This window comes from Bradyrhizobium sp. MI1.4 (assembly GCF_055811315.1).
In genome coordinates this window covers 2,748-46,146 of sequence record NZ_JBVVPP010000059.1, presented here as the reverse complement: position 1 = coordinate 46,146, position 43,399 = coordinate 2,748, and the positions used below count along the sequence as shown (strand labels likewise).

Below are 43,399 nucleotides of genomic sequence, written 5' to 3'. Positions count from 1 at the left end.
CCTCCCCCGCCCTCCCCCACAAGGGGGGAGGGAGCGCAGCTCGCCCGGGGCAACCGGCCGACGCTGCCTCCTCACCTCTGGGAGCAGTGGCATGACCGCCCTGTCTGCCCTCATCCGCCGGGATATCCGGATCGCGCTCCGCGTCGGGGGCGGGGCGTTGATTGGCGTGCTGTTCTTTCTGACCGTGGTGGTGCTGATGCCGTTTGCTGTGGGGCCGGACCTGGCACTGCTGTCGCGGCTCGGACCCGCCATCCTGTGGCTGGGGGCGCTGCTGGCGAGCCTGCTGACCCTGGACCGGCTGTTCATGGCCGACCACGAGGACGGCTCGCTCGACCTGATCACGATGAGCCGGACCCCGCTGGAACTCGCCTGCGCGTCGAAAGCGCTGGCGCATTGGCTGGCCGCCGGCCTGCCGCTGATCGTCGCAACACCCGTGCTCGGCCTGCTGCTCAACCTCGACATGGTCGCAACCGGTGCTGTGGCGCTGACACTGCTCGCCGGCACCCCGGCGCTGACATTTACCGGGATGGTCGGTGCGGCGCTGGCGGTGACGCTGCATCGTGGCGGCTTGCTGATGGCTGTCCTGGTGCTGCCGCTGTCGATACCGGTGCTGATCTTCGGCGTCGCAGCCTCGCAGGCGGCGATCGTCGGACCCATGACGTTCGGCGCGCCGTTCTCGATCCTGTGCGCGCTGTCGCTGGTCAGTCTCGTGATCGGCCCCTTCGCGGCTGCGGCGAGCCTGAAGCATGGGCTGGATTGAGATGGGCTGGACTGACCTTGACCCCGATCAACTTTCGCTGCGGACTTTCGTGCTGATTGCGTGAGCGCTTACCGGTGATTATCAGGATACCATGACGCTGATCGACCTCGCCAACCCCACACGGTTCCTCGCGCTGACGGCGCGGCTGCTGCCATGGCTTGCGGCCGCGACCATCATCCTGCTCGCGATCGGGCTCTATCAGTCTGCCACCGCACCCGACGACTATCAGCAGGGCGCGACGGTAAAGATCATGTTCATCCACGTGCCTAATGCCTGGCTGTCGATGTTCGTATGGGGCGTGATGAGCATTGCCTCGCTCGGCACGCTGGTGTGGCGGCATCCGCTTGCCGACGTCGCCGCCAAAGCGGCCGCCCCGATCGGCGCCAGCTTCACCTTCCTTGCGCTGCTCACGGGCTCGCTGTGGGGCCGGCCGATGTGGGGCACCTATTGGGAATGGGACGCGCGGCTGACCTCGGTGCTGATCCTGTTCCTGATGTATCTCGGCGTGATGGCGCTGTGGCGCGCGGTCGACGAGCCCTCCCGCGCGGCGCGCGCCGCCGCCGTGCTGACGCTGGTCGGCGCGCTCAACCTGCCGATCATCAAGTTCTCGGTCGATTGGTGGAACACGCTGCACCAGCCGGCCTCGGTGATGCGGATGGGCGGCTCGTCGCTCGACAAATCCTTTTTGATTCCGCTGCTGGTGATGGCGGTCGCGTTCACCCTGCTGTTCGTCACGCTGCATATCGCGGCGATGCGCAACGAGATTTTGCGTCGGCGCGTGCGGTCCCTGCAGATGATGCAGGCGAGCCGTGTGGCGTTTGCAGAAGTCGGCACCGGCTCGCGTGAAGCCAGCACGTCAAAAGAAGCTGGGGCTGCATGATCATGTCGCTCGGTCCCTATGCGTCTTTCATCGTGACATCCTATGCCGCGGCCGCCCTTGTGGTCGTGATCCTGATCTGCTGGATCGTGCTCGATCATCGTAGCCAGACACAGCGCCTGCGCGAGCTCGAGCGCAGCGGCGTGACCCGCCGCTCCGGCCGTAGCGCGACGGATCGGCCATGAGAGATCGAGCATGAGAGATCAATCATGAGCGAGCAATCGACGTCCGCTCCGCCGCAGCGCCGCACCTTCCTGATGGTGCTGCCGCTGATCGCCTTCATCGGCTTGGCGCTGCTGTTCTGGTTCCGGCTCGGCAGCGGCGATCCCTCGCGAATTCCGTCTGCGCTGATCGGACGCCCCGCGCCGCAGACCACGCTGCCGCCGCTCGAGGGATTGCAGGCTGACAATGTGCAGATCCCCGGCCTTGATCCCGCTGCGTTCAAGGGCAAGGTCAGCCTCGTCAATGTCTGGGCGTCCTGGTGCGTGCCGTGCCACGACGAGGCGCCGCTCCTGACCGAATTGGCAAAAGACAAACGCTTCCAGCTCGTCGGCATCAACTACAAGGATGCCGCCGACAATGCGCGGCGCTTCCTGGGGCGCTACGGCAACCCGTTCGGCCACGTCGGCGTCGATGCCAACGGCCGCGCCTCGATCGAATGGGGCGTCTATGGCGTGCCGGAGACCTTTGTCGTCGGTCGCGAAGGCACCATCGTCTACAAGCTGGTGGGACCGATCACGCCGGAGAATTTGCGGACGGTGCTGTTGCCGCAGATGGAGAAGGCGTTGAAGGCGGCGGGGAGCTAGCTCTGTCGTCAGTGTGAGAAGGACCCGACCCCAAACACCGCTGTCATGCCCCGGCTTGACCGGGGCATCCAGTACGCCGCAGCTCCTCCGTACCTCACGACTGTCTCTGGAATACTGGATCGCCCGGTCAAGCCGGGCGATGACAGTCGAGTATGTAGCTGCGCTTCGCTCGCAATGACGATTTGAGAGATCGTCACCCCTTCCTCACATCGCCCGCCTCGGCCTCGCTCGCTTCCAGCGACGCCGGCTCGAGGTGATAGCGCTTGGTCAGCGGCATCTGGGCGATGGCGAAGATCATGGTGATCGGCGTGACGCCGAACACCTTGAAGTTCACCCAGAAGTCGGTGCTCTGGGTGCGCCAGACGATCTCGTTCAACACCGCCATGCCGGCGAAGAACAGCGCCCAGCGCAGCGTCAGGATGCGCCAGCCCTGCGGCGTCAAATTGAACATCTGGTCGAACATGACGGCGATGAAGGAGCGGCCGAACAACAGGCCGCCGCCGAGGATCGCGGCGAACAAAGCGTAGATGATGGTCGGCTTGAGCTTGATGAAGGTCTCGTCGTGGAGCACCAAGGTCAGCGTGCCGAACACCAGCACGATGACGCCCGTCACGATCGCCATGATCGGAATGTGGCGCTTCACCACATAGGAGGCGATCATCGCCGCGACGATCGCGACCATGAAGGCGCCGGTCGCTGCGAACAGATTGAACTTCGCATTGACGAAGAAGAACACGAGCAGCGGGCCGAGCTCGGTCGCAAGCTTGAACAGCGGATGCGGCTGGGTCTTGTCCATTCTTCAGCTTTCGATTCCGGCAATGGCGCGGGCGAAATCACGCGCGGTGAACGGCGCGAGATCGTCGACGCCTTCGCCGACGCCGATGAAATGCACCGGCAGTTTGAATTTCTCCGCGAGCGCCACCAGAATGCCGCCGCGGGCGGTGCCGTCGAGCTTCGTCATCACGAGACCGGTGACCCCTGCGGTGCGATGGAAGGCCTCGACCTGCGACAGCGCGTTCTGGCCGACAGTGGCGTCCAGCACAAGCAGCACCGCATGCGGTGCAGTCGCGTCCACCTTGCGGATGACGCGCACGACCTTTTCGAGCTCGTTCATCAGCTCGGCCTTGTTCTGAAGCCGCCCGGCGGTGTCGATCAGGAGCAGGTCGACGGCCTGCTCCTTCGCCGCCGTCAGCGCGTTGAAGGCGAGGCTCGCCGAATCCGAGCCTTGCGCGCCTGATATGACGGGCGTCCTGGTGCGCTCGCCCCAGACCTTGAGCTGTTCGATCGCCGCTGCGCGAAAGGTGTCGCCGGCCGCCAGCATCACCTTGCGGCCTTCGGTTGCGAATTTTTGCGAGAGTTTCCCGATGGTGGTGGTCTTGCCGGAGCCGTTGACGCCGACCACGAGGATGACGAACGGCTTCTTGCCGGCGTCGATCTCGAGCGGTTTTGCCACCGCCGCCAGCACCTTCTCGACTTCGGTCGCGACGACGTCCTTGACCTCGTCCGCCGAGATCGCCTTGTCGTAGCGCCCGGTGCCGACCGCATCCGCGATCCGCACCGCGACGGAGGTGCCGAGGTCGGCGCGGAGCAGCACGTCCTCGATGTCGTCGAGCATGGCGCGGTCGAGCTTGCGCTTGGTGACGAGGTCGGCGACCGCGGTCCCGAGCGAGGACGAGGTGCGCTTCAGCCCGTCGGACAGGCGGCGCCACCAGCTCAGCTTGGGGGTCTCGGGGGTGGTATCGTTCATGGTGGCGGTGTGTTAGCCGTTCCGGCTCGCAAACGAAAGTCTTGACCGAAAGTCCTGCAATTGCTCGATGTTCCCGAATTGACGGCCGACGAAATCCTGGCGCGCGTGCTCCATCGCGACGGATTGATGCTGGTCATCGACAAGCCGGCCGGCCTGCCGGTGCATCGCGGACCCAAGGGCGGTGCCAATCTGGAAACCTCCTTTGAGGCGCTTCGTTTCGGCCTGCCGCGGCCGCCCGTGCTGGCCCACCGGCTGGACAAGGACACCTCCGGTTGCCTGGTGCTCGGCCGCCATCGCAAGGCGACGGCCTCGCTCGGCCTGCTGTTCAAGCATGGCAAGATCGGCAAGACCTACTGGACCATCGTCGAGGGCGGCCCCGCTGAGGACGAAGGCACCATCGACATGCCGCTCGGGCGGCTGAACGCCGAACGCGGCTGGTGGCAGAAGCCCGATCCCGAGGGCCAGAAGGCCATCACCAACTGGAAGGTGATGGGGCGGGGCGACGGCCTGACCTGGCTCGCCATGGAACCGGTGACCGGGCGGACCCATCAATTGCGGGTGCATTCGTCCGCGACCGGCTGGCCGATCTTCGGCGATAACATTTACGGCAACGGTCCGCGCTTCGGCGAGCCGAAGCTGCACCTGCATTCCCGCAAGATCGTGGTACCGATCTCCCGCAACAAGGAGCCGGTCCGCGTGGTGGCGCCGGCCCCACCCCACATGCACGAGCGCCTCCGCGCCTGCGGGTGGAACGGGGAGTAGTGCTGTCAGCCCCCCATGGTGAGGAGCGCGAAGCGCTCCCTATAGTTTACGAAACGTTCAGTGCTCGTCTCTAATGATAGCGGTTGCTTAGAACAAGCTTCCGTCAATCTGCTCAGGACGAGCTGCGCGTCATGTCCACGGCCGAGTTATCGATCATCGACGAGGTCGAGTCCGCGCTTCGGACTGGCTCGGCGGAAAAGGGCCTGGCAACAGCCCGCCGCGTCACCGACCTGTTCCTGTCCTCCGCCGGCAGTTTCGACGACGAGCAGATCGCACTGTTTGACGACGTGCTCGATCGCCTGATCGGCACCATCGAGCTCCGCGCCATCGCCGACATGGGCGCGCGCGTAGCGCTCGCCGAGATCAGCGCGCAGCTCGCGCCGATCGCGCAGGCGCCGCCATCGGTCATTCGCCGCCTCGCCAACAATGACGAAATCCGCATCGCTGGTCCCGTGCTGCAGGAATCCGCGCGCCTCGACGACGGCACGCTGGTGCAGATCGCATCATCCAAGGGCGAGCCGCATCTGCTCGCGGTCGCCGGACGCTGGTGGCTGAAGGAGATCGTCACCGATGCATTGCTGGCGCGGCGCTATCCCAGCGTCAGCCGGCGGCTCGCCGCCAATCCCGGCGCGCGCGTGTCCGGCAACGGATTTGCCGTCATCGTCGGACAGGCGGAGGCTGATCCCGAGCTCGCTGTCAGCGTCGGCATCCGCGTCGATTTGCCGTCAGACCTGCGCCGTCAATTGCTGCGCTCGGCGAGCGAGGCCGTGCGGACCCGCCTGTTGTCGCGCGCGCCGCCGCATCTGTTCGAGGAGATCCAGAGCGCGATCGCCGCAGTCACCGTTGGTGTCGAGCGCGAGATGTCGGGTGTCCGCGATTTCGAAGGCGCCAAGCGCGCCGTCGCAGGTCTTAGGGCGACCGGCCAGCTCAGCGAAGCGACGCTGCTCGGCTTCGCAACGCAGCGGCGTTATGAAGAAGCGGTGGCCGCATTGGCCGCATTGTCGGGATCGACCGTCGAAGTCATCCGCCCGCTGATGCAAAGCCTGCGCGAGGACGGCCTGCTGGTGCCGTGCAAGGCGGCGCAGCTCAGCTGGGAAACCACCGCCGCCGTGCTCGAAAGCCGCTTTGCGAGCGGCGCGATGAAGCCGGCCGATATCGCAAGGGCTCAAAGCCATTACGCGCGCATGATCCCGGAGAATGCGCGGCGGACGCTGCGCTTCTGGCAGGTGCGGGCGTTGTAGTTTTTCCCTCTCCCCTTGTGGGAGAGGGTGGCTCGCCGCGCAGCGGCGAGACGGGTGAGGGGTCTCTCTCCGCGAGTCCACATTGAGTTGAGTACGCGGGAGCAACCCCTCATCCGGCGCTTCGCGCCACCTTCTCCCACAAGGGGAGAAGGGAAGGAACCGTCACACCGTCAGCCGCGCGCCATCACGACCGGCGATCCGCAGCGGCGCGATGCGGCCCACACGCTCGCCCGCAATCGCCACCGGCAGATAATGCTCCGTCCGTCCCTGACCGTCGCTCTCGATCAGCACCTCACGCGTGGCGCCTATCTCGGCTTGCAGCCGCTGCAGGAGCGCGGTCTCACCGGCCGAGCGCAGCCGCTTCGCACGCTCCTTGATTGCACCGCCCGCCACCTGTGGCATCCGCGCGGCCGGCGTGCCGGGACGCGGCGAATAGGGGAAGACGTGGAGGAACGTCAGGCCGCATTGCTCGACCAGATCGAGCGAGCGCGAGAACATCTCCTCGATCTCGGTCGGAAAGCCCGCGATGATGTCGGCCCCCAGCGCGATATCCGGGCGCAGCCGGCGGACCTGGTCGCAGAACGCGATGGCGTCGCCGCGCGTATGCCGCCGCTTCATGCGCTTCAAGATCATGTCGTCGCCGGACTGCAGCGACAGGTGCAGATGCGGCATCAGCCGCGAATCCTCAGCAATTGCATCCAACAGATCGCTGTCCGCCTCGATCGAATCGATAGAGGAGATGCGCAGGCGCCTCAGCTCCGGCACATGCCGCAAGATCTGCTTCGTCAGCATGCCGAGTTTTGGCGTGCCCGGCAGGTCAGTGCCGTAGCTGGTGAGGTCGACGCCCGTCAGCACGATCTCGGCATGGCCGCGCTCGGCCAATGCCCGGACCTGATCGACCACGGCGCCCATCGGCACCGAGCGCGAATTGCCGCGCCCGAACGGAATGATGCAAAAGGTGCAGCGATGGTCGCAGCCGTTTTGCACCTGCACGAACACGCGGGGCAGCCCGCTCGCAAAGCCGTCGATGAGATGCGGCGCCATCTCCTTCACCGCCATGATGTCGCTGACGGCGATTTTTTCGCTCGTACCGAGATCGAACGCCGTACGCGCCTCGCGCCACGCAGACGACCGCATCTTGTCGTCATTGCCGACGACGCGATCGACCTCGGCCATCTCGGCGAACATGCCGCTTTGCGTCTGCGCCGCGCAACCGGTGACGACGATGCGCGCTCCCGGCCGCTCGCGCTTCAATTTGCGGATCGACTGCCTCGCCTGCGCCACCGCTTCGTTCGTGACGGCGCAGCTGTTGATGACGATGGCATCTGAAAGACCCGCGCCCTCGGCCTCGCGGCGGATCACCTCGGCCTCGAAAGCATTGAGGCGGCATCCGAAGGTGACGATGTCGACGCTCATCACCCGACCGGCGCGAACAGCGCCGGATCGAAACGGCCTTCATATTCGAAGGTCGCCGTGCCCGTCATCAGCACGTGATCGTCGCGCTCGCGCCATTCGATCCCGAGCTTGCCGCCGGGCAGCGTGATCTCGACATTGCGCTCGGCGCGCTTCAGCCGCGCCGCCGCGACCGCCGTGGCACATGCGGCCGAGCCGCAGGCCCTGGTCAGGCCGGCGCCGCGCTCCCAGGTGCGGATCGTGATGTGCTGGGGATCGACGATATGGGCTAGCGTGATGTTGGCGCGCTCCGGGAAGATCGGATGGTTCTCCAGCAGCGGACCGAAACGCTCGAGGTCGTAGGCGTTGACGTCATCGACCCAGAAGATCGCATGCGGATTGCCCATGCTGACCACCGAGGGCGAATGCAGGATCGGATTGTCGATCGGGCCGATCTGCAATTCGATGTAGCGGGTGTCACGAAATTCCTGGTCGAGCGGAATGTCCTGCCAGCCGAACTTCGGCGCGCCCATGTCCACCGTATAAAGATCCGGCGCCGGACCCTGCCAGGCATTGAGCAGGCCCGCGGCCGTCTCGAACGTTGCCGTGCTCTGGCCAGTCTTTTCGAAGATGCGCCGCACGACGCAGCGCATGCCGTTGCCGCAGGCGCCGGCCTCGGAGCCGTCACTGTTGTAGATGCTGATGAACGCTTCGGTGCCGTCGAAGCGCGGCTTCTGCAGCACCATGAGTTGGTCGTAGGGCACGCCGCCTCGCGGCGATGCCACCGCGCGGGCATCGTCCGGGGTGACCTTTGAGGTGGAATCGCGCATGTCGACAACGACGATCTCGTTGCCGATGCCGTTCATCTTGGCAAATGCGTGGTTGGCCAGCGCGCTCATGAAAATTCCCGAATTTCGCCTGCCTTATATGGCGATCCTTGGCCCTCTTGGCCAGTGATTTGCCGACAAGAGCCAGGACGCTGCCATGACGCATCTGTCATGGGACGAATTCGGCGCTCGCGTGTTAGAACGGCGCAATTCGCGCGATCCGGGACATGCGGCCGGGCTAAGGCTTCGGGGACGTAAGGCCTTGGCGGATAAGCTATTGGGGAGAATAAAAATGTTCAGGTTTCGTCGTCTCGTTTTGGCCGCGCTGATCCCGGCAGCGGCCTTGTCGTTTAGTCTGTCCGCCACGCTGGCCCAAACGCCGAGCCCGGCACCGGCCGCATCAGCGAGCCCCTCGCCGGCCCCGTCGGCTTCGCCCGCCCCGGCCGCGAGCGCTGCCCCCGTGGCCACGCCCTCGCCGGCGGCCAGCGCCTCGCCAAACCCTGCCACTTCCCCTGCAACCTCGCCCTCGCCCGCCGCAAGTGCCTCACCCAGCCCCGCCGCCCCGCCGCCCGCTGCGGCCGCGACGCCGGCTCCCGTGCAGACGGCCGATCCCTTCGGCCAGGAGACCACGCTCGAGCCCAAGAAGGTCGTGATGGTCAAGGGCACTGCCAATTGGGACTCGGCCTTCGACACGCTGATTGACGCCTTCAAGGCGCTGAACACGCTGTTGGACAAGCAGGGCATCAAGCACGCCGGCAATTCGATGATCGTCTACACCTCGACGGACGATACCGGCTTCACCTTCCTTGCCGAGATCCCGGTCGATCAGGACCCGAAGAACCTGCCCAAGGACATGAGCGTCGGCAAATCGCCGGAGGGCAAGGCGCTGAAATTCGTTCATCGCGGCTCCTACGACAACATGGACAACACCTATGAGGCGATCACCAATCACCTCGACGACAAGAAGCTGGAAGCCAAGGACACCTTCATCGAGGAATACCTCACCGATCCCCTGAAGACGGCGGAGGACAAGCTCGTGATCAATGTTTTCGTGCCGCTGAAGTGAGACCGATGAAAAAGCCTGCCATCCTTTTGACCTCCCTTGTTGCGTCCTTTGCCGCCACGATGCTGGCAACGCCTGCGCTCGCCGACGATTTTCCGTCCGCGATTTCGGTGAGCGGCGAAGCCACGATCTCCGCCGCGCCTGATCTGGCGCAGATCGACGCCGGCGTCGCCAACGACGCCAAGTCTGCGAAGGAAGCCTCCGACGCCAACAACGCCGCGATGGGCAAGGTGCTGCTGGCGCTGAAGGGCGCAGGCATTGACGAGAAGGACTACCAGACCTCGCGGCTGTCGCTGCAGCCGCAATACGGCCAGAACAAATCCACCGGCGCCTCGCCCGTTGTCGGCTTCCGCGCCTCAAACCGCGTCACCGTGAAGATCCGCGACGTGACCAAGGTCGCCGCCATCATCGACACGCTGGTCGGCGCCGGCGCCAACGATATCGGCAACATCTCCTTCGAGGTTACGCAGGCCTCGAAACTGCTCGACGATGCCCGCGAGAAGGCCGTCGCAGACGCCCGCCGCAAAGCGGAGATCTACGCCAGGGCCACCGGCGTCACGCTCGGAGCGCCGCTCAGCGTCTCCGAAGGCGGCGCCCCGATGCCGCTGTTCAAGGGACGCATGGCCGCAGCTCCCATGGCCGCACCGCAGGCCGCGGTCGCGCCGGGCGAGGAAACGCTAGCGGTGACGGTGAATGTGAGCTGGGCGATCAAGGCGAAAGAGCAGTAGAGGCAGCTGCCGCTACAGACTCCATTGTCGTCCCGGCCGCAATTGCGCACTAGGCCGGGACGACAGCGGGTTCGAAGCGACGGCGAAGCTAGATCTCCACCACCTGCCCCGGCTTCATCGCCACAAATCTTTCCTGCGAAACCTTTGCCGCGTCGAGCGCCTCGACCAGTGCCTTCGCTGGTGCATCTATTGCTTCATCGGTCAGCTGAAACGTACCGTGGTGATGCCCGAGCGCTTGCTGCGCGCCGCAATCCGCCAGCGCCTTCACCGCGTCTTCCGGGTTCATGTGCTGGTCGCGCATGAACCAGCGCGGCTCATAGGCGCCGATCGGGAGGATCGCCAGGCGGAGCGGCCCGTGCCTCTCGGCGACGCGGCGGAAATGCCCGCCATCGCCGTAGCCGGAATCGCAGACGACGTAGATTTTCCCCGCAGGCGTCTCCAGCACGAAACTCGCCCACAGCGCCTTGTTGCGATCGAACATGCCGCGCGCCGACCAGTGCCGGGTCGGCACCAGGGTCACGGCGATACCGCCGCCGAGCTCGACGCGATCGTGCCAGTCGAACGCTTCCACCTTGATCGTCGCATCGGTGCTGCGCATCGTGACGTCATTGCCGAGCGGGGTCACCACACGCGGCGCAAAATTCTTGGCGAGCCGCGACAGCGTCGCCATGTCGAGATGATCGTAATGGCCGTGCGAGACCAGCACGACATCGATCTTCGGCAGCTTGTCGAACGCAATGCCGGGATCGTTGTGCCGTTTCGGCCCGGCGAAGCTGACGGGCGAGACCCGCGTCGACCAGACGGGATCGACGAGAATATTGAGGCCGCCGGTCTGGATCAGCCAGCTGGCGTGGCCGACGAAAGAGAGCCGCACCTTGTCGCCGTCGACGCGGTCCGGCGGGGCGTCGGCATGGGGGCTCGGCGCCCAATCCGGCCAGGTCGCGCGCTGCCGCTTGCCGCCGAATTGCCAGCGCAGGACCTCACGAAGCGATTTCGGCGGCACGCCGTCCGGATCGAAGAAGTTCAGGCCGTCGAAATGGTCTGAGACTGGGCCGTCATAGGTTTTCATGCGGGACATCCAAAGGGAGGGCACGCCGACCAATGCGCCGGCACCGGCGAGCAGTCCGAAAAGGCGGCGGCGGGTGATCGGCACGGAACTGGCTTCAAAGATGGTCGGAGGGGGAGGACATCACCGCTATATGGGCGGGGTCTGCGGAAAAGGAACCCGCCGCCGGAAAGTTCATCTTTTCAAGGCTTTGCCTTCCAAAGCAGCCCCGGCCATACTAACTTTCCTTGACTTTCGGGCGTCAGCGGCGTTTAACCCCGGCACTTCTCGGAAAGGCTTTCTTTTCGACCCGCCGACTGGTCCCAGAGGCCAGAGGCCAACGCCCGACAGCGCGATGCGCCCTCGGGCGTGAAGGTGTTTGGATTTCTGCTCCCTCGCCCCGCGCTTGCGGGGAGAGGTGAAAAAGGACAACGGCATTGTTCGACAATCTGTCGGAACGGCTTGGCGGCATTCTCGATCGTCTGACGGGGCGCGGTGCGCTGACCGAAAAGGACGTCGACGCCGCGATGCGCGAAGTGCGCCGCGCACTGCTGGAAGCCGACGTCGCGTTAGAGGTGGTGCGCAGCTTCACCGAGCGGGTCCGCGAGCAGGCGATCGGCGCCACCGTCGTCAAGTCGGTGACGCCAGGCCAGATGGTGGTCAAGATCGTCCATGACGAGCTGATCAATACGCTCGGCGCCGAAAGCCAGACCATCGACATCAATTCCGTGCCGCCGGTGCCGATCATGATGGTCGGCCTGCAAGGCTCCGGCAAGACCACCACCACCGCGAAGCTCGCCCGTCGCATGGTCCAGCGCGACAAGCGCAAGGTGCTGATGGCCTCGCTCGACATCTACCGTCCCGCGGCGATGGAGCAGCTGGCCGTCCTGGGCCGCGATCTCGACATTCCGACGCTGCCGATCGTCGCCGGCCAGCAGCCGGCGCAGATCGCGAAGCGCGCGCTCGAGGCCGGCAAGCTCGGCGGCTACGACGTCGTGCTGCTCGACACTGCCGGCCGTACCACGCTCGACGAAGAGATGATGGCGGAAGCGGCAGCGATCAAAGCCGCCGCCAATCCGCATGAAGTGCTGCTGGTGGCGGACAGCCTCACCGGCCAGGACGCCGTCAATCTCGCTCGCGCCTTCGACGAGCGCGTCGGCCTCACCGGTATCGTGCTGACGCGCGTGGACGGCGACGGCCGCGGCGGCGCCGCGCTGTCGATGCGCGCGGTCACCGGCAAGCCGATCAAGCTGCTCGGCACCGGCGAAAAGACCGATGCGCTGGAGGATTTCCATCCTGATCGTATCGCCGGCCGCATCCTCGGCATGGGCGACGTGGTCTCGCTGGTCGAACGCGCTGCCGCCAACATCGATGCCGAAAAGGCCGCGCGCACCGCCGAGCGCATGCGCAAGGGTCAGTTCGACCTCAACGACATGCGCGAGCAGCTGTTGCAGATGGCCAATATGGGCGGCATCAGCGGCCTGATGGGCATGATGCCCGGCATCGCCAAGATGAAGAACCAGATCGCGGCCGCCGGCATCGACGACAAGATTTTGAAGCGCCAGGTCGCGGTGATTGATTCGATGACGCGCGACGAGCGCCGTCATCCCGATTTGCTCAAGGCCAGCCGCAAGAAGCGCATCGCCGCAGGTTCCGGCCAGAGCGTCGAGCAGGTCAACAAGCTGCTCAAGATGCACCGGAACATGGCCGATATGATGAAGGCCATGGGCTCCGGCAAGCGCGGTCCGCTCGCGGGCATAGCGCAGGCGATGGGCTTTGGCGGCGGCATGAAGCCGCCTTCGCCGGAAGAGATGAAGGCGCTGCAGGAGAAGATGCAGGGTGGCGGCGGACAGGGTCTGCCCAGCCTGCCGAAGGATCTACCTGCCGGGCTGCGCCAGGGTCTGCCGAACGTTCCGGGCCTGACCGGGCTGAGCGGCAAGCCGATGCTGCCGGGTCTCGGCGGTTTCCCTGGCAAGAAGAAATGAGGAATTCGTCGCGGGAGATCGCAGCGGTCTCGCGCAACGCGGAATACCAATCAACCGAACAAAACGTACTTTGAAGGAGAACTTAGATGTCCGTCGTTATCCGTCTCGCCCGCGCTGGCACCAAGAAGCGTCCCGTCTATCACGTCGTCGTCGCCGATTCGCGCTTTCCGCGCGATGGCCGCTTCATCGAGCGTCTCGGCTATTTCAACCCGCTGCTGCCGAAGGACAACGAGACCCGGCTGAAGCTCGACATGGACAAGGTGAAGGCCTGGCTCGCCAAGGGCGCGCAGCCGTCGGACCGTGTATCGCGCTTCCTCGACGCCGCCGGCGTCAAGAAGCGCGAAGTGCGCAACAACCCCGAGAAGGCCGTGCCGCGCAAGGAGCGCAAGGCGCAGGCCGAAGCCGCCGCGAAAGGTTAAGGCCAGATCATGCCGGCGCTGGTCTGCGTCGCGCGGATCGGCGCCGCGCATGGTGTGCGCGGCGCGGTCAAACTGTGGACCTTCACGGAAGATCCGTTTGCCGTGCGGAGCTACGGTCTGCTTTCGTCCAAGGACGGCAAGCGCCAGTTCGAGGTCGCAACGGCGCGCGCGGCCAAGGATCATCTGGTTGCAACGTTCAAGGGCGTCACGACTCGCGATGAGGCCGAGCGCCTCAACGGCATCGAGCTCTACGTCGCGCGCGAAAAGCTGCCCGCGACGGACGAGGGCGAATATTACCACACCGATCTGATCGGGCTCGCCGCCGTCACCATGGCCGGCGATGCGCTCGGCCGCGTGCTCGCGATCCACAATTTCGGCGCCGGTAACATCATCGAGATTGCGCCGCCCACAGGAGCCACACTGCTGCTGCCGTTCACGGACGCGGTGGTGCCGGAGGTCGACATCGCCGGCGGCCGCGTCGTGATCGCGCTGCCGGAGGAGATCGCGGGCGAGGATCCCTCCCCGGGTCGTCCCGGCGAAGGCCGGGACCCATAACCGCCGCCAGAATTTTTAGCTAAGCTGATCGCTCCAGCCGTCGCAAAACGAAGTGCGGTGGTTCTGGGTCCCGGATCTGCGCTCCGCTTGTCCGGGACGACAATAACTGAGATCCGATGACCAACCCCTCACCCTGGCGCGCGACGGTGCTGACGCTGTTTCCGGAGATGTTTCCGGGGCCGCTGGGCGTGAGCCTGGCCGGCCGGGCGCTGGCTGGCGGGCTCTGGGAGCTGGAGGCGCGGGACATCCGGGCCTCGGCCACCGACCGCCACCGCAGTGTCGATGACACCCCGGCCGGCGGCGGACCGGGCATGGTGCTTCGGGCCGATGTTCTGGCGGCCGCGATCGATGCCGCCGGGATCGGGCCGGACCGGCCGAAACTGCTGATGAGCCCGAGGGGTCGGCCATTGACCCAGGCCCGGGTTCTCGAACTCGCCAAGGGCCCGGGTCCTCTGATCGTCTGCGGGCGGTTCGAGGGGGTGGACCAGCGCGTGATCGACGGGCGGGGCCTGGAGGAGGTCTCGATTGGGGATTACGTCCTCTCCGGCGGCGAAATCGCGGCCTTGGCCCTGATCGACGCCTGTGTTCGGTTGCTTCCGGGCGTGATGGGCAAGGAGGCCTCGGGAACCGAGGAAAGCTTCTCGGACGGCCTGCTCGAATACCCCCAATACACCCGGCCGCAGCGGTTCGAGGGAACCCCGATTCCGGAGATCCTGACCTCCGGTGACCATGCCAAGGTCGCCAGCTGGCGGCGGGAGGAATCCGAGGCCCTGACCGCGGCCCGGCGACCGGATTTGTGGGCCCGGATCCCGAGCAAAGTCCCGAATCGGGGCGGACGCCAAAAAACGCCAAAAAACAAGACAGACGGGTGACAAACGCTCCGGCTTGCCTTATAGCAGCGGCCACATCCGCAATGGCTGGATAAACGAATTTCGCGCAGCCCCCGTTTTCCAAGGCTGGGCGCGCCGATGGAGATTTACCCATGAACCTGATCCAACAGCTCGAAAAAGAGCAATTCGACAAGCTCTCCGCCAACAAGGAGATTCCGGAATTCGGCCCCGGCGATACCGTGATCGTCAACGTGAAGGTCGTCGAAGGCGACCGCACCCGCGTGCAGGCCTATGAAGGCGTTTGCATCGGCCGTTCCGGCGGCGGTCTCAACGAGAGCTTCACGGTGCGCAAGATTTCGTACGGCGAAGGCGTGGAGCGCGTGTTCCCGGTGATGTCGCCGATGATCGACTCGATCAAGGTGGTGCGCCGCGGCAAGGTGCGTCGCGCCAAGCTCTATTATCTCCGCAACCTTCGCGGCAAGTCGGCCCGCATCGTCGAGAAGAAGCAGGACCGTCCGGCTGCCGTCAACGAGTAAGCTCCGCTTACAGGCGAGTTTCCAAAAGCGCGGGGCCAACCCCGCGCTTTTTTGTTGCGTCAGCCGTGCGCGTCAAAGCCCTCGCGATTCCGGTTCGGCCTGCTATATATTCTTGGAATGTTTCCAGATTTGACCAGCCTCTCGCCTGTCAAGCGCGTCGTCATCGACGATCGCTCGCGGCTGCCTGGCCGGTTCTTCGGACGCTTCGCGACCTCGGCAACGTCAGAGCTTACGCGCGCAGCCTAAAAGCTGCGCTGACGATTTTGTTGCCCGCGCGCTATCCGCGCAACCCGCTCTACACAACATTCCTGGAGCTGACGCTCATGTCCAAGCCGATCACATTGTACGACAAGATCTGGAACGACCATCTGGTGCACGAAGCCGAGGACGGCACCTGCCTGCTCTATATCGATCGCCATCTGGTGCACGAGGTCACTTCACCGCAGGCGTTCGAAGGCTTGCGCGCCACCGGACGCAAGGTGCGCGCGCCGGAGAAGACGCTGGCCGTCGTCGACCACAACGTGCCGACCACCGACCGCACCAAGCCGAACCCCGACCCTGAAAGCATCGAGCAGATCAAGGCACTGGCCGACAACGCCCGGGAATTCGGCATCGAATATTACGACGAGTTCGACAAGCGTCAGGGCGTCGTCCATGTCATCGGCCCCGAGCAGGGCTTTACGCTGCCCGGCACCACCATCGTCTGCGGTGACAGCCACACCTCGACGCATGGTGCGTTCGGCGCGCTCGCGCACGGCATCGGCACGTCCGAAGTCGAACATGTGCTGGCGACGCAGACGCTGATCCAGAAGAAGGCGAAGAACATGCGCGTCACTGTCGACGGCAAATTGCCGGATGGCGTGACGGGCAAGGACATCATCCTCGCCATCATCGGCGAGATCGGCACCGCGGGCGGCACCGGCTACGTGCTCGAATACGCCGGCGACGCGATCCGTGCGCTCAGCATGGAAGGCCGCATGACGGTCTGCAACATGTCGATCGAAGGCGGTGCGCGCGCCGGACTGGTCGCGCCGGACCAGAAGGCGTTCGACTTCCTGCGCGGTCGTCCGAAGGCGCCGAAGGGCGCCGACTGGGACGCGGCGATGCGCTACTGGGAGAAGCTGCGCTCGGACGAGGGCGCGCATTTCGACCACGAGCTGCGGCTCGATGCCGCGAAGCTGCCGCCGATCGTGACCTGGGGCACGAGCCCTGAAGACGTGATCTCGGTCACCGGCAGCGTGCCCGATCCCGACAAGATCGCGGACGAGGCCAAGCGCCTGTCGAAGCACCGCGCGCTGAAATACATGGGCCTGACCGCGGGGACGAAGATCACCGACATCAAGCTCGACCGCATCTTCATCGGCTCCTGCACCAACGGCCGGATCGAGGATCTGCGCGCCGCCGCCAAGATCGCGGAAGGCAAGCAGGTCGCAGGCGGCGTCAACGCCATGGTCGTGCCGGGCTCCGGCCTCGTGAAGGAGCAGGCCGAGGCTGAAGGTCTGGACAAGATCTTCATCAAGGCCGGCTTCGAATGGCGCGAGCCCGGTTGCTCGATGTGCCTCGCGATGAACCCCGACAAGCTGGCTCCGGAAGAGCGCTGCGCCTCGACCTCGAACCGCAACTTCGAGGGCCGCCAGGGCTTCAAGGGCCGCACCCATCTGGTGTCGCCGGCGATGGCCGCAGCCGCTGCGATCGCGGGTCACTTCGTCGACATCAGGGAGTGGCGGTAAGCTGCTCCCTGCAATTTGAGTGATTGCGGCAAACCGCCGTTAATCGGCAGCGCCGACACTGTGTCCTCGCGAGCGTTTCGCGAGGACACCAGCTCATGGCCAGCAAGCCTGAATATGTCGATCTGATCAGCGCGGCGACGCCCCAGCACCGGCGGCGCGCGGCACCGCTGCGCATGGTCGCCAAGCCCGAGGTCGAGGAGGCCTCGAACAAGCTCAGCCGCTGGCCGCCGGCGATGTTCAAGCAATGGAAGCTGGAGAACCTCACGCGCTGGACGTCGGCGACGTGGAAACTGAAGGATTGGCTTTAGGCCACCGGATGAACAAGGGCGCCGTCGAGGCGCCCTTTTCATTTCGGTCGTGCTTACCAATAGCGATACGGATGGTGCCAGCGATGCCAGCGGCAGACGCGGCGCGGGCCGTAATAGGTCCAGATGACCCGGCAGCGGCGCGGATGGCTGTAATAGGGATAGTAGCCGCCATAGTAGCGCCGGTGGAAATGGCGATGGCCGTAATAGGCGGGGCGATAGATGCCGTAGCGATGGAATCCGCCTCCGCCATAGTGGCGAACTCCGCCGTAGCGATAGCCGCCGCCATGAAAGGCGGGCGCGGCGCGGAAGCCACCCGCGTGGAAACCACCGCCGCGGAAGCCACCGATATGTCCTCCGCCACCGTGGAAGCCGCCTCCACCGTGGAAACCGCCGCCGCCATGAAAGCCGCCGCCATGTCCACCACCACCGCCGCCGCCGTGGCGAACCTGGATCATGTCGTCACTTGCGGCCTTCGCCGCCGGCACCGCCGTCGGATTGATTGGAGACATCGCCTCGGCAGGACGCGTGGTCCCGGCCGACAGCATCAGCGTCGCGGCAGCCGCAATCCCGAACAAGCGCATCGGGCTTGCCCTGAGACCCAATATTCTCAGCATGGACTTCTCCCTGAATCTGGACAGCGGAGTTGCGACGCTCGCTCCCGGCGCGCGTCATCCCTGTTCATTGGCAGTCGCTCCCAAGATTAAATTAGGGACAGCGACGTGAATGCCTCATGAATGAACGACGGGCCCGGCATCGCGCCGCGAGGTCACCACCACGGGCCGAAGCCGAGCACGAAGGGTGCGGGCACGCCGTAGGGAAAAGGGCGGTAGTAGACAGGCCGCGCGTAGTAATGCGGATCGGGACGGGGGGCGTATCGCACGACGGACCGCACATGTCGGCGCCCGTCGAACACCGCGCGCCCGGCCGACGCGTCGGGCAGCTTCGTCACCCTGTGCGCAGCGGACGCGTGAGGCAGGCCTGCGGCAAGCCCGACGGCAACCGCCACTGCGAACCACCTCGTCATGAAGACCTCCGCCTCAGGCGCGCGACGGCATCGCGCTCGTATCAACCCCGGCGCCAGTAGCAGCTCATATGCGGCACGATCACCGTGCCGCTGGGGCGATATTCCTGCACATAGGTGGCGTTGCACTCGCGGACCGCATCGGGACCGGGATTGTAACGGGGATAGACGCCATCCGGACTGTAATAGGGCGTGACGCGCAGGCGCGCCGGGGGCCGCTTGCGCGGCGGCGGCAGATCGTCTCGTGAGGCCGCTTGGGCGAGCCTGATCCCGGGAGCCGCGGTCTGGGCCTCCGCGCCAACGCAAAACTGCGAAAACAACCCCATGCACAGTAGCGTCAGCGCTGTTTTCGCTCGCATTTTTCTGCCCACCTGAACGTCCACTTCGAGGCCTACGCTCCCCGTTTTGACGGCGCTCGTCAACCTCGCCGCGCTTATAAAGCCGGATGCATCGCCGCGAAACCCACGCTATGAGAAGCCCATGTGGACGGAATTGAAAGCGCCCTCGCTGGCCGAGATGGAAGCGATGGCGCATGAAGTGTTCGAACGCCTGCCGGCGGAGTTTCGTAGGCTGTGCGAGGGCGTGATCATCCGCGTCGACGACTTCCCCACCGAGGAAGTCCTGGACGAGATGGCATGCGAGAGCGAGTTCGACCTGCTCGGCCTGTTCCAGGGCGTCGGCCTGCCGCAGCAGAGTTTTGCTGACGTGGCGCGGCTGCCCAACATGGTCTGGCTCTACCGCCGGCCAATCCTGGACTATTGGGCCGAGCACGACGAAAGCCTCGGCCATATCGTCCGCCACGTCCTGATCCACGAGATCGGCCATCATTTCGGCCTGTCGGACGACGATATGGCCGCGATCGAGGCTCAAGAGCCAGGGTGAGCAGAGAGGCCCGGTTAGGCAGACGAGATCTGCCGAATTCGGCCTAGGATTTCGGCCTCGATCGCGATAAATACCGGTTCCCTAGACCACCCCGGGAAAGCGCAACCATGGACAAGTTCACCACGCTGGAAGGCGTCGCGGCGCCGCTAAAGATCATCAATGTCGACACCGACATGATCATTCCGAAGCAGTACCTCAAGACCATCAAGCGCACCGGCCTTGGCAAGGGGCTCTTCTCCGAGCAGCGCTACAAGGACGACGGCAGCGAGAATCCGGATTTCGTCCTCAACCAGCCCGCCTATCGCAATGCGAAGGTGCTGGTTGCCGGCGACAATTTCGGCTGCGGCTCGAGCCGCGAGCACGCGCCCTGGGCGCTGCTCGACTTCGGCATCCGCTGCGTGATCTCGACCTCGTTCGGCGACATCTTCTACAACAACTGCTTCAAGAACGGCATTCTGCCGATCCGCGTGGCCCAGGAAGACCTCGACAAGCTGTTCGACGACGCCGAGCGCGGCGCCAACGCGACGCTGACGATCGACCTGCCGAACCAGGAGATCCGCGGTCCCGACGGCGGCAAGGTCAAGTTCGAGATCGACCCGTTCCGCAAGCACTGCCTGATCAACGGCCTCGACGACATCGGCCTGACGATGGAGAAGAAGGCCTCGATCGACACCTATGAGGACAAGCTCAAGCGCGAACGCGCCTGGGCCTGATCTCAAGTTTTTGTTCAAGCCCCGGTGCTACAAGCGCCGGGGCTTTTTCTTTGTTCTGATTATCGCTTATAGCTTCGCCCATGCTGCCCGACATCGTCACCTTCTGGCATGGCCCGATGGACGCCCTGCGCCAGACCTGTCTGCGCTCGCAGCTGGCGGCCGGCCACAAGGTCACGGTCTACAGTTTCGACACCATTCCCGGCCTGCCCGCCGGTGTCGGCAACGCGGATGCCGAGGCGATCCTGCCGCATGCGTTCTCCGAACGATTGCGGCCGCCGCAGCCAGATGGAAGCTGGCGCGACTGGACCACGCTACAGTTCAGCGACTTCTTCCGCATGAAGCTGATGGCGAAGGACCTCGGCCTCTGGCTCGACGCCGACGTGCTGCTGCTCAGGCCCGTCGAGATCGATCCGGCAAAGCCCTATTTCGCGTGGGAGCGGCCGCGCCAGCTCGGCAACTCCGTGATTTACCTTCCACCTGAACACGGCATCGTTGCCGCTTTCGAACAGCTGATGGAGCAGGAGGAGCTGACGCCGAACTGGCTGTCGCTGCGCCATCGCGTCACGTTTGCGATGCGCCGCCTGCGCGGCGGCTCGAACCGCCTCTCCGACATCCGCGTCGCGATCTTCGGGCCGGCGGCACTCACCGCGCTCGCGCGCCGCACCGGCGAGCTGCACTGCGCCTTGCCGAAGCAATCGTTCTACGCCGTGCATGCCGAGCCAAAACTGTTCTTCGATCCCTCGAGCTATCTCGGCCTCGTCACCGACCGCGACATCATCGGCCTGCATATCTCGCCCAAGGGCCGCGGCGGTGAGAAGCCGATCCCGGGCAGCCTGTATGCGTGGGCGGCGGAGCGGTTCGGCTAACTGCCGCGAAAGAGGTGCGCTCCCTCTCCCGCAAGCGGGAGAGGTGCACCGGCGGCCGCGGTCCCGTCATCGCGCTATTTGATCCAGCTCAACGCGCATCTGCACCATTGTGCCTAATCTCGCTCCCATTCCGCCGTTCGAATGGAGCTTCGCATGAGCACCGCAACCAGGCCTTATCCCATTGTCCAGGACCTCATCGAGTCCTTTGCAAGCTGGCTGAAGCATCGCCGCGAGCTGAACGAGATCCGGCAGCTCGACCGCGCCGATTTCGACCGGATCGCGCAAGACCTGCGGATCGCGCCTGACGATCTGGAAGATCTGGTCCGTCACGGCAAGCACGCCGCCGACGAGCTGCCGAAGATGCTGGAGCAGCTCGGCATCAGTGCCGAAGGGCTCGGCCGCGCGCATCCGCTGCTGCTGCGCGACATGGAGCGGGTGTGCGCGCTTTGCAGCCACAAGGGCCAGTGCGATCGCGAGCTGGCCGACGGCACCGCCGCGGAGAACTATCACGGCTTCTGTGCGAATGCCTCGACGCTGGAATCGCTCGATCGTGCGGATCACGCGTCGCGTTGAGCTAGCATTCGTTGCTAAGCGACTGGCGACCGCTCTCTACGAAGTGACCCGCGAGCCAGAATGTTGACCTGCCGTCCGAAGGGGTCGCGCACGTAAAACCTGCGCACGCCACGGCTCCGTCGCTGGTCCGTACTCCAATGCGATGCCGGCTCGCTCCATTCTGCGTAGCGCTTCATCCAGGTCATCGACCTCGATCGAAAGATCCGGCACGGGAGTGCCTGAACCGCCTTCGCTTGCGATGCTCAGTTGAGGCAGCATTTGCGATGAAGCAGCGAATGTCGTGATCCACCCCTGGTCCATGACGACCTCCAGCCCGAGGACGTCCTGATAGAAACGGCGCGCCAGCGATACATCGGCCGCGGCAATGTTCGTGACGATGCGCTTCACTTCCATGAGGCGGCCACCCGCTTTTCGACTGCAACTAGCCCTTCCCCATCGCCGCAATCGCGTCCGCGATCTCGATCGTGCGCCGCGCCATGTCGGCGTGCAGCCGCTCCACCATGGCGCCGTCGAGACGGATCGCGCCGCGCGAGACGTTCTCCGGCAGCTCGAACGCGGCGATGATCTTTCGCGCGCGCGCGACTTCCTCCTCCGGCGGGGTGAAGATCGCGTTGCAGGCTTCGATCTGCGAGGGGTGAATCAGCGTCTTGCCGTCGAAACCGAGATCGCGGCCTTGCGCGCATTCGGTGGCGAAACCATCGGAGTTGGCGATGTCGCTATAGGGGCCGTCGAGGATTTCGAGGCCATGGGCGCGCGTCGCCAGGATGCAATGGGAGATCATCGGGATCATCGCCGCGCGGCCCGGCAGCATCTTGATGCGCGTCTCGCGCGAGATGTCGTTGGGCCCGAACACGAAGCCTGACAGGCGCCGCGCTGGATCGCGCCCGGCGGCAGCGAGTTCTTCGGCATGCAGTACCGCGCGCGCGGTCTCGATCATGGCCCAGACCTTTACGGTCGGCGCCGCGCCGAGTTCGGCGAGACGGCGGCCGATCGTGTCGAGCTCCTCCACGCGTGAAACCTTTGGAACCAGGATGCCGTCGGGCGAGGCATTCGCCGCCATCGCGACGTCGTCGGCCCACCAGGGCGTGTCGAGGCCGTTGGTCCGGATCAGGATCTCGCGCTTGCCGAACCCTTTGGCCGCGATCGCGGCCGCGATGCCATCGCGTGCCACTGCCTTGGCATCGGGCGCGACGGAGTCTTCCAGGTCGAGGATCAGGCCGTCGGCGGCGAGATTGCGCGCCTTTTCCAGCGCGCGGGAGTTGGAGCCGGGCATGAACAGATGGCTGCGGCGCGGGCGGGTCATGCAAGCGTTCCTTCCGGTTTCCTCATCTCATTCCGACCGAAGCCGATAGCATCTGGCCTGCCTATTCGAAAGGCTTGTTCGTCCCAGCGGTATATGATTAGGCATAGGCCATGACCACATTCCCAGAGCATTTGCTGGAAGGCTACAAGGCCTTCGCCACCCAGCGGCTGCCGACCGAGCAGACCCGCTACCGCGAGCTGTCGGTGAAGGGGCAGTTCCCTGAAGTGATGGTGATCGGCTGCTGTGATAGCCGCGTTTCGCCCGAAGTGATCTTCGACGTCGGGCCGGGCGAACTCTTCGTCGTCCGCAACATCGCCAATCTGGTGCCGGTGTATCAGCCCGACGGCAACGCGCATGGCGTCTCGGCGGCGCTGGAATATGCCGTGACGGTGCTGAAGGTGAAGCACATCGTGGTGCTCGGGCACGCCCAGTGCGGCGGCATCCGCGCCTTCGTCGACAAGATCGAGCCGCTCACGCCGGGCGACTTCATCGGCAAATGGATGCAGATGTTCATCAAGCCGGGCGAAGTGGTGGAGCAGCGCGACCACGAGACCATGGCGCAATTCGTCGAGCGCATCGAGAAGGCCGCGGTGTTCCGCAGCCTGGAAAACCTGATGACCTTCCCGTTCGTGCAGAAGGCGGTCGAGAGCGGCCAGATGCAGACCCACGGCGCCTATTTCGGCGTCGCGGAGGGATCACTGTTCGTGCTGGACAAGGCGGCGAAGGAATTCAGGAACGCGCGCGAGATGGCGTAGGTCCGCAGCTCTTGTGGTGGGCAAAGCGAAGCGTGCCCACCACTTTTCTAGCAATTGTGGAGAGATGGTGGGCACGGCGCTTCGCGTCTTTGCCCACCCTACGGCAGCACGGCTTACGCCGCCTTCTTCTTCGCGCTGATCAGCTTGCGGTTGATCAGGACTTCCGCGATCTGGATCGCGTTGAGCGCGGCGCCCTTGCGTAGATTATCCGAGACGCACCACAGCACGAGACCGTTCTCCACCGTCGCGTCCTCGCGGATACGGCTGATATAGGTGGCGTCCTCGCCGGCGGCTTCATACGGCGTGGCGTAGCCGCCGGGCTCATGCTTGTCGATGACGAGACAACCCGGCGCCTTGCGCAGGATGTCGCGTGCTTCGTCCGCGCTGATCGGGTTCTCGAACTCGATGTTGACGGCCTCGGAATGGCCGACGAAAACTGGCACGCGCACGCAGGTCGCGGAGAGCTTGATCTTGGGATCAAGAATCTTCTTGGTCTCCGCCATCATCTTCCACTCTTCCTTGGTGTAGCCGTCCTCCATGAAGACGTCGATCTGGGGGATGACGTTGAAGGCGATGCGCGCCGGAAACTTGTTATTGATCAGCTCCTGGTTGGTGTAGACGGCCTTGGTCTGCGAGAACAGTTCGTCCATCGCGTCCTTGCCGGCGCCCGACACCGATTGATAGGTCGAGACCACGACGCGCTTGATCGTCGCCTTGTCGTGCAGGGGCTTGAGCGCGACCACGAGCTGCGCGGTCGAGCAGTTCGGGTTGGCGATGATGTTCTTCTTCTTGAAGCCCGCAGTCGCGTCCGCATTCACTTCCGGCACGATCAACGGCACGTCCGGATCCATGCGCCAGGCCGAGGAATTGTCGATCACGACCGTGCCGGCGGCGCCGATCTTCGGCGACCATTCCTTCGACACCTCGCCGCCGGCCGACATCAGGCAGATGTCGACGTCGGAGAAGTCGTAATGCTCCAGCGCTTTGACCTTCAGCGTGCGGTCGCCGTAGGAGACCTCGACGCCCATGCTGCGGCGTGACGCCAGGGCCACCACCTCGTCCGCAGGGAATTTGCGCTCGTCGAGGATGTTGAGCATTTCCCGTCCGACATTGCCGGTCGCGCCGACGACTGCGACTTTGTAACCCATCGTTCACTCTCCGACGAAAAAGCTCTTTCCTGAAGCTGAGGCTTAAACAGGAAGAGCAGCGCTTCTATGCGAGAACCGGCCTCAAGACAACGTTGGACCATGCCTTAGGGACGTGGATGCAGTCGCCCGAGGCCAGCACGGCCGCAAACCCCACCCAGATCCATCTGGCGCTTGCAGCCTTCGCCGACGAGGTCGTCGGCACGCTGGCGCGCCTGTTCGCCTATGTGGGGATTTTGGTACTGTTTGCCATCCTCGGCCTTGCCGCACTCGGCCAGCTGCCCAAGTTGCGCGACGATGATCCGGCGCTGAAGCCCGATTGGAGCGTGGCCGACCGGTCGCCTCCGGCCTTCGCCCTCAGCCGGCTGGATTCGTCAGAAAAAACAGCTTCTTACGCGATCTTCAGGCATCCCGAAGGCGGCCGCAGGGACGTGATGCGCTGGGCCAGCGAGGCAGACAGGACCGTGGCCGAGCTCGAGATTTACCGGGAAGGCGGCGAATTCGACGTGACGCGTCCGGCAACAATGGATCTGGCCGTCCGGATGGGACTGGGCACCGCGACCCCGCTGGAGCAAGCCGGCCTGATCGACACGAAATTCGGCCCCGTCGCCCTATTCCAGCCGACCGGTACGGCGGAGGGCGCGCGGGCCTGCCTCGGCTACCTCAAGCGCAGCGAGGAGCCGGCGCTCCAGATCTCCGGATTCTCCTGCCAGGGCGACAGCCTGCCTGCGCGGCGCGCCGGGATCGCCTGCACGCTGAACCGGCTAACGCTGCTGACCTCGGGCAACGAGCCGAAGCTGGCCGAATTGTTCGCCCATGCGGAGCTGAAGCGCCGCCCCTGCGCGCCCCCGGGCGCGTCGGACTGGCTGCTCGGCGCCGCCAATGCGCAGTTGCGCGGCGCGCTCTGATCGGCATCAAGCTCAAGTGGCTGTATCCATGCAACTTTTGCCGGCGCGCACGATTATTCAGCGCTGGTGTGACCCAATAGACCTAGTTGCAGCCGCCCCGGCCGGGTTAGTATGAGCGTGAAATTGATTGGCGGCTTGCCGCCTGAAGGGGACGTGATGAGCTCGAATTTCTCTGCCGCGAACAAACTGGCGATGTGGCTTGCGGCCGGCGCCGTGATTGCCATGTCCTCAGCCTTCGCGACACCCGCCTCGGCCGACACCAAGAAGCAGCGCTATGACAGCGGCCGTCACTATTACGGCCCGAGCGGCCCCAATGCGAGCTATCAGCAGGGCCGCACCCGCATCTATGTGAGCAAGCGCTCCTGGCTCGACGGCGGCACCGAGGTCAATCCGGGCGACCGCAAGTTCTCCGATTACGCCTTCCCGCCGGCAGTGGGCTATCCGACCTTCGCGCGCGAAAATCTCAACCGCCCGATCGATCGCCAGCCGCTGAGCACGCCGCAGGATGTTGGCGGCTATCCGCAGAATTTCCCGCTGTACTGAGGCGGACATATCGACCGAATCAAATGGCCGGGCTCGCGCCCGGCCATTTTTGTTTGTCGTGTAGCCCGGATGGAGCGAAGCGCAATCCGGGATTTTCGACACGCGGGAAGAACGCCGGATTTCGCTTCGCTCCATCCGGGCTACGGCTCTAAGCGTGCAGCTTCTGCAATTCCTTCAAGATCGCTTCGCCCATCTGCGTGGTCGAGGCGGCAGTGGTGCCTTCCGACTTGATGTCGGCGGTGCGCAGGCCGCTGGCCAGCACCGCGGCGATCGCGGCGTCGACCTTGTCGGCGAGCGCGCCCATGTCGAAGGAGTAGCGCAGCGCCATGCCGAAGGACGAGATCATCGCGATCGGATTGGCGAGGCCCTGGCCTGCGATATCAGGCGCCGAGCCGTGCACGGGCTCGTACAGCGCCTTGCGCTTCTTGCTCTTGACGTCGACCTCGCCGAGCGAGGCCGAGGGCAGCATGCCGAGCGATCCCGTCAACATCGCAGCAATGTCGGACAGCATGTCGCCGAACAGATTGTCGGTGACGATGACGTCGAACTGCTTCGGCCATTTCACCAGCATCATGCCGCCGGAATCGGCGAGCTGATGCTCGAGCGTGACGTCGGGATATTCGCGCTTGTGGACCTGGGTCATGACCTCATTCCAGAGCACGCCCGACTTCATGACGTTGCGCTTCTCCATCGACGTCACCTTGTTCTTGCGCTTCTTGGCAAGCTCGAAGGCGACGCGGCCGATGCGCTCGATCTCATAGGTGTCGTAGACTTGCGTATCGATGGCGCGCTTCTGGCCGTTGCCGAGATCGGTGATGGTCTTGGGCTCGCCGAAATAGACGCCGCCGGTGAGTTCGCGCACGATCATGATGTCGAGGCCCTCGACCGCCTCGCGCTTCAGGCTGGAGGCCTCCGCCAGCGCCGGGTAGCAGACCGCGGGACGGAGGTTGGCGAACAGACCGAGATCCTTGCGCAGGCGCAGCAGGCCGGCTTCGGGGCGCACCTCGTAGGGCACCGCGTCCCATTTGGGACCGCCGACCGCACCGAAGATGATGGCGTCGGCGTCCTTGGCCTTGGCCATGTCGCCTTCCGAGATCGACACCTTGTGCGCGTCATAGGCCGAACCGCCGACGAGGCCGGTGTCGGTCTCGAACTTGGCGATGCCCGCCGAATTGAGCCAGTCGATCAGCCGCTTCACCTCGCCCATCACCTCGGGGCCGATACCGTCGCCGGGAAGCAGCAGCAGTTTGTGGGTCGCCATGGTCGTTTCCTCTGAGGTCGATTTCGGCCGGAGTGCTAGAGCGGCGTTGCGTACTTGGCAAGACACCATTGCCGCTTCGGTTCTGTGCAAGGCGGGCAGGGCCTGCCACACTGCGCATGCCGGAGTACCCATTTGCACGCCCCTGAACGTCCCCCGCCCGACGCCCATCCCGCGCGGCTGATCCTGACCCTGTCGCTGGCTGCGACGGTCGGGCTGGGTATCGGCCGCTTCGCCTATTCGCTGGTGCTGCCCGACATGCGGGAGGACCTCGGCTGGTCCTACTCGGCGGCCGGTTTCATGAACACCATCAACGCCGTCGGCTACCTCGCGGGCGCGCTAGTGGCGTCCCGGCTGATCCAGCGGGTCGGCTGGTCGGCCGCGATCCGCGGCGGAACCCTGGCCTGCGTCGCGGCGCTCGCGACTTGCGCGCTGACCGGGAATTTCGTTGCGCTGAGCCTGGCCCGTCTCGTGCTGGGCGTTGGCGCCGCGGCCGGTTTCGTCGCCGGAGGCGCGCTGGCCGCTTCCATTGCGCAGTCACGCCCGGAGCGGGCCAATTTCCTGCTCAGCCTGTTCTATGCCGGGCCCGGCATTGGCATTCTCTCATCAGGACTGATCGCCCCGTTCACGCTGCAATATTTCGGGCCGGGCTCGTGGTGGATCGTGTGGTGGGCGATGACGCTGCTGTCCGTTGTCATGACCGTGCCGCTGTTCCTGGTCCGCATCGAGAGCGGCGTGCGTTTCTCGCAAGGCGGCCACGGCGCCTTCGCCATTTTTCCGGTGCTGATCTATCTCGCCGGCTACTTCCTCTTTGGCGCGGGCTACATCGCCTACATGACCTTCATGATCGCCTATGTGCGCGACGGCGGCGGCGGGGCCGCAGCGCAGGCCGCGTTCTGGAGCCTGATTGGCTTGAGCGCCTTCGTCACGCCGTGGGCCTGGCGCCGCGTGCTCGCGCTCGATCGCGGTGGTCTTGCCACCGCCATCATCCTCGGCACCAACGCGCTCGGCGCCGCCCTGCCGATGCTCGGGCATTCGCCGGCATGGCTCGCGGTCTCGGCGATCGTGTTCGGCGTCGCCTTCTTCGCCGTAGTCGGCTCGACCACCGCCTTCGTGCGCTTCAACTATCCGCCCGAGGTGTGGCCGACCGCGATCGCGGCGATGACGATCTCGTTCGGCGTCGGCCAGACGCTGGGCCCGATCGTGGTCGGCGCGATCACGGACGCGCTGGGGAGCTTGAGTTACGCGCTGAATGTGTCGGCGGCGCTGCTGGCGCTGGGCGCGGTTGCCGCGCTGTGCCAGCGGAAAGTGGAGCCTTAACCGGTGTCGTCCTGGCGAAAGCCAGGACCCATTACCCCACAGAGGAATTTGGCGAAGATTCGTGGTTGCTGGTCTTCGTCAAACTGAACCCTGGGGTAATGGGTCCTGGATCTGCGCTTCGCTTGTCCAGGACGACGGCAAGTGCAGGTCCGCGGAGTTAGCTCCCGCTGAACGAATTGTACCCCTGGTCTTCCCAATAGCCGCCCTTGTAGTCGTTGGTGACTTCCATCGACACCACGTATTTCGGGTTCTTGAAGCCGAGCTTGGTCGGCACGCGGATCTTCATCGGGAAGCCGTAGGCGCGCGGCAGGATTTCGCCGGCGTATTTGAACGTCATCTGGGTCTGCGGATGCAGCGCGGTGCGCATGTCCAGCGGAGAATTGTAGCCGTCCTTGTCGGCGCACTGGAACCAGACGTACTTCGCGCGCGTGTCGGCGCCGATCAGCTTGAGGAAGTCGCGCATGGGCGTTCCGGTCCAGCTGCCGATCGCGCTCCAGCCCTCGACGCAGATGTGACGCGTGATCTGCGTGACCTGCGGCAGCTTGTACAGCTCGGGAAGCGTCCACGACTTCTTGTTCTCGACGAGACCGCGGACTTCGAGCTTCCAGTCGGCACCGTCGACATCGGGCGCGTCGTCGAGATCGTAATAGGCGTTGAACGGAAACGGTTTTGTGATCGCGCTCTCGGGAAACGTCGGCGCCAGCGCGTCGGGATTGAAGATGAAATCCTGCACGGCATCGTTGAATTTCGAAACCGACTTCAGCATCTCCTCGGCGGAGGACGAGTCGATCACGTCGCAGCCGGTGAGCAGCGTCAGCGCCCCGAGGCTTGCGCCGCCCGCGATGAAGCGGCGGCGGCTGACCTCTGGCATCGTCTTGATGGAATCCTTGATCAGCAGCCGCTTGTCGACGCCCGGGATCAGGAATGAGCGCTTCGCCATGACTCTCTCTCCACTCAACGGCCGATGATCATCGCGCGCAGGCTCTTCGGCACCAGCAGCGCGAGTAAAACATGAATGACCAGGAAGGCGCAGATCGCGGCCATGCAGAAGAAATGGATGTAGCGCGCGGTCGGATAGTCGCCGAACAGGGACACGAGCCAGTGCAGTTGCACCGGTTTCCACATTCCCAGCCCCGACAGCACGATGATCACGCCGATCAATATGATGCCGGCATAGAGCACGCGCTGGACGTAATTGTAGACGGAGAGATCGGCATGGCCGAGCTTGAAGGTCAGCGCAGCCCTGACGTCGTGGAGCACGCCGGATGGGGTGATCGGCAGCAATTTTTTCCGGAAGCGGCCGGTGGCAAGGCCGGTGACGAGATAGGCAAGGCCGTTGATCATCAACAGCCACATCGCCGCAAAGTGCCAGAGCAGGCCGCCACCGAGCCAGCCGCCGAGCGTGTACTCGCGCGGAAAGCTGAAACCGAACAGCGGCGAGGCGTTGTAGATCTGCCAACCCGACAGGATCATCAGGATCATGGCGAAAGCGTTGATCCAGTGCATGACCCGGACCCAGGCCGGCTGGATCACTTTGGCCGGGGTGGCGCTGACCTGCTCGTCGGTCACAGTAAGGCTCGACATGGCGGTTCCGTCCTGAACATCGTCTGACAGCAATTATACGCCGATGCTTCCGCTTTCGTTACGCCCTGTTCGGCATCGAATCCATGTCGGCTGGCTATCGTGGTCACAATAAAGCGAGCCGGGTACCCCCGGCTCGCCATTTCGTCGCATCCGGTTCGGGGATGAAGCCGGACGGCGCGGTGTTTACGTCGCCGGCATCAGCACGGTGTCGACCACATGGATTACACCGTTCGACTGGTTGACATTGGAGATCGTCACCATCGAGGTACCGCCCTTGGCGTCGACGATCCAGACCTTGCCGTCCTGCTTCTTCACCGTCAGCTCCTCGCCTTCGGCGGTCTTCATCTTCTTGCCGTCGGTGAGGTCGGACGCCTCGAGCTTGCCGGGCACGACATGGTAGGTGAGGATCTTGGTCAGCGTCGCCTTGTTCTCGGGCTTCACCAGAGTGTCGACGGTGCCGGCCGGCAGCTTGCCGAAGGCGGCGTTGGTCGGCGCGAACACCGTGAACGGACCCTTGCCTTCCAGCGTCGGCACCAGGCCGGCCGCCTTCACCGCCGCCACCAGCGTGGTGTGGTCCTTCGAGTTGACCGCGTTCTGGACGATGTTCTTGGACGGGAACATCGCGGCGCCGCCGACCATGACGGTCTTTTCCTCGGCGCGGACGGGCGCGACGACGGTCGCGGTGATGGCCAGGGTACTGAACGCGGCAGCAGCGAGATAGGCAATACGCTTCGACATGGAGAGTCTCCCGATTGGATGGTGACCGGCGACTGCCGGCGTTCGAGTGGGCAACAACGGTGCCTGCGACCTGTGAGCGTGAAGCAGCAGCGCCGTCGTTGGCTCGAACTACGGGAGCGTTTGCGAAGCGGTTTCGAACAAAACTTCTTTGTGATGGGTGAAACTAAGTGCGTGGTTCTCCGTGGGGGGCGTCATTGCGAGGAGCGAAGCGACGAAGCGATCCAGGCTGCCACCGCGGATGCACCGCTGGATTGCTTCGCTTCGCTCGCAATGACGAGCCTCGACGATCTACCTGCCGCTCAATCCCTGTTGTGCGGCGTCTGGATAAACCCGCGATTATGCGTCGGGCTGATCAGCAGTTCATTGATGCAAACCCGCGCCGGCATGCTCGCGATGAACGCGATGGTGCGGCCGAGATCTTCGGATTGCAGCATCCTGGCCTGCTCCTCCTCGCTCGGTACCACCGGGCGCAGCTTCAGGATCGGGGTCGCCACCTCGCCCGGCATCAGGCAGCAGGCGCGCAAGCCGTTGACGCATTCGTCCATGTTGAAGGAATGCGTCAGCGCCAGCACCGCATGCTTGGTCGTGGTGTAGGCCGGGCCCGGCATTTTCGAGACGTGGCGGCCGGCCCAGGACGAGACGTTGATGATGGAGCCGTCCTGCTGCTTGCGCATCGTCGGCAGCACCGCGCGCATGCAATAGAGCACGCCGTTGAGATTGACCTGGACCAGCTGGTCCCAGCCCTCCAGTTCCATGTCCTTCCAGCTCCGCTTGGGGACATTGATGCCGGCATTGTTCACCAGCAGGTCGATCCGGCCATGCTTCGCGACGATTTGATCGGCCGCCTTCTGGGCCGCGGCGGCGACCGACACGTCCAGCGCGACGGCCTCGGCGGCCCCGCCCGCCCCGGTGATCTTCTCGACTACGGTATCCAGGGCGTCCTTGCGCCGGCCCGAGACCACCACCGTCCAGCCGTCGGCCGCTAGCGCCTCGGCGCCGGCCTCCCCGATCCCGCTGCCCCCGCCTGTCACCCAGGCCACGCGTTTCCCGTTTTTGGTCATGCAAACTGTCTCCGTTGCTTCATCGGGGCGGTTTTTGCTAATCCAGCCCTCGGTTTTGACCGGCCTCTGACGATCGTTGCGGTCAAGCCTTGCGGTCGAGGAAATCTTGCATGAACCAAGCTGCCAACGCCAATTTGTTTTCCCGCCTGTTCGACGGCCTCGACGATCCGAAGCGCCTCGCGATCGAGACGCATGACGGGGTCCGCATCAGCTATGGTGATCTGATCGCCCGTGCCGGACAGATGGCCAATGTACTGGTCGCGCGCGGCGTGAAGCCCGGCGACCGCGTTGCGGTGCAGGTCGAGAAGTCCGTGGCCAACGTCGTGCTGTATTTGGCCACGGTGCGGGCCGGCGCAGTCTATCTGCCGCTCAACACCGCCTATACGCTCAACGAGCTCGACTACTTCATCGGCGATGCCGAGCCCTCGCTGGTGGTCTGCGATCCCTCCAAGGCGGAGGGCCTCGCCCCCATCGCCGCCAAGGTGAAAGCAAAAGTCGAGACGCTCGGGCCGGACGGCAAGGGCTCGCTGACGGACGCCGCCGACAAGGCGAGCAGCGAATTCACCACGGTGCCGCGCGCAAACGACGATCTCGCCGCGATCCTCTACACGTCCGGCACCACCGGCCGCTCCAAGGGCGCGATGTTGACCCACGACAATCTGACGTCCAACTCGCTCTCGCTCGTCGGCTTCTGGCGCTTCACCGACAAGGACGTGCTGATCCACGCACTGCCGATCTACCACACCCACGGCCTGTTCGTGGCGACCAACGTGACGCTGTTCGCGCGGGCATCGATGATCTTCCTGCCGAAGCTCGACCCGGATCTGATCATCAAGCTGATGGCGCGTGCCACGGTGCTGATGGGGGTGCCGACGTTCTATACCCGTCTGCTCCAGAACGCTGCGCTGTCGCGCGAAACCACACAGCACATGCGGCTGTTCATCTCGGGCTCGGCGCCGCTGCTGGCCGAAACCCATCGCGAATGGTCGGCGCGCACGGGGCACGCGGTGCTCGAGCGCTACGGCATGACCGAGACCAACATGAACACGTCGAATCCCTATGACGGCGAGCGCGTGCCCGGCGCGGTCGGCTTTCCGCTCCCCGGCGTGTCCGTGCGCGTCACCGATCCTGAAACCGGCAAGGAGCTGCCGCGCGACGAGATCGGCATGATCGAGGTCAAGGGCCCGAACGTATTCAAGGGCTATTGGCGCATGCCGGAGAAGACCAAGGCGGAATTCCGCGACGACGGCTTCTTCATCACCGGCGACCTCGGCAAGATTGACGCCAAGGGTTACGTCCACATTCTCGGCCGCGGCAAGGATCTCGTCATCTCCGGCGGGTTCAATGTCTACCCGAAGGAAATCGAGAGCGAGATCGACGCCATGCCCGGCGTGATCGAATCCGCCGTGATCGGCGTGCCCCACGCCGATTTCGGCGAGGGCGTCACGGCGGTGCTGGTTTGCAACAAGGACGCGGATGTGACAGAGGCCGCGGTGCTGAAAGCGCTCGACGGCCGGCTGGCCAAGTTCAAGATGCCCAAGCGGGTATTCGTGGTCGACGAGCTGCCGCGCAACACCATGGGCAAGGTGCAGAAAAACGTGCTGCGGGATACGTACAAGGATCTTTACGCGAAGAAATAGGGGCTGTTGTTCGCAGAACTCTCGTCGTCATTGCGAGGAGCTCTTGCGACGAAGCAATCCAGACTGCCGCCGCGGAAGAACTCCTGGATTGCTTCGCTTCGCTCGCAATGACGGAATTTGCGGCGCCTACTGTCCGCCCAGCAAGCTCAGCACGAAACGGCTGCCGACGATGAACAGATAGCACCCGAACGCGACTTCCAGCGTCCGCTTCGACATTGCATGCGCAGCCTTCACACCGAGCGGTGCCGTCACAAGGCTCATTGGCATCACCAGGACCGCGCCGATCAGCGAGACGTAACCGAGCGCGAACGGGACCTGCAGGGCTGCAACGGCCGGGTAGCTCACCGCCGCAGGCCAACCGGCATAGATGTAGCCGAGCGCGCCGGGGATCGAGATCAAGACCGCGAGCGCCGACGATGTCGCCACTGCCTGGTGGATCGGGCGGCCGTAGAACGTCATCAGCAGGTTCGAGAACAGGCCACCGCCGATGCCCATCAACGTCGACAAAATGCCGACGCAGAAGCCGTAGATTCGCATTAAGGGGCCCTTCGGCAGATCATCGCCGAGCTTCCAGCTCTCGCGCGCGAAGATCAGCCGTACCGCGGCCGACCAAGCGACGGCGACGAACACGATCTTGAACAGTCGCTCCGGCGCGTAACGCGCGACCACGCTGCCGGCGACGACGCCGATCAGGATCGGCAGCCACCAGACCCGGAGGATCGCAAGATCGACGGCGCCGCGCTTGTAATGCGCCTGGAACGAACGGATCGAGGTCGGAATGATGACGGCGAGCGAAGTGCCGATGCAGAGCGGCATGCGCACATCGAGCGGCACACCGGCGATGCGGAAGCACTCGTAGAACACCGGCACCAGAATCGCGCCGCCCCCGATGCCGAACACGCCGGCCAAGAATCCGGAGAGCGCGCCGGTTGCGATCAGCAGCAGCGCGAGCTCGGCGATCTCCTTGATATCAAGTCCTGCAATCACCCCTGATCTGCCCCGGCGATCGCAGCGGCTCCGAGACAAGCGTCCGGACTGGCTGCCCGGAAAGCTGTAGGCGATCTGATTTGTCGGGTCGACCGCCGCATCGCCGGTCTGGGGTGGGATGCAGGTTGCGCATATCCGCCCGTCTCGCGAAAAATCGGTGCGCTTGGCGGAAAATGGCGATTGCTCGCCGACCATCGCTGCCGGTTCGTGACATGAATTGACTGGTTCGAACCCTGGGCGGCCCGCGGCAGCTTGGAGCCGTTCCAATAGTAATTTCAATGTGCCGCAGCTCTCCCGCAAGAGATGAATTTGTGTTCTGTCTTTAGACGGTGCGCCATCGCCCTGGTATACCAAGCGGACGATTGGCCTTGTTACATCAAGGGCCTAGAGCTGAACTCAAGTTCGGTTTATGGCGATTTGGTGATTGCGCAGGTGAAATCGACTCCGTAAATAGAGCCGACCTTTCGCGATCCCCGCGCGCCCCATGCTGGGCCGCAACAAAGCAATTGAAGCCCATGACCGCACGGATCGAACGACCGCTTTCGCCGCACATTCAGACCTACCGCTGGACCCTGACGATGGCGCTTTCCATCGTCCATCGCGCCACCGGAATTGCCCTCTACGCCGGAACGCTGCTGCTGGCCTGGTGGCTGATTGCGGCGGCCTCCGGCCCCGCCGCCTATAGCCACGTCCAGGCCTTCACCGGCAGCATCATCGGCCGCCTGATCGTGTTCGGCTACACTTGGGCGCTGATGCACCACATGCTCAGCGGCATCCGGCATTTCGTCTGGGACCTCGGCTACGGCTTCAAGGCCAATGAGCGCGAGGCCTTGACCTGGGGCGCCCTGATCGGCGGCATCGTGCTCACGGTCCTCATTTGGATCATCGCCTACGCGATCGGAGGCGGACGATGAGTTTCGACGAATCCCACGGCGCCCCGAAGGGCTCCTCCATGCGCACCCCGCTCGGCCGCGTGCGCAATCTCGGCGCGGCGCATTCGGGCACCTCCGATTTCTGGCGCCAGCGCATCACCGGCGTCGCCATGACGCTGCTGATGATCCCCGTGATCGTGATCGTGATGATGCTGCTCGGCCGCAACCAGGCCGGCGCCGCACAGATTCTCGGCTCGCTGCCGATCGCGGTGATCCTGCTGCTCTTCATCTTCGCCAGCGCCTGGCACATGAAGATCGGCATGCAGGTCGTGATCGAGGACTACATCCATAACGAGAAGCTGAAGCTCATCTCGATCATGCTCAACAACTTCTTCTCGTTCGCCGTGGCGCTCGCCTCGACCTACGCGATCCTGAAACTTTCCTCCGGAGTCTAAACCCATGGCCACAGAGACCAATGGCAAGGGCAACGGCGCTCCCGCCACCAACGGCAAAGCCTATCCGATCGAAGATCACACCTATGATGTCGTCGTGGTCGGCGCCGGCGGCGCGGGCCTGCGCGCCGTGGTCGGCTGCAGCGAAGCCGGTCTTCGTACCGCCTGCATCACCAAAGTGTTTCCGACCCGCTCGCACACCGTCGCGGCGCAGGGCGGCATCTCGGCGTCGCTCGGCAACATGCACAAGGACGACTGGCGCTGGCACATGTACGACACCGTGAAGGGGTCGGACTGGCTGGGCGACCAGGACGCGATCGAATACATGGTGCGCAACGCGCCCGAGGCGGTCTACGAGCTCGAGCATTGGGGCGTGCCGTTCTCGCGCACCGAAGACGGCAAGATCTACCAGCGCCCGTTCGGCGGCATGACCATGGACTACGGCAAGGGCCAGGCGCAGCGCACCTGCGCCGCCGCCGACCGCACCGGCCACGCCATGCTGCACACGATGTACGGCCAGTCGCTGCGTCACGCGGCCGAGTTCTTCATCGAGTTCTTTGCCATCGACCTGATCATGGACGACCAGGGCACCTGCCGCGGCGTTATCGCGCTCAAGCTCGATGACGGCACGCTGCACCGCTTCCGCGCCCAGACCGTGATCCTCGCCACCGGCGGCTATGGCCGCGCCTATGCATCCTGCACCTCGGCGCACACCTGCACCGGCGACGGCGGCGGCATGGTGCTGCGCGCTGGTCTGCCGATGCAGGACATGGAGTTCGTGCAGTTCCACCCGACCGGCATCTACGGTTCGGGCTGTCTCGTCACCGAAGGCGCGCGCGGCGAAGGCGGCTATCTCGTCAACTCCGAGGGCGAGCGCTTCATGGAGCGCTATGCGCCCTCCGCCAAGGATCTGGCCTCGCGTGACGTCGTCTCGCGCGCGATGACCATCGAGATTCGCGAAGGTCGCGGTGTCGGCAAGAAGAAGGACCACATCTTCCTTCATCTCGACCATCTCGATCCCGCGGTGCTGGCCGAACGCCTGCCGGGCATCTCGGAATCCGCAAAGATCTTCGCCAATGTCGACGTGACGCGCGAGCCGATCCCAATTGTGCCGACCGTGCATTACAACATGGGCGGCATCCCGACGAACTATCACGGCGAAGTCCTGACCAAGAAGGACGGCGACGACAACGCCATCATCCCCGGCCTGATGGCGATCGGCGAGGCCGCCTGCGTCTCCGTGCACGGCGCCAACCGCCTCGGCTCCAACTCGCTGATCGACCTCGTCGTGTTCGGACGCGCCGCGGCGCTGCGCCTCGCCGAGAAGCTCACGCCGAACGCCAGCCAGCCGGAATTGCCGACGAATTCGTCCGACCTGGCGCTCGGCCGGCTCGACCACTACCGCTACGCCTCCGGCGGCACGCCGACCGCGAAGCTGCGCGAAGGCATGCAGCACGTCATGCAGAACAATTGCGCGGTGTTCCGCACCGGCGACATCCTGAGCGAAGGCCAGAACCTGATCGAGAAGGTCCATAGCGGCATCATCGACATCGCCGTATCCGACCGCTCGCTGGTGTGGAATTCCGACCTGATCGAGACGCTCGAATTCGACAATCTGATCTCGCAGGCGGTGGTGACGATGAACTCGGCCGCCAACCGCACCGAGAGCCGTGGCGCGCATGCCCGCGAGGACTTCTCCGAGCGCGACGACAAGAACTGGATGAAGCACACGCTGGCATGGCTGGAAGATTCCGGCAAGGTCAAGATCGAGTACCGCCCCGTTCACGACTACACCATGACCAACGACGTCCAGTACATCCCGCCCAAAGCTCGCGTTTACTAAACGGCGCGCGTGTACTGAGCGAACAGCGAAAGCTTTATCGAAATGGTTGAATTCGCACTTCCGAAGAACTCCAAGATATCAGGCGGCAAGACCTGGCCGAAGCCCGCGGGCGCGACTGAGGTCCGTGAATTCCGCGTCTATCGCTGGAATCCGGACGACGGCAAGACTCCGAGCGTCGACACCTATTACGTCGACACTCATGATTGCGGGCCGATGGTGCTGGACGGCCTGATCTGGATCAAGAACAACATCGACCCGTCGCTGACCTTCCGCCGCTCCTGCCGCGAAGGCGTCTGCGGCTCCTGCGCGATGAACATCGACGGCCAGAACACCCTGGCCTGCACCCGCTCGATGCACGACGTGAAGGACGGCGCGGTGAAGATCAATCCGCTGCCGCACCAGCCTGTCGTGAAGGACCTCATCCCCGACCTCACCAATTTCTATGCACAATACGCTTCGGTCGAGCCGTGGCTGAAGACGACCTCGCCGACGCCGCAGAAGGAATGGAAGCAGAGCCACGAAGACCGCGAGAAGCTCGACGGCCTCTATGAATGCATCCTCTGCGCCTGCTGCTCGACCTCTTGCCCGAGCTATTGGTGGAACAGCGAGCGCTACCTCGGTCCCGCCGCGCTGCTCCAGGCCAACCGCTGGGTATCGGATTCGCGGGATGAGGCGACCGGCGAGCGGCTCGACAATCTCGAGGACCCGTTCCGCCTCTATCGCTGCCACACCATCATGAACTGCGCCAAGGCCTGCCCGAAGGGCCTCAACCCGGCGGAAGCCATCGCCGAGCTCAAGCTCAAGATGGTCGAGCGCCAGATCTAGGCGTCATTCATGCTGCGATCCCCGGCCGGCACGGCCGGGGCATTCTACGGCGGGCGCATCTTCCAGTAGATTTTACCTCAGCCCTACGCGGGCAAGCCGGCGGGTTGCAACCTCTGATTCCCGCCACAAGCCGCTTTCTTCCCGGCGCGAAATTCAAGTAAGCTCACCGGCGTGGGACCGGAGCGACCGTGCAGGGCGCACAACGCAATTCGCTGAGATTGCTGCAGTGGATGATGGCTGCGTCCCTGGCGCTGCCGATTGCGCTGTTCGCGATCGCCGCCTCGATCTCCTACACCTCGACGAAAGATATCGCCGACCGCGAGATCGAGCGCACCCTCGATGTCGCGCATGAGCATGCGCTCAAGGTGTTCGAGACCATCGACCGCAGCCTCGCCGAGATCAACGAGGTGGTGCGCGGCATGCCCGACGACATCATCCGCTCGCGCGAACCGGGCCTGCACCGCCGCCTGAAGCAACTGTCCGATTCGCTGCCGCAGCTCAAATCGGCCTGGATCTTCGATGCGGACGGAAAGTCGCTGGTCAACAGCCTGGCATCGCCGCCGCCGGCGCAGAGCTTTGCGGACCGTGATTACTTTGCCGCCCATGTCGACCAGACCATCGGCAGCTACATCGGCGTTCCCCTGACGCCGCGCCAGCCCTATCAGGGCGCGCGCTTCTTCGGGGTCAGCCGCCGCCGCGGCTCCGACGACGGCAGCTTCATCGGCGTGATCCAGGCCTCCGTCCTGCCGGAATATTTCGAGAGCTTTTATGCCCGGATCGGCTCCGACCCCGGCAGCTTCCTCGCCATGGGACGCACCGACGGCGTGGTGCTGGCGCATCTTCCGCGGCTGGATCGCGACCTCAGGCTCGATCCTAACGGGCCGGTCGGCCGCAGCATCGCAGCTCACCCCGAGCATGGCCTCATCACCATTGCCTGGCCATCGGACGAGGTCGAGCGCCGCATCGGCTACCGACGCATCGCCGAATACCCGATCTATGTCAGCGCGGGGTTGGAGACCTCGGCGATCCGCGCGCGCTGGTTCGCCACCATGGGCCAGCATCTGGTGTTCGGCATTCCCGCCACCGCGCTGCTGTTTCTGCTGCTGGCGTTCGCGTTCCGGCGCACCCAGCATCTCCAGGCCGAGGCCGCCGCGCGGCGCGAAGCCGAGGAGGCGCTCAAGCACAGCCAGCGCCTTGAGGCGCTCGGCCAGCTCACCGGCGGCGTCGCTCACGACTTCAACAACCTCCTGACCGTGATTCGCGCCTCGGTCGACCTGCTGAACCGGCCGCAGCTGAGCGAGGAGCGGCGCCAGCGCTACATCACCGCCATCGCAGACGCGGTCGGGCGCGCAGCCAAGCTGACATCGCAGCTGCTCGCCTTCGCGCGCCGCCAGACCTTGAAGCCGGAGGTGTTCGACGTCGGCGCGCGGTTGCAGTCGCTGCACGACATGCTCGCGACGCTGCTCGGACCCGCGATCGAAATCGCGATGCGGCTGCCGGCCGAGCCCTGCCTCGTCAATGCCGATGCAAGCCAGTTCGAGACGGCGTTGATCAACATGGCGACCAATGCGCGCGATGCCATGCACGGCAAGGGCAGGATCGTCTTCAACGTCGAGGCCGCGGCGACCATTGCGGACACGCGGGCTCCCGTCTCGGGCAACCCTGATCTTTCAGGCGGCCGTGACCTTGCTGGCAAACACGGTTTCGTCGGCATTGCCGTCAGCGACACCGGCATCGGCATTCCGGCTACGCGGCTCGAGCGCATCTTCGAACCGTTCTTCACCACCAAGCAGATCGGCCACGGCACCGGTCTCGGCCTATCGCAGGTGTTCGGCTTCGCCCGGCAGTCCGGCGGCGAGGTGACAGTCACCAGCGAGGTCGGCCACGGCAGCACCTTCTCGCTCTACCTGCCGCGCGTGGCGCCGGATTTGCTGCCGCAGCGGCAGGCACCGAATACGGCCCCGGCCGTGGCCGGCAGCGGCATGTCGGTGCTGCTGGTCGAGGACAATATCGAACTCGCCAATTTCGCGGCCGACGGCCTCACCGAGCTCGGCTACAGCGTCACGCTGATCGACAACGCAACCGATGCACTCGCCGAGCTGGTCATGGATGCCGATCGCTTCGATGTCGTTTTCTCGGACATCGTGATGCCCGGCATGACCGGGCTCGATCTCGCGCAGGCGGTCCGCGACCGCGGCATCGGCGTGCCGGTCGTGCTGACCACCGGCTACAGCGAGGCGCTGTCCCAGGACGGCAAGGTCGATTTGGAGCTCGTGCAGAAGCCCTACGCGATCGATCAGCTATCGCGCGTGCTGCACCGGGTCGCGCGGCGCCGGGTGCGCGACGGCGCCGCCGAGTGAGCTGACGCCCGGAACCTGCGGGAACCTTTTGATTTAGCTTGCGTTATCCGGCCATGCAAAAGCCGGTCAGAAAACGCGAATCGGGCAAGAAGCCGCCCATCGTCGAAATCATCGGCGAGACCGGCGGGGAAGTGGCTCCGCCGCCGCCCGAGCTGGTCGAGCCCGACCCGGAGCTGTCGCCTGAAGAGGCCGAGCAGGCCCGCAAGGACTATCTCCTCACCCGCTTCTGGATCAGCGCGCGCGGCTTCTGGGGCGGCAACGGCGACCGGCTTGCGTGGCTCTACTCCGTCGGCCTCGGCCTGCTGATCGTCCTCACCGTCGGCTTCCAATACGGCATCAATGTCTGGAATCGGGCGATCTTCGACGCGATCGAGAAGCGCGAGGCGTCCACCGTCTTCCATCTCACCGCGGTATTCTTCCCGCTCGCGATCGGCAGCATCGTGCTCGGCGTGGCACAAGTGTTCGCGCGCATGGGCATCCAGCGGCGCTGGCGGGCGTGGCTGACGGCAAGCGTGCTGACGCGCTGGCTTGGCAACGGCCGCTATTACCAGCTCAATCTCGTCAGCGGCGACCACAAGAATCCGGAATACCGGATCGCGGAGGATCTGCGCGTCGCGACCGATTCGCCGGTGGATTTTCTCGCCGGCGTGACGTCCGCGCTGCTGTCGGCCGTGACCTTCATCGTCGTGCTCTGGACCATCGGCGGCGCGCTCACCGTCACCCTTGCGGGATCGTCGGTGACCATTCCCGGCTTCCTGGTGATCGCCGCGATGCTCTATGCGGGAATTGCATCGGGCTCGATCCTGGTGATCGGCCGCCAATTCGTGCAGGTCTCCGAGGACAAGAACCAGGCTGAGGCCGATTTCCGCTACACGCTGACGCGCGTGCGCGAGAACGGCGAGAGCATCGCGCTGCTCGGCGGCGAGGAGGAGGAGCGCGACGGCATCGACCGCAATTTCACCAACGTGCTGCGGCAATGGGCGCGGCTCGCGGGTCAGCACATGCGCACCACGCTGGTGTCGCAGGGATCGAGCCTCGTTGCGCCGGTCGTGCCGCTTCTGCTGTGCGCGCCGAAATTCCTCGACGGCAGCATGACGCTGGGTCAGGTGATGCAGGCGGCTTCCGCCTTCACCATCGTGCAGAGCGCGTTCGGCTGGTTGGTCGACAATTATCCGCGGCTCGCCGACTGGAATGCCTGCGCTCGCCGCATCGCCTCGCTGATGATGTCGCTCGACGGCCTCGAGCGCGCCGAGCTGGGCGACGGCTTCGGCCGCATCAAGCGCGGCGAGACCAGCAATGACGCCATGCTGGAGCTGAAGGATCTCTCCGTCACGCTCGATGACGGCACCGCCGTGGTCGGCGAGACCGAGGTGGTGATCGAGCGTGGCGAGCGGCTGCTGGTGGCCGGCGAATCCGGCACCGGCAAGAGCACGCTGGTGCGCGCCATCGCCGGGCTCTGGCCATGGGGTGGCGGCAGCGTCAATTTCCATCCCGACCGGCGGCTGTTCATGCTGCCACAGCGACCCTACGTGCCGTCGGGCTCCTTGCGTCGTGCCGTCGCCTATCCCGGCGCGGAAGACGACTGGACGGTCGAGGAGATCGGCGAGGCCCTGCACAAGGTCGGCCTCGACCATCTCAAGGAGAAGATCGAGGAAGAAGCACCCTGGGACCAGACGCTGTCCGGCGGCGAGAAGCAGCGCCTCGCCTTCGCGCGGTTGTTGCTGCACAACCCGGATATCGTCGTGCTCGACGAGGCGACCTCGGCGCTCGACGAGAAGAGCCAGGACAAGATGATGAAGATGATCACCGACGAACTGCCGAAGGCCACCATCGTCAGCGTCGCGCATCGTGTCGAGCTGGAAGCCTTCCACAGCCGCAAGATCGTGCTGGAGCGCCGCAAGGGCGGCGCAAAACTCGTCAGCGATATCGACCTGATCCCGCGCAAGGGCAAGCGCAAGCTGCTCGGCCGCTTCCTGCGCCAGCGCAAGGCGCCGAAAAAGGCGGCGTGAGGGGCGGTCTCTTTTCTTCGTCGGGCCCGCGGAGGGCGGGGGGCCCCAGAGCTTTTTTGCCGGGTGGGGGGGTGGTGTGCCCCGCCAAAACCGGGATTGATGGGCCGCGGGGGAATGGGGGTTTGGCTTG

General features: G+C 64.8%; 46 protein-coding genes and 1 pseudogene. 30 read left to right on the top strand and 17 right to left on the bottom strand.

Annotation, left to right across the window (positions count from 1 at the left end):
- Positions 1-91 precede the first annotated feature (91 nt).
- The 4 genes from ccmB to AC0L23_RS34815 all read left to right on the top strand — a co-directional run bounded on the left by ccmB (position 92) and on the right by AC0L23_RS34815 (position 2,443).
- Positions 92-760 (top strand): heme exporter protein CcmB, encoded by a 669-nt coding sequence (gene ccmB / locus AC0L23_RS34830; RefSeq protein WP_085348232.1) that lies wholly within the window; start codon positions 92-94, stop codon positions 758-760.
- A gap of 91 nt (positions 761-851) precedes the next feature.
- The gene (locus tag AC0L23_RS34825; RefSeq protein WP_085348231.1) at positions 852-1,640 is read left to right on the top strand and encodes a heme ABC transporter permease; all 789 of its coding nucleotides are present in this window, start codon (positions 852-854) and stop codon (positions 1,638-1,640) included.
- On the top strand, positions 1,637-1,822 hold the full coding sequence (ccmD, locus tag AC0L23_RS34820) for a heme exporter protein CcmD (RefSeq protein WP_085383156.1): 186 nt from the start codon (positions 1,637-1,639) through the stop codon (positions 1,820-1,822). Before AC0L23_RS34825 ends, ccmD begins: the two co-directional genes overlap by 4 nt.
- Positions 1,823-1,846: 24 nt before the next feature.
- A complete protein-coding gene (locus tag AC0L23_RS34815) occupies positions 1,847-2,443 on the top strand; it encodes a DsbE family thiol:disulfide interchange protein (protein ID WP_085348230.1) in 597 nt (198 codons plus the stop codon).
- A 193-nt stretch (positions 2,444-2,636) separates the two neighbouring features.
- On the opposite strand, the gene AC0L23_RS34810 is transcribed toward AC0L23_RS34815, so the two are convergent.
- Together AC0L23_RS34810 and ftsY are read right to left on the bottom strand one after the other, a co-directional pair.
- Entirely contained in the window at positions 2,637-3,239 is a 603-nt protein-coding gene (locus tag AC0L23_RS34810) for a septation protein A (protein ID WP_473358038.1), read from the bottom strand.
- A 3-nt stretch (positions 3,240-3,242) separates the two neighbouring features.
- Positions 3,243-4,190, bottom strand: coding sequence for a signal recognition particle-docking protein FtsY (gene ftsY, locus AC0L23_RS34805; protein WP_085357209.1), 948 nt, complete (start codon positions 4,188-4,190; stop codon positions 3,243-3,245).
- Between the two features lie 60 nt (positions 4,191-4,250).
- Here ftsY and AC0L23_RS34800 point away from each other — a divergent pair, with 60 nt between their 5' ends.
- Positions 4,251-4,952 (top strand): RluA family pseudouridine synthase, encoded by a 702-nt coding sequence (locus AC0L23_RS34800; protein ID WP_085383157.1) that lies wholly within the window; start codon positions 4,251-4,253, stop codon positions 4,950-4,952.
- A gap of 131 nt (positions 4,953-5,083) precedes the next feature.
- Entirely contained in the window at positions 5,084-6,193 is a 1,110-nt protein-coding gene (locus tag AC0L23_RS34795) for a DUF2336 domain-containing protein (RefSeq protein ID WP_085357208.1), read from the top strand.
- Positions 6,194-6,355: 162 nt separating this feature from the next.
- Here the strand turns inward: AC0L23_RS34795 and mtaB are convergent, their stop codons facing one another.
- Positions 6,356-7,609, bottom strand: coding sequence for a tRNA (N(6)-L-threonylcarbamoyladenosine(37)-C(2))-methylthiotransferase MtaB (mtaB, locus tag AC0L23_RS34790; RefSeq protein ID WP_473358037.1), 1,254 nt, complete (start codon positions 7,607-7,609; stop codon positions 6,356-6,358).
- Positions 7,609-8,484 carry a diaminopimelate epimerase gene (gene dapF, locus AC0L23_RS34785; RefSeq protein WP_085348226.1) on the bottom strand — a complete coding sequence of 292 codons (876 nt, stop codon included), beginning with the start codon at positions 8,482-8,484 and terminating at the stop codon, positions 7,609-7,611. Before dapF ends, mtaB begins: the two co-directional genes overlap by 1 nt.
- A gap of 220 nt (positions 8,485-8,704) precedes the next feature.
- On the opposite strand from dapF, the gene AC0L23_RS34780 reads away from it, so the two are divergent.
- Together AC0L23_RS34780 and AC0L23_RS34775 are read left to right on the top strand one after the other, a co-directional pair.
- Entirely contained in the window at positions 8,705-9,478 is a 774-nt protein-coding gene (locus AC0L23_RS34780; RefSeq protein ID WP_085394261.1) for a GyrI-like domain-containing protein, read from the top strand.
- A gap of 5 nt (positions 9,479-9,483) precedes the next feature.
- Positions 9,484-10,203, top strand: coding sequence for an SIMPL domain-containing protein (locus AC0L23_RS34775; protein WP_085383554.1), 720 nt, complete (start codon positions 9,484-9,486; stop codon positions 10,201-10,203).
- A gap of 88 nt (positions 10,204-10,291) precedes the next feature.
- Here AC0L23_RS34775 and AC0L23_RS34770 read toward each other — a convergent pair whose 3' ends face one another.
- Complete coding sequence (locus tag AC0L23_RS34770; RefSeq protein WP_085383555.1) at positions 10,292-11,356, bottom strand: MBL fold metallo-hydrolase; 1,065 nt, start codon at positions 11,354-11,356, stop codon at positions 10,292-10,294.
- Between the two features lie 329 nt (positions 11,357-11,685).
- Between AC0L23_RS34770 and ffh the strand changes: the two genes are divergently transcribed.
- The 7 genes from ffh to AC0L23_RS34735 all read left to right on the top strand — a co-directional run bounded on the left by ffh (position 11,686) and on the right by AC0L23_RS34735 (position 17,611).
- On the top strand, positions 11,686-13,233 hold the full coding sequence (gene ffh / locus AC0L23_RS34765; protein ID WP_018459806.1) for a signal recognition particle protein: 1,548 nt from the start codon (positions 11,686-11,688) through the stop codon (positions 13,231-13,233).
- 86 nt (positions 13,234-13,319) lie between these two features.
- Positions 13,320-13,652 (top strand): 30S ribosomal protein S16, encoded by a 333-nt coding sequence (gene rpsP, locus AC0L23_RS34760; protein ID WP_007598827.1) that lies wholly within the window; start codon positions 13,320-13,322, stop codon positions 13,650-13,652.
- 9 nt (positions 13,653-13,661) lie between these two features.
- Positions 13,662-14,207: a ribosome maturation factor RimM gene (gene rimM, locus AC0L23_RS34755; protein ID WP_085357578.1), complete on the top strand. Its 546-nt coding sequence runs from the start codon at positions 13,662-13,664 to the stop codon at positions 14,205-14,207.
- Positions 14,208-14,323: 116 nt separating this feature from the next.
- On the top strand, positions 14,324-15,079 hold the full coding sequence (trmD, locus tag AC0L23_RS34750) for a tRNA (guanosine(37)-N1)-methyltransferase TrmD (RefSeq protein ID WP_018459804.1): 756 nt from the start codon (positions 14,324-14,326) through the stop codon (positions 15,077-15,079).
- A 110-nt stretch (positions 15,080-15,189) separates the two neighbouring features.
- Complete coding sequence (gene rplS, locus AC0L23_RS34745; protein ID WP_018459803.1) at positions 15,190-15,573, top strand: 50S ribosomal protein L19; 384 nt, start codon at positions 15,190-15,192, stop codon at positions 15,571-15,573.
- Positions 15,574-15,896: 323 nt separating this feature from the next.
- On the top strand, positions 15,897-17,303 hold the full coding sequence (gene leuC / locus AC0L23_RS34740) for a 3-isopropylmalate dehydratase large subunit (protein WP_085357610.1): 1,407 nt from the start codon (positions 15,897-15,899) through the stop codon (positions 17,301-17,303).
- 95 nt (positions 17,304-17,398) lie between these two features.
- Positions 17,399-17,611, top strand: coding sequence for a hypothetical protein (locus tag AC0L23_RS34735; protein WP_085357580.1), 213 nt, complete (start codon positions 17,399-17,401; stop codon positions 17,609-17,611).
- A 53-nt stretch (positions 17,612-17,664) separates the two neighbouring features.
- Here AC0L23_RS34735 and AC0L23_RS34730 read toward each other — a convergent pair whose 3' ends face one another.
- The 3 genes from AC0L23_RS34730 to AC0L23_RS34720 form a co-directional block, all read right to left on the bottom strand.
- Positions 17,665-18,225 (bottom strand): hypothetical protein, encoded by a 561-nt coding sequence (locus AC0L23_RS34730; protein ID WP_085357582.1) that lies wholly within the window; start codon positions 18,223-18,225, stop codon positions 17,665-17,667.
- Positions 18,226-18,377: 152 nt separating this feature from the next.
- Positions 18,378-18,635, bottom strand: a complete 258-nt coding sequence (locus tag AC0L23_RS34725) for a hypothetical protein (protein WP_085357584.1) — start codon at positions 18,633-18,635, stop codon at positions 18,378-18,380.
- Positions 18,636-18,676: 41 nt separating this feature from the next.
- The gene (locus AC0L23_RS34720) at positions 18,677-18,958 is read right to left on the bottom strand and encodes a hypothetical protein (RefSeq protein ID WP_035973483.1); all 282 of its coding nucleotides are present in this window, start codon (positions 18,956-18,958) and stop codon (positions 18,677-18,679) included.
- Between the two features lie 154 nt (positions 18,959-19,112).
- Here AC0L23_RS34720 and AC0L23_RS34715 point away from each other — a divergent pair, with 154 nt between their 5' ends.
- From AC0L23_RS34715 to AC0L23_RS34700, 4 genes are all read left to right on the top strand, one after another.
- Positions 19,113-19,514, top strand: coding sequence for a metallopeptidase family protein (locus AC0L23_RS34715; RefSeq protein WP_085357586.1), 402 nt, complete (start codon positions 19,113-19,115; stop codon positions 19,512-19,514).
- A 107-nt stretch (positions 19,515-19,621) separates the two neighbouring features.
- Positions 19,622-20,227: a 3-isopropylmalate dehydratase small subunit gene (leuD, locus tag AC0L23_RS34710; protein WP_018459795.1), complete on the top strand. Its 606-nt coding sequence runs from the start codon at positions 19,622-19,624 to the stop codon at positions 20,225-20,227.
- Between the two features lie 80 nt (positions 20,228-20,307).
- Positions 20,308-21,093, top strand: coding sequence for a glycosyltransferase family 32 protein (locus AC0L23_RS34705; protein ID WP_085357588.1), 786 nt, complete (start codon positions 20,308-20,310; stop codon positions 21,091-21,093).
- Positions 21,094-21,246: 153 nt separating this feature from the next.
- Complete coding sequence (locus AC0L23_RS34700) at positions 21,247-21,666, top strand: hypothetical protein (RefSeq protein ID WP_085357612.1); 420 nt, start codon at positions 21,247-21,249, stop codon at positions 21,664-21,666.
- A 14-nt stretch (positions 21,667-21,680) separates the two neighbouring features.
- On the opposite strand, the pseudogene AC0L23_RS34695 reads toward AC0L23_RS34700, so the two are convergent.
- Together AC0L23_RS34695 and AC0L23_RS34690 are read right to left on the bottom strand one after the other, a co-directional pair.
- Positions 21,681-22,059, bottom strand: a pseudogene (locus AC0L23_RS34695) (VOC family protein).
- Between the two features lie 28 nt (positions 22,060-22,087).
- Complete coding sequence (locus AC0L23_RS34690) at positions 22,088-22,969, bottom strand: HpcH/HpaI aldolase/citrate lyase family protein (protein WP_085357590.1); 882 nt, start codon at positions 22,967-22,969, stop codon at positions 22,088-22,090.
- A 110-nt stretch (positions 22,970-23,079) separates the two neighbouring features.
- Here AC0L23_RS34690 and AC0L23_RS34685 point away from each other — a divergent pair, with 110 nt between their 5' ends.
- Entirely contained in the window at positions 23,080-23,724 is a 645-nt protein-coding gene (locus tag AC0L23_RS34685) for a carbonic anhydrase (protein WP_018459791.1), read from the top strand.
- A 113-nt stretch (positions 23,725-23,837) separates the two neighbouring features.
- Here AC0L23_RS34685 and AC0L23_RS34680 read toward each other — a convergent pair whose 3' ends face one another.
- Positions 23,838-24,872: an aspartate-semialdehyde dehydrogenase gene (locus AC0L23_RS34680; RefSeq protein ID WP_018459790.1), complete on the bottom strand. Its 1,035-nt coding sequence runs from the start codon at positions 24,870-24,872 to the stop codon at positions 23,838-23,840.
- Between the two features lie 116 nt (positions 24,873-24,988).
- On the opposite strand from AC0L23_RS34680, the gene AC0L23_RS34675 reads away from it, so the two are divergent.
- Both AC0L23_RS34675 and AC0L23_RS34670 read left to right on the top strand, forming a co-directional pair.
- Positions 24,989-25,777, top strand: a complete 789-nt coding sequence (locus AC0L23_RS34675) for a hypothetical protein (protein WP_085357592.1) — start codon at positions 24,989-24,991, stop codon at positions 25,775-25,777.
- A 156-nt stretch (positions 25,778-25,933) separates the two neighbouring features.
- On the top strand, positions 25,934-26,320 hold the full coding sequence (locus AC0L23_RS34670) for a hypothetical protein (protein WP_027566362.1): 387 nt from the start codon (positions 25,934-25,936) through the stop codon (positions 26,318-26,320).
- Positions 26,321-26,468: 148 nt separating this feature from the next.
- On the opposite strand, the gene leuB is transcribed toward AC0L23_RS34670, so the two are convergent.
- Complete coding sequence (gene leuB, locus AC0L23_RS34665) at positions 26,469-27,581, bottom strand: 3-isopropylmalate dehydrogenase (RefSeq protein WP_085348446.1); 1,113 nt, start codon at positions 27,579-27,581, stop codon at positions 26,469-26,471.
- Between the two features lie 132 nt (positions 27,582-27,713).
- Between leuB and AC0L23_RS34660 the strand changes: the two genes are divergently transcribed.
- A complete protein-coding gene (locus tag AC0L23_RS34660) occupies positions 27,714-28,898 on the top strand; it encodes a YbfB/YjiJ family MFS transporter (protein WP_085357594.1) in 1,185 nt (394 codons plus the stop codon).
- A 157-nt stretch (positions 28,899-29,055) separates the two neighbouring features.
- On the opposite strand, the gene AC0L23_RS34655 is transcribed toward AC0L23_RS34660, so the two are convergent.
- From AC0L23_RS34655 to AC0L23_RS34640, 4 genes are all read right to left on the bottom strand, one after another.
- Positions 29,056-29,838: a molybdopterin-dependent oxidoreductase gene (locus tag AC0L23_RS34655; protein ID WP_085348447.1), complete on the bottom strand. Its 783-nt coding sequence runs from the start codon at positions 29,836-29,838 to the stop codon at positions 29,056-29,058.
- A 14-nt stretch (positions 29,839-29,852) separates the two neighbouring features.
- Entirely contained in the window at positions 29,853-30,482 is a 630-nt protein-coding gene (locus AC0L23_RS34650) for a cytochrome b/b6 domain-containing protein (protein WP_018459784.1), read from the bottom strand.
- A gap of 183 nt (positions 30,483-30,665) precedes the next feature.
- Positions 30,666-31,220, bottom strand: a complete 555-nt coding sequence (locus AC0L23_RS34645) for a fasciclin domain-containing protein (RefSeq protein WP_085357596.1) — start codon at positions 31,218-31,220, stop codon at positions 30,666-30,668.
- A 299-nt stretch (positions 31,221-31,519) separates the two neighbouring features.
- Entirely contained in the window at positions 31,520-32,281 is a 762-nt protein-coding gene (locus AC0L23_RS34640; RefSeq protein WP_085357598.1) for an SDR family oxidoreductase, read from the bottom strand.
- A gap of 110 nt (positions 32,282-32,391) precedes the next feature.
- On the opposite strand from AC0L23_RS34640, the gene AC0L23_RS34635 reads away from it, so the two are divergent.
- The gene (locus AC0L23_RS34635) at positions 32,392-33,921 is read left to right on the top strand and encodes a malonate--CoA ligase (protein ID WP_085357600.1); all 1,530 of its coding nucleotides are present in this window, start codon (positions 32,392-32,394) and stop codon (positions 33,919-33,921) included.
- A gap of 126 nt (positions 33,922-34,047) precedes the next feature.
- Here AC0L23_RS34635 and AC0L23_RS34630 read toward each other — a convergent pair whose 3' ends face one another.
- A complete protein-coding gene (locus tag AC0L23_RS34630; RefSeq protein WP_085348459.1) occupies positions 34,048-34,908 on the bottom strand; it encodes a sulfite exporter TauE/SafE family protein in 861 nt (286 codons plus the stop codon).
- Between the two features lie 515 nt (positions 34,909-35,423).
- Here AC0L23_RS34630 and sdhC point away from each other — a divergent pair.
- From sdhC to AC0L23_RS34600, 6 genes are all read left to right on the top strand, one after another.
- Positions 35,424-35,822: a succinate dehydrogenase, cytochrome b556 subunit gene (gene sdhC, locus AC0L23_RS34625; protein ID WP_018459778.1), complete on the top strand. Its 399-nt coding sequence runs from the start codon at positions 35,424-35,426 to the stop codon at positions 35,820-35,822.
- Positions 35,819-36,235 carry a succinate dehydrogenase, hydrophobic membrane anchor protein gene (gene sdhD, locus AC0L23_RS34620; RefSeq protein WP_007598776.1) on the top strand — a complete coding sequence of 139 codons (417 nt, stop codon included), beginning with the start codon at positions 35,819-35,821 and terminating at the stop codon, positions 36,233-36,235. The genes sdhC and sdhD overlap by 4 nt, the downstream gene beginning before the upstream one ends.
- A 4-nt stretch (positions 36,236-36,239) precedes the next feature.
- Positions 36,240-38,075 carry a succinate dehydrogenase flavoprotein subunit gene (gene sdhA / locus AC0L23_RS34615; RefSeq protein ID WP_085348452.1) on the top strand — a complete coding sequence of 612 codons (1,836 nt, stop codon included), beginning with the start codon at positions 36,240-36,242 and terminating at the stop codon, positions 38,073-38,075.
- A gap of 42 nt (positions 38,076-38,117) precedes the next feature.
- Complete coding sequence (locus AC0L23_RS34610; RefSeq protein WP_018459776.1) at positions 38,118-38,900, top strand: succinate dehydrogenase iron-sulfur subunit; 783 nt, start codon at positions 38,118-38,120, stop codon at positions 38,898-38,900.
- Between the two features lie 188 nt (positions 38,901-39,088).
- The gene (locus AC0L23_RS34605; RefSeq protein WP_085357602.1) at positions 39,089-41,260 is read left to right on the top strand and encodes a hybrid sensor histidine kinase/response regulator; all 2,172 of its coding nucleotides are present in this window, start codon (positions 39,089-39,091) and stop codon (positions 41,258-41,260) included.
- 53 nt (positions 41,261-41,313) lie between these two features.
- Entirely contained in the window at positions 41,314-43,269 is a 1,956-nt protein-coding gene (locus AC0L23_RS34600) for an ABC transporter ATP-binding protein/permease (protein WP_026233875.1), read from the top strand.
- Positions 43,270-43,399: the final 130 nt, after the last annotated feature.

Excerpts from the sequence above, each read along its gene's own strand:
- ccmB (WP_085348232.1), top strand. The coding sequence starts at position 92 with ATGACCGCCCTGTCTGCCCTCATCCGCCGGGATATCCGGATCGCGCTC.
- AC0L23_RS34825 (WP_085348231.1), top strand. The coding sequence starts at position 852 with ATGACGCTGATCGACCTCGCCAACCCCACACGGTTCCTCGCGCTGACG.
- ccmD (WP_085383156.1), top strand. The coding sequence starts at position 1,637 with ATGATCATGTCGCTCGGTCCCTATGCGTCTTTCATCGTGACATCCTAT.
- AC0L23_RS34815 (WP_085348230.1), top strand. The coding sequence starts at position 1,847 with ATGAGCGAGCAATCGACGTCCGCTCCGCCGCAGCGCCGCACCTTCCTG.
- AC0L23_RS34810 (WP_473358038.1), bottom strand. The coding sequence starts at position 3,239 with ATGGACAAGACCCAGCCGCATCCGCTGTTCAAGCTTGCGACCGAGCTC.
- ftsY (WP_085357209.1), bottom strand. The coding sequence starts at position 4,190 with ATGAACGATACCACCCCCGAGACCCCCAAGCTGAGCTGGTGGCGCCGC.
- AC0L23_RS34795 (WP_085357208.1), top strand. The coding sequence starts at position 5,084 with ATGTCCACGGCCGAGTTATCGATCATCGACGAGGTCGAGTCCGCGCTT.
- mtaB (WP_473358037.1), bottom strand. The coding sequence starts at position 7,609 with ATGAGCGTCGACATCGTCACCTTCGGATGCCGCCTCAATGCTTTCGAG.
- dapF (WP_085348226.1), bottom strand. The coding sequence starts at position 8,484 with ATGAGCGCGCTGGCCAACCACGCATTTGCCAAGATGAACGGCATCGGC.
- AC0L23_RS34780 (WP_085394261.1), top strand. The coding sequence starts at position 8,705 with ATGTTCAGGTTTCGTCGTCTCGTTTTGGCCGCGCTGATCCCGGCAGCG.
- AC0L23_RS34775 (WP_085383554.1), top strand. The coding sequence starts at position 9,484 with ATGAAAAAGCCTGCCATCCTTTTGACCTCCCTTGTTGCGTCCTTTGCC.
- rpsP (WP_007598827.1), top strand. The coding sequence starts at position 13,320 with ATGTCCGTCGTTATCCGTCTCGCCCGCGCTGGCACCAAGAAGCGTCCC.
- rimM (WP_085357578.1), top strand. The coding sequence starts at position 13,662 with ATGCCGGCGCTGGTCTGCGTCGCGCGGATCGGCGCCGCGCATGGTGTG.
- trmD (WP_018459804.1), top strand. The coding sequence starts at position 14,324 with ATGACCAACCCCTCACCCTGGCGCGCGACGGTGCTGACGCTGTTTCCG.
- rplS (WP_018459803.1), top strand. The coding sequence starts at position 15,190 with ATGAACCTGATCCAACAGCTCGAAAAAGAGCAATTCGACAAGCTCTCC.
- leuC (WP_085357610.1), top strand. The coding sequence starts at position 15,897 with ATGTCCAAGCCGATCACATTGTACGACAAGATCTGGAACGACCATCTG.
- AC0L23_RS34735 (WP_085357580.1), top strand. The coding sequence starts at position 17,399 with ATGGCCAGCAAGCCTGAATATGTCGATCTGATCAGCGCGGCGACGCCC.
- AC0L23_RS34730 (WP_085357582.1), bottom strand. The coding sequence starts at position 18,225 with ATGCTGAGAATATTGGGTCTCAGGGCAAGCCCGATGCGCTTGTTCGGG.
- AC0L23_RS34725 (WP_085357584.1), bottom strand. The coding sequence starts at position 18,635 with ATGACGAGGTGGTTCGCAGTGGCGGTTGCCGTCGGGCTTGCCGCAGGC.
- AC0L23_RS34720 (WP_035973483.1), bottom strand. The coding sequence starts at position 18,958 with ATGGGGTTGTTTTCGCAGTTTTGCGTTGGCGCGGAGGCCCAGACCGCG.
- AC0L23_RS34715 (WP_085357586.1), top strand. The coding sequence starts at position 19,113 with ATGTGGACGGAATTGAAAGCGCCCTCGCTGGCCGAGATGGAAGCGATG.
- leuD (WP_018459795.1), top strand. The coding sequence starts at position 19,622 with ATGGACAAGTTCACCACGCTGGAAGGCGTCGCGGCGCCGCTAAAGATC.
- AC0L23_RS34705 (WP_085357588.1), top strand. The coding sequence starts at position 20,308 with ATGCTGCCCGACATCGTCACCTTCTGGCATGGCCCGATGGACGCCCTG.
- AC0L23_RS34700 (WP_085357612.1), top strand. The coding sequence starts at position 21,247 with ATGAGCACCGCAACCAGGCCTTATCCCATTGTCCAGGACCTCATCGAG.
- AC0L23_RS34690 (WP_085357590.1), bottom strand. The coding sequence starts at position 22,969 with ATGACCCGCCCGCGCCGCAGCCATCTGTTCATGCCCGGCTCCAACTCC.
- AC0L23_RS34685 (WP_018459791.1), top strand. The coding sequence starts at position 23,080 with ATGACCACATTCCCAGAGCATTTGCTGGAAGGCTACAAGGCCTTCGCC.
- AC0L23_RS34680 (WP_018459790.1), bottom strand. The coding sequence starts at position 24,872 with ATGGGTTACAAAGTCGCAGTCGTCGGCGCGACCGGCAATGTCGGACGG.
- AC0L23_RS34675 (WP_085357592.1), top strand. The coding sequence starts at position 24,989 with ATGCAGTCGCCCGAGGCCAGCACGGCCGCAAACCCCACCCAGATCCAT.
- AC0L23_RS34670 (WP_027566362.1), top strand. The coding sequence starts at position 25,934 with ATGAGCTCGAATTTCTCTGCCGCGAACAAACTGGCGATGTGGCTTGCG.
- leuB (WP_085348446.1), bottom strand. The coding sequence starts at position 27,581 with ATGGCGACCCACAAACTGCTGCTGCTTCCCGGCGACGGTATCGGCCCC.
- AC0L23_RS34655 (WP_085348447.1), bottom strand. The coding sequence starts at position 29,838 with ATGGCGAAGCGCTCATTCCTGATCCCGGGCGTCGACAAGCGGCTGCTG.
- AC0L23_RS34650 (WP_018459784.1), bottom strand. The coding sequence starts at position 30,482 with ATGTCGAGCCTTACTGTGACCGACGAGCAGGTCAGCGCCACCCCGGCC.
- AC0L23_RS34645 (WP_085357596.1), bottom strand. The coding sequence starts at position 31,220 with ATGTCGAAGCGTATTGCCTATCTCGCTGCTGCCGCGTTCAGTACCCTG.
- AC0L23_RS34640 (WP_085357598.1), bottom strand. The coding sequence starts at position 32,281 with ATGACCAAAAACGGGAAACGCGTGGCCTGGGTGACAGGCGGGGGCAGC.
- AC0L23_RS34635 (WP_085357600.1), top strand. The coding sequence starts at position 32,392 with ATGAACCAAGCTGCCAACGCCAATTTGTTTTCCCGCCTGTTCGACGGC.
- sdhC (WP_018459778.1), top strand. The coding sequence starts at position 35,424 with ATGACCGCACGGATCGAACGACCGCTTTCGCCGCACATTCAGACCTAC.
- sdhD (WP_007598776.1), top strand. The coding sequence starts at position 35,819 with ATGAGTTTCGACGAATCCCACGGCGCCCCGAAGGGCTCCTCCATGCGC.
- sdhA (WP_085348452.1), top strand. The coding sequence starts at position 36,240 with ATGGCCACAGAGACCAATGGCAAGGGCAACGGCGCTCCCGCCACCAAC.
- AC0L23_RS34610 (WP_018459776.1), top strand. The coding sequence starts at position 38,118 with ATGGTTGAATTCGCACTTCCGAAGAACTCCAAGATATCAGGCGGCAAG.
- AC0L23_RS34600 (WP_026233875.1), top strand. The coding sequence starts at position 41,314 with ATGCAAAAGCCGGTCAGAAAACGCGAATCGGGCAAGAAGCCGCCCATC.